49 protein-coding genes, 1 pseudogene and 1 riboswitch (1 of these 51 only partly in view) are annotated in these 56,313 nt (G+C 73.4%); of the genes and pseudogenes, 28 read left to right on the top strand and 22 right to left on the bottom strand.

Features of this window, described 5'->3' with window-relative positions:
- The 3 genes from J2X68_RS08360 to J2X68_RS08350 all read right to left on the bottom strand — a co-directional run.
- On the bottom strand, positions 1-1,188 hold the 5' portion of the coding sequence (locus tag J2X68_RS08360) for an FAD-dependent monooxygenase (protein ID WP_310431817.1). 531 nt of this gene lie to the left of the window's left edge; only the first 1,188 of its 1,719 coding nucleotides appear in the window; the start codon lies at positions 1,186-1,188; the stop codon falls past the left edge of the window.
- A 176-nt stretch (positions 1,189-1,364) separates the two neighbouring features.
- Positions 1,365-2,294: an anti-sigma factor RsbA family regulatory protein gene (locus J2X68_RS08355; RefSeq protein ID WP_310431816.1), complete on the bottom strand. Its 930-nt coding sequence runs from the start codon at positions 2,292-2,294 to the stop codon at positions 1,365-1,367.
- Positions 2,294-2,647 (bottom strand): STAS domain-containing protein, encoded by a 354-nt coding sequence (locus J2X68_RS08350; protein ID WP_310431815.1) that lies wholly within the window; start codon positions 2,645-2,647, stop codon positions 2,294-2,296. Before J2X68_RS08350 ends, J2X68_RS08355 begins: the two co-directional genes overlap by 1 nt.
- A 183-nt stretch (positions 2,648-2,830) precedes the next feature.
- Between J2X68_RS08350 and J2X68_RS08345 the strand changes: the two genes are divergently transcribed.
- A complete protein-coding gene (locus J2X68_RS08345) occupies positions 2,831-3,490 on the top strand; it encodes a DUF6629 family protein (RefSeq protein WP_310431814.1) in 660 nt (219 codons plus the stop codon).
- A gap of 314 nt (positions 3,491-3,804) precedes the next feature.
- Here J2X68_RS08345 and J2X68_RS08340 read toward each other — a convergent pair whose 3' ends face one another.
- From J2X68_RS08340 to J2X68_RS08325, 4 genes and pseudogenes are all read right to left on the bottom strand, one after another.
- Positions 3,805-5,529, bottom strand: coding sequence for a VanW family protein (locus tag J2X68_RS08340; protein WP_310431813.1), 1,725 nt, complete (start codon positions 5,527-5,529; stop codon positions 3,805-3,807).
- A 267-nt stretch (positions 5,530-5,796) separates the two neighbouring features.
- Positions 5,797-6,234 (bottom strand): hypothetical protein, encoded by a 438-nt coding sequence (locus J2X68_RS08335; protein WP_310431812.1) that lies wholly within the window; start codon positions 6,232-6,234, stop codon positions 5,797-5,799.
- 322 nt (positions 6,235-6,556) lie between these two features.
- Positions 6,557-6,758, bottom strand: a pseudogene (locus J2X68_RS08330) (cation:proton antiporter); the annotation flags it as partial.
- Between the two features lie 22 nt (positions 6,759-6,780).
- Complete coding sequence (locus tag J2X68_RS08325) at positions 6,781-8,913, bottom strand: SpoIIE family protein phosphatase (protein ID WP_310431811.1); 2,133 nt, start codon at positions 8,911-8,913, stop codon at positions 6,781-6,783.
- A gap of 212 nt (positions 8,914-9,125) precedes the next feature.
- Positions 9,126-9,310, top strand: a riboswitch (cobalamin riboswitch).
- 29 nt (positions 9,311-9,339) lie between these two features.
- Here J2X68_RS08325 and J2X68_RS08320 point away from each other — a divergent pair.
- From J2X68_RS08320 to J2X68_RS08285, 8 genes are all read left to right on the top strand, one after another.
- A complete protein-coding gene (locus tag J2X68_RS08320) occupies positions 9,340-10,053 on the top strand; it encodes an energy-coupling factor ABC transporter permease (RefSeq protein ID WP_310432131.1) in 714 nt (237 codons plus the stop codon).
- Positions 10,050-10,493 carry an energy-coupling factor ABC transporter substrate-binding protein gene (locus tag J2X68_RS08315; protein WP_310431810.1) on the top strand — a complete coding sequence of 148 codons (444 nt, stop codon included), beginning with the start codon at positions 10,050-10,052 and terminating at the stop codon, positions 10,491-10,493. Before J2X68_RS08320 ends, J2X68_RS08315 begins: the two co-directional genes overlap by 4 nt.
- A gap of 6 nt (positions 10,494-10,499) precedes the next feature.
- Positions 10,500-11,261, top strand: coding sequence for a cobalt ECF transporter T component CbiQ (gene cbiQ / locus J2X68_RS08310; RefSeq protein ID WP_310431809.1), 762 nt, complete (start codon positions 10,500-10,502; stop codon positions 11,259-11,261).
- Positions 11,258-12,118: an ATP-binding cassette domain-containing protein gene (locus tag J2X68_RS08305; protein WP_310431808.1), complete on the top strand. Its 861-nt coding sequence runs from the start codon at positions 11,258-11,260 to the stop codon at positions 12,116-12,118. Before cbiQ ends, J2X68_RS08305 begins: the two co-directional genes overlap by 4 nt.
- A gap of 177 nt (positions 12,119-12,295) precedes the next feature.
- Complete coding sequence (locus tag J2X68_RS08300) at positions 12,296-13,225, top strand: ATP-binding cassette domain-containing protein (protein WP_310431807.1); 930 nt, start codon at positions 12,296-12,298, stop codon at positions 13,223-13,225.
- Positions 13,225-14,097: an ABC transporter permease gene (locus J2X68_RS08295; protein WP_310431806.1), complete on the top strand. Its 873-nt coding sequence runs from the start codon at positions 13,225-13,227 to the stop codon at positions 14,095-14,097. Before J2X68_RS08300 ends, J2X68_RS08295 begins: the two co-directional genes overlap by 1 nt.
- A 43-nt stretch (positions 14,098-14,140) precedes the next feature.
- Complete coding sequence (locus J2X68_RS08290) at positions 14,141-15,514, top strand: histidine kinase (RefSeq protein ID WP_310431805.1); 1,374 nt, start codon at positions 14,141-14,143, stop codon at positions 15,512-15,514.
- Positions 15,511-16,179 (top strand): response regulator transcription factor, encoded by a 669-nt coding sequence (locus J2X68_RS08285; protein ID WP_310431804.1) that lies wholly within the window; start codon positions 15,511-15,513, stop codon positions 16,177-16,179. The genes J2X68_RS08290 and J2X68_RS08285 overlap by 4 nt, the downstream gene beginning before the upstream one ends.
- Positions 16,180-16,307: 128 nt before the next feature.
- Here the strand turns inward: J2X68_RS08285 and J2X68_RS08280 are convergent, their stop codons facing one another.
- Positions 16,308-17,171, bottom strand: a complete 864-nt coding sequence (locus J2X68_RS08280) for a pirin family protein (protein WP_310432130.1) — start codon at positions 17,169-17,171, stop codon at positions 16,308-16,310.
- Between the two features lie 112 nt (positions 17,172-17,283).
- On the opposite strand from J2X68_RS08280, the gene J2X68_RS08275 reads away from it, so the two are divergent.
- The 3 genes from J2X68_RS08275 (at position 17,284) to J2X68_RS08265 (ending at position 20,571) form a co-directional block, all read left to right on the top strand.
- Positions 17,284-17,733 carry a carboxymuconolactone decarboxylase family protein gene (locus J2X68_RS08275; protein ID WP_310431803.1) on the top strand — a complete coding sequence of 150 codons (450 nt, stop codon included), beginning with the start codon at positions 17,284-17,286 and terminating at the stop codon, positions 17,731-17,733.
- A 109-nt stretch (positions 17,734-17,842) separates the two neighbouring features.
- The gene (locus tag J2X68_RS08270) at positions 17,843-19,045 is read left to right on the top strand and encodes an NUDIX domain-containing protein (protein WP_310431802.1); all 1,203 of its coding nucleotides are present in this window, start codon (positions 17,843-17,845) and stop codon (positions 19,043-19,045) included.
- A gap of 296 nt (positions 19,046-19,341) precedes the next feature.
- On the top strand, positions 19,342-20,571 hold the full coding sequence (locus J2X68_RS08265) for a phosphodiester glycosidase family protein (protein ID WP_310431801.1): 1,230 nt from the start codon (positions 19,342-19,344) through the stop codon (positions 20,569-20,571).
- 32 nt (positions 20,572-20,603) lie between these two features.
- Here the strand turns inward: J2X68_RS08265 and J2X68_RS08260 are convergent, their stop codons facing one another.
- From J2X68_RS08260 to J2X68_RS08235, 6 genes are all read right to left on the bottom strand, one after another.
- Positions 20,604-20,798 (bottom strand): hypothetical protein, encoded by a 195-nt coding sequence (locus J2X68_RS08260; protein WP_310431800.1) that lies wholly within the window; start codon positions 20,796-20,798, stop codon positions 20,604-20,606.
- A gap of 117 nt (positions 20,799-20,915) precedes the next feature.
- On the bottom strand, positions 20,916-21,776 hold the full coding sequence (locus J2X68_RS08255; protein WP_310431799.1) for a phosphatidylinositol-specific phospholipase C/glycerophosphodiester phosphodiesterase family protein: 861 nt from the start codon (positions 21,774-21,776) through the stop codon (positions 20,916-20,918).
- Positions 21,777-21,947: 171 nt separating this feature from the next.
- Positions 21,948-23,030: an acyl-CoA dehydrogenase family protein gene (locus tag J2X68_RS08250; protein ID WP_310431798.1), complete on the bottom strand. Its 1,083-nt coding sequence runs from the start codon at positions 23,028-23,030 to the stop codon at positions 21,948-21,950.
- Positions 23,027-24,211 (bottom strand): acyl-CoA dehydrogenase family protein, encoded by a 1,185-nt coding sequence (locus tag J2X68_RS08245; RefSeq protein WP_310431797.1) that lies wholly within the window; start codon positions 24,209-24,211, stop codon positions 23,027-23,029. The genes J2X68_RS08250 and J2X68_RS08245 overlap by 4 nt, the downstream gene beginning before the upstream one ends.
- Positions 24,208-25,185: an NADPH:quinone oxidoreductase family protein gene (locus J2X68_RS08240; RefSeq protein WP_310431796.1), complete on the bottom strand. Its 978-nt coding sequence runs from the start codon at positions 25,183-25,185 to the stop codon at positions 24,208-24,210. The genes J2X68_RS08245 and J2X68_RS08240 overlap by 4 nt, the downstream gene beginning before the upstream one ends.
- A 112-nt stretch (positions 25,186-25,297) precedes the next feature.
- Positions 25,298-25,870 (bottom strand): XRE family transcriptional regulator, encoded by a 573-nt coding sequence (locus tag J2X68_RS08235; RefSeq protein WP_310431795.1) that lies wholly within the window; start codon positions 25,868-25,870, stop codon positions 25,298-25,300.
- Positions 25,871-25,940: 70 nt separating this feature from the next.
- Here J2X68_RS08235 and J2X68_RS08230 point away from each other — a divergent pair, with 70 nt between their 5' ends.
- The 5 genes from J2X68_RS08230 (at position 25,941) to J2X68_RS08210 (ending at position 30,797) form a co-directional block, all read left to right on the top strand.
- Entirely contained in the window at positions 25,941-26,981 is a 1,041-nt protein-coding gene (locus J2X68_RS08230) for an NAD(P)/FAD-dependent oxidoreductase (protein ID WP_399039514.1), read from the top strand.
- A 29-nt stretch (positions 26,982-27,010) separates the two neighbouring features.
- Complete coding sequence (locus J2X68_RS08225) at positions 27,011-28,549, top strand: ATP-dependent DNA ligase (protein ID WP_310431793.1); 1,539 nt, start codon at positions 27,011-27,013, stop codon at positions 28,547-28,549.
- Positions 28,546-29,019: an NUDIX domain-containing protein gene (locus J2X68_RS08220; protein ID WP_310431792.1), complete on the top strand. Its 474-nt coding sequence runs from the start codon at positions 28,546-28,548 to the stop codon at positions 29,017-29,019. The genes J2X68_RS08225 and J2X68_RS08220 overlap by 4 nt, the downstream gene beginning before the upstream one ends.
- Positions 29,020-29,149: 130 nt before the next feature.
- A complete protein-coding gene (locus tag J2X68_RS08215; protein ID WP_310431791.1) occupies positions 29,150-30,535 on the top strand; it encodes an NADP-dependent succinic semialdehyde dehydrogenase in 1,386 nt (461 codons plus the stop codon).
- 25 nt (positions 30,536-30,560) lie between these two features.
- Positions 30,561-30,797 carry a DUF6213 family protein gene (locus tag J2X68_RS08210; protein ID WP_028807142.1) on the top strand — a complete coding sequence of 79 codons (237 nt, stop codon included), beginning with the start codon at positions 30,561-30,563 and terminating at the stop codon, positions 30,795-30,797.
- A gap of 143 nt (positions 30,798-30,940) precedes the next feature.
- Here the strand turns inward: J2X68_RS08210 and J2X68_RS08205 are convergent, their stop codons facing one another.
- Entirely contained in the window at positions 30,941-32,167 is a 1,227-nt protein-coding gene (locus tag J2X68_RS08205) for an acyl-CoA dehydrogenase family protein (RefSeq protein WP_310431790.1), read from the bottom strand.
- Positions 32,168-32,344: 177 nt separating this feature from the next.
- Between J2X68_RS08205 and J2X68_RS08200 the strand changes: the two genes are divergently transcribed.
- Positions 32,345-32,986 carry a TetR family transcriptional regulator gene (locus J2X68_RS08200; RefSeq protein WP_310431789.1) on the top strand — a complete coding sequence of 214 codons (642 nt, stop codon included), beginning with the start codon at positions 32,345-32,347 and terminating at the stop codon, positions 32,984-32,986.
- 91 nt (positions 32,987-33,077) lie between these two features.
- On the opposite strand, the gene def is transcribed toward J2X68_RS08200, so the two are convergent.
- On the bottom strand, positions 33,078-33,632 hold the full coding sequence (gene def / locus J2X68_RS08195) for a peptide deformylase (RefSeq protein WP_310431788.1): 555 nt from the start codon (positions 33,630-33,632) through the stop codon (positions 33,078-33,080).
- Positions 33,633-33,788: 156 nt separating this feature from the next.
- Between def and J2X68_RS08190 the strand changes: the two genes are divergently transcribed.
- The 5 genes from J2X68_RS08190 to J2X68_RS08170 all read left to right on the top strand — a co-directional run bounded on the left by J2X68_RS08190 (position 33,789) and on the right by J2X68_RS08170 (position 38,358).
- The gene (locus J2X68_RS08190) at positions 33,789-35,027 is read left to right on the top strand and encodes a MurT ligase domain-containing protein (RefSeq protein ID WP_057601976.1); all 1,239 of its coding nucleotides are present in this window, start codon (positions 33,789-33,791) and stop codon (positions 35,025-35,027) included.
- Between the two features lie 17 nt (positions 35,028-35,044).
- Positions 35,045-35,773: a glutamine amidotransferase gene (locus J2X68_RS08185; protein ID WP_310431787.1), complete on the top strand. Its 729-nt coding sequence runs from the start codon at positions 35,045-35,047 to the stop codon at positions 35,771-35,773.
- Positions 35,774-36,023: 250 nt separating this feature from the next.
- Complete coding sequence (locus tag J2X68_RS08180; protein WP_310431786.1) at positions 36,024-37,049, top strand: 6-phosphofructokinase; 1,026 nt, start codon at positions 36,024-36,026, stop codon at positions 37,047-37,049.
- 117 nt (positions 37,050-37,166) lie between these two features.
- Positions 37,167-38,117, top strand: a complete 951-nt coding sequence (locus J2X68_RS08175) for a cytochrome c oxidase assembly protein (RefSeq protein WP_310431785.1) — start codon at positions 37,167-37,169, stop codon at positions 38,115-38,117.
- Positions 38,118-38,175: 58 nt separating this feature from the next.
- Entirely contained in the window at positions 38,176-38,358 is a 183-nt protein-coding gene (locus J2X68_RS08170) for a hypothetical protein (RefSeq protein WP_310431784.1), read from the top strand.
- Here the strand turns inward: J2X68_RS08170 and J2X68_RS08165 are convergent.
- The 4 genes from J2X68_RS08165 to J2X68_RS08150 are packed head-to-tail and all read right to left on the bottom strand — an operon-like array spanning position 38,327 to position 42,403.
- Entirely contained in the window at positions 38,327-39,550 is a 1,224-nt protein-coding gene (locus J2X68_RS08165) for a histidine kinase (RefSeq protein ID WP_310431783.1), read from the bottom strand. The genes J2X68_RS08170 and J2X68_RS08165 overlap by 32 nt on opposite strands.
- Positions 39,547-41,277 carry a cation acetate symporter gene (locus J2X68_RS08160; RefSeq protein ID WP_310431782.1) on the bottom strand — a complete coding sequence of 577 codons (1,731 nt, stop codon included), beginning with the start codon at positions 41,275-41,277 and terminating at the stop codon, positions 39,547-39,549. The genes J2X68_RS08165 and J2X68_RS08160 overlap by 4 nt, the downstream gene beginning before the upstream one ends.
- Positions 41,274-41,642: a hypothetical protein gene (locus tag J2X68_RS08155; protein WP_399039622.1), complete on the bottom strand. Its 369-nt coding sequence runs from the start codon at positions 41,640-41,642 to the stop codon at positions 41,274-41,276. Before J2X68_RS08155 ends, J2X68_RS08160 begins: the two co-directional genes overlap by 4 nt.
- The gene (locus J2X68_RS08150; protein ID WP_310431780.1) at positions 41,639-42,403 is read right to left on the bottom strand and encodes a LytTR family DNA-binding domain-containing protein; all 765 of its coding nucleotides are present in this window, start codon (positions 42,401-42,403) and stop codon (positions 41,639-41,641) included. Before J2X68_RS08150 ends, J2X68_RS08155 begins: the two co-directional genes overlap by 4 nt.
- Before the next feature lie 78 nt (positions 42,404-42,481).
- On the opposite strand from J2X68_RS08150, the gene J2X68_RS08145 reads away from it, so the two are divergent.
- The 5 genes from J2X68_RS08145 (at position 42,482) to J2X68_RS08125 (ending at position 49,112) form a co-directional block, all read left to right on the top strand.
- Entirely contained in the window at positions 42,482-42,967 is a 486-nt protein-coding gene (locus J2X68_RS08145; RefSeq protein WP_310431779.1) for an Lrp/AsnC family transcriptional regulator, read from the top strand.
- A gap of 163 nt (positions 42,968-43,130) precedes the next feature.
- Positions 43,131-43,943, top strand: coding sequence for a dimethylargininase (gene ddaH / locus J2X68_RS08140; protein WP_310431778.1), 813 nt, complete (start codon positions 43,131-43,133; stop codon positions 43,941-43,943).
- On the top strand, positions 43,940-45,169 hold the full coding sequence (rocD, locus tag J2X68_RS08135) for an ornithine--oxo-acid transaminase (RefSeq protein ID WP_310431777.1): 1,230 nt from the start codon (positions 43,940-43,942) through the stop codon (positions 45,167-45,169). Before ddaH ends, rocD begins: the two co-directional genes overlap by 4 nt.
- A gap of 142 nt (positions 45,170-45,311) precedes the next feature.
- Complete coding sequence (locus tag J2X68_RS08130; protein ID WP_310431776.1) at positions 45,312-47,777, top strand: SpoIIE family protein phosphatase; 2,466 nt, start codon at positions 45,312-45,314, stop codon at positions 47,775-47,777.
- Between the two features lie 81 nt (positions 47,778-47,858).
- A complete protein-coding gene (locus J2X68_RS08125) occupies positions 47,859-49,112 on the top strand; it encodes a SpoIIE family protein phosphatase (protein ID WP_310432129.1) in 1,254 nt (417 codons plus the stop codon).
- 3 nt (positions 49,113-49,115) lie between these two features.
- Here J2X68_RS08125 and J2X68_RS08120 read toward each other — a convergent pair whose 3' ends face one another.
- Complete coding sequence (locus J2X68_RS08120; protein WP_310431775.1) at positions 49,116-49,541, bottom strand: hypothetical protein; 426 nt, start codon at positions 49,539-49,541, stop codon at positions 49,116-49,118.
- A 99-nt stretch (positions 49,542-49,640) separates the two neighbouring features.
- On the bottom strand, positions 49,641-56,078 hold the full coding sequence (locus J2X68_RS08115; protein ID WP_310431774.1) for an RHS repeat-associated core domain-containing protein: 6,438 nt from the start codon (positions 56,076-56,078) through the stop codon (positions 49,641-49,643).
- Between the last annotated feature and the right edge of the window lie 235 nt (positions 56,079-56,313).

Raw genomic sequence — 56,313 nt, 5'->3', positions numbered from 1 at the left:
GGCCGACCGGGCGGCGGCGCGGGCGCTGGTGGCCTCGGCCACCGGGCGTCGCTCGGCGTCGTAGCTGTCCAGCACGGCCTCCCCCGCCCAGCCGTCGATGACGGCGGCCAGCTTCCAGGCGAGGTTGTGCGCGTCCTGGATGCCGGTGTTGGAACCGAAGGCCCCGGTGGGGGACATCTCGTGGGCCGAGTCGCCGGCCAGGAACACCCGTCCCGACCGGTAGCTGCGGGCGACCCGCTGGGCGGCGTGCCAGGGCGCCTTACCGGTGATCTCCACGTCGAGGTCGGCGACGCCGACCGCCCGGCGGATGTGCTCGACGCAGCGCTCGTCGGTGAACTCCTCCAGCGTCTCGCCGTGTTCGGGGTGCCAGGGGGCGTGGAAGACCCAGTTCTCACGGTTGTCCACCGGCAGCAGGGCGCCGTCCGCGTCGGGACTCGTCAGGTAGCAGACGATGAAGTGGCGGTCGCCCACGACGTCGGCGAGCGCGCGGGAGCGGAAGGTGAGGCTGACGTTGTGGAACAGGTCGCCGGGTCCGCTCTGCCCGATGCCGAGCTGCTCCCGCACGGGGCTGCGGGGGCCGTCGGCGGCGACGAGGTAGTCCGCGCGGATGGTGGTGTGCTCACCCGTCTCCCGGCTCTTGACCACCGCGGTGACGCCGGTCGGGTCGCTGTCGAACGACATCATCTCGGTGGCGAAGCGCACGTCGCCGCCGTGCCGCCGGGCGTGGTCGAGAAGGACCGGTTCGAGGTCGTTCTGGCTGCACAGGCACCAGGCGCTCGGGCTGAAGCGGGCCAGGCCGCCGCCCGGGTCGATGTCGCGGAACAGCCACTCGCCCTCGTCGCCGACGAGGGTGGGCGCCTGCAGGATGCCGTGGTTGTCGGCCAGGGTGGCGGCGGCCTCCTGGATCGCCTGCTCGACACCCGCCACCCGGAACAGCTCCATCGTGCGGACGTTGTTGCCGCGGCCCCGCGGATGGATGGAGGTGCCCGCGTGGCGCTCCACCAGGACGTGCGGCACTCCGAGCCGTCCCAGGAACAACGAGGTCGCCAGGCCTACCAGGGAGCCGCCGACGATGAGGACCGGGACCCTGACGGTGCGGGGGCCGGTCTCTTCGGTTCGTTCTTTCGTCACTCTCGCCTCCAGCGCGTCGATTCCGCCGACCCGGCCGGATACGGCGGAGATCCTCATGCATGCCCCGTGGAGGTGACGGCGGCTCAGGCTTCACCCGCCTGCACTGCGGCGCCGGACGGCCCGCCCGGCGCCCCCTGAACCGTCGGACCCCGCACACCTCCGGGTGTGCGGGGAACGGTTCGGTCGGGGCGGGCGGCTCGGACGGAGTCCCCGCCGGAGTACCGGACGGGCGGTCAGCAGCCGACGTAGAAACGGACGGTGGTGCCCTCGTCGGAGGCGTGCACCCGGACCAGGTCGGCCACGTAGTGGACGAGCAGCAGACCGCGGCCGCCGATCTGACCGCGCGCCGGCGGCCTGCGGCCGGCCAGCGGATCGGACAGCCGGCCCGCGTCCCGGACCTCGCACACGATCTGGCCCGCCCGGGCCCAGACGGCGAGCGTCCCTCGTCCGGCGCCGTGCACCACGCTGTTGGTGGTCAGCTCCGCCACCGCCAGCACGGTGTCGTCCAGCCGCTGACCGGCCAGGCCCAGCCGTTCGGCCTCCGTGACCGCGAAGACGCGCGCCGCGTACAGCTCGTCGGCGCCGAACGGGAACACGGCGGCGTCCGGCTCGGGCGCGAGCGCCTCGTTGTAGCGGTCGACGACGGAACGCCAGTCGTAGGCGTCGCTGACGTCCTCCCCGTCGCGGGTCACGATCGTCGGGTGGGTGATCCTCGCGTCGGTCAGGACCGCCTCGTCCAGGCGTGCCTCGTCGTACGGGCAGAGGATCGTCACCGGCCGGCCCTCGAACGCCGCGTTGATCAGCGCCTCGTGCTGCGCGCAGGCCGGGTACTCGACCGCGCTGCGGCCCGCCCAGACCGGCTCGCCGATGATCCGTACCCGCCCCGGTCCATGGGCGTCGGCGAACGCGCGCAGCACTCCGGGAATGATCCGGCCCGGGTTGCGGCCCGCCACCGTCATGTCCAGCAGGCGAACGGCCTCGGCGTCCGCGCCGAGTCCGGCCCTGATCAGCTCCAGATTGGGTCCCGGGACCGCCACCGCCACCGGTTCGCCGAGGTCCAGGCCCTCCTGGACGAAGGACACCGTCCGGTCCACGTACTCCTGTTCGGTGCGGTAGAACAGCGCGGGGTGCTCGAACGCCTCGTGGGTCGCCACCATGTTCATCACGGCGCCACCTCGATCCTGCCGAGGCCAGGCCAGAACAGGCTCAGCACACGGGGCACCTGCGGTGGCGGATGCTCGACCACCACCCGGCCCCCGTGCAGGCCCAGCGCCGTGACGGCGAGCGCCGCGACCCCCGCCACGTCGACGAACGCCACCTCGGACAACTCCACGTAGGAGACGTCGGCATGCTGCCGGGCCAGGCCCGCCAGGGCTTCTTCCCAGGGCGAGCGAGTGACCTCGCTGATCTCGCCCCGGGCCCGGATGCCGGGTCTACCGGACAACGGCCCCACCTCCAGCACGGCCGCGCCGCGCACCGGCCCGAGCCCGTCGTCTCCCCGCGAGACGTCCACCACTCGCGGCCTCCTTCGTCATCTGCCGCTCACCGGCACAGCGTAACGCGGCCCCTCGAACCGCCGACGCCCTGCTCGGGCCGTGGCATCGGCCCGGCGGCCGGTGGATGTGCGGAGCGCGACGTAATCTGGCCCGCACCGCACGACGAGGCGGATGCGGACGACGGTCGAACCCATGGTGACGTGATGTGTTGGAGTGCGACGGCCGACCTGGTGGCGGGCGCCGGTGTGGCGGCCGTCGGCGTGGTCTGCGTGACCGGTGTGCGCGACCGCCGGGACCTTCCCCTTGCCGCGCTGCCGCTGCTGCTCGGGGCCCATCAGGTCGTGGAGGCGGCGGTCTGGGACGCGGGCGGGGGCAGTGGCCCCGCCACCGTCGTCTGGGCCGTGATCGCCCTGCCGCTGCTGGCGGTGTGGGTGCCGACAGCGGTCCGGTGCGCCGCCCCGCCGGCCGCCCGGCGCAGGCTGACCTTCCTTCTCGCGCTCGGCGCCGCGACCGCCGCGGGGCTCGCGGCCGGTCTCGCCACCGGTCCGGTGACGGCCGAGATCCGCGGCCGCACGGTCGGGTACTCGGCGCACCTTTCCCACCCGGCCGTGCTGGTCGCGGGCTATCTGCTGGCCACCGTCGGCTCCCTGCTGCTGTCCGGCGACCGGCGGCTGCTGGGCCTCGGGGTGGTGGTGGGCGCGGGCGCGGCGGCCTGCTACGCGCTGTGGCGGCTGGAGTTCGTCTCGACCTGGTGCGCGTTCGCGGCGCTGTGGTCGGTGCTGCTGCTCGGCTGGGTGCGCGGCCGCCCGGACTCCGCGGGGCTGCCGCCGGGCCGGACGCGGAACCCGGGCGCCGCCCGCTGAGCCCGCGCCCGGCCGCCTCATGCGTCGACGCTCGTCGTGGCGAAGGAGTTCACCCCCCGGCGGTCGCGGCGCTCCGCCGCCCGGCTGGCGGTCATCACGCCTTCGGCCACGGCATCCCCTACTGCCTGGGAGCTCCGCCGGCCCGGCTGCGGACCGGCGCCGCCGTCACCGCGCTCCTCGACCGCTGTCCCGTCCTCGCGCTGGACGCCCCCTCGGTCCTGCCCTGGCGCACGGGTCTCTTCGTCCGGGGCCCCGGGCCGCTTCCGGTCGGCCGGCCCGGCGGCGCGTGAGGGCGGCCGGGGTGTCCGCCGGGCCTACGGGCGGTCGTCGGCCGCGGCTGCGCAGGTGATCTCGTCCCGCGGGGTGTAGTGGGTGCGGAACGGCTCCCGCCGCACTTCCCTGCCGTTGTCGGAGAAGACCCGGTCGACGGTGACGTCGAAGCCCTCGAGCGGGGTCTGCGGCACGCACGTCGCGTCCGTGCTCACCTTCCGCTCCGGCTGCCGCACGTGGGTGCGCGGCCCGGTGACCGACGTGACCTCGTCGTACTTCCGGGTGCCGAGGAAGGTGACGGTCACCGAGGTGTCGGTGGCCTCGGCCCGGATGTAGAGGGCGTGGCCGGAGTCGTTGGCGAACTTCAGGTCGAGGCTGCCCCAGGCGACCGTCGCCTCGCGGCCCTCGGGGTAGCGCTCGATGTAGAAGGAGTGGGCGCCGTGCTCCACGGGCTTGACGCCGGCGAAGAACATCGCGTTGAACACGGTGGTGGCCATGGTGGAGACACCGCCGCCGGGCGCCTTGGTGTACTCGCCGTCGAGGATCATGATGCCCTCGCCGAAGCCGTTGGCCTCGGTGCGCTGCCCGACGGTCCGGTTGAAGCTCCAGGTCCGGCCGGGCATGACGACGGAGCCGTTGATGAGCTCCGCGGCCCGCCCGATGTTCTTCGTGCGGTACGCGGCCGGTTCGAAGTGGACGGTGAAGGAGGACATCTTCTCCGTCAGCCCCAGCCGCGCGGCGCTGTCCCGGGTCACCTGCGGCTGGGTCCGGCGCACGGCCACCTCCCCGGTGCGGGCCGCTGCGCCGGACCGGGTGAGCAGCGGCAGGACGGCCTTGCCCAGGGCCTTGTCGGTGACCTGGACGCCGGTCCGGGCGTCCTCGGCCACCACGACCCGGTCGCCGTCCGGCCGCAGGACGGCGTTCTCGGCGGTGGTGGTGACCCCGGCCAGGGGTCGCGCCACCGAGGGAGCCGCGCGCAGCCCCTTGGTGTCCAGCTTCGGCACCAGCCGGCCGGCGGCGTCGGGCCGCATCGTCAGGTGCGCGCCGAGCACCGTCTGCCCGACGGTGAACCGCTTGCCGTCCGCGGTGAGGGTGACGGGCGCCGACATGGCCGGCCGGGCGAACTCGCGCACCGCCCGCCGCACCTCGTCCGCCGTGACCTTCGGGCGGGTCTCGCGGGCGGGCAGGGTCGTCACCTCGCCGGCCTCACCGCGCAGGAAGGAGGCCCGCAGGGTGTCGACGGCGGCGTCCACGTCCAGGGCGTAGCCCGGCTGCGGGGCGACCTGCTCGACCCGGCCGCCGGCGAAACGGACGGCGCCCTCGCGGACCTTCCGGTCGAGGTTCTTCGCCAGCTTCCCCAGAGCGCTGCGGGCCTTGTTCTCGTCGAGCTTCACGACGGGCGCCTCTTCGCCCCCGGAGCCGAAGATCCCGTCGATCAGACCGACCGGGTCGGCTCCGACCCGGGCCACCCGGTCGACCGTGCGCTCGGCGTCGAAGGCGAGTCCGGCCTGCCGCGGGTCGACGGTCGCGCTGCGGTCCCCGACCCGCACGGTCAGCGGGCGCGAGCCGACGGTCGTCAGGTGCTCGTCGAGTTTGCGGACGGCCTCCGCGCGGCCGAGGCCGCCGATGTCCACGCCCCCCACCGTGGTGCCCTGCTCCATCTCGCCGCCGGCGACCAGCAGCCCGGTCAGGTACAGCGCGCCGATGCCGACGGTCAGCACACCGCCTGCCAGGGCGAGGGGCGGCACGGAGGCTGTTCGGGGGCGCATGGGTCTCCTGGCGGACGATCGACGGGTGATCCGCCCCGCCGCGCGACGCGCACGGGGCAGCGGCGCAGGGGGCAAGCCCCCCAAGCTACCCAAAACGTGCGATGACCTCATATGTCACAGAACACGTATGTCCCGGATCACGTCGCCCGGGACGGATCGCGCCCTCTCGCACGGATCACGCGGGGCGTCCGGATCGCACCCTCCGCCCCGGATCGCACCCTCCGCCCCGGATCGCACCCTCGTTCCGGATCGCAGCCTCGTTCCGGATCACCCTGACCCGTCGTCCGGATCGGCCGCCTGGAGGGCCGTCTCCCCCGTGATCCGCCGGTAGGCGGCGCGGGCCTGGACGATCCGGGCGAGCACCGTGCCCACGAGGGTCGCGGCGCACAGACAGGTCAGCCAGAACGTGTCCCGGTGGCCGGCCCAGGTGAGGGTGCCGACCGGCGGTATGGCGAAACCGTTGAGGGTCAGCCAGCACAGGACGGCGGTGCCCGGGGCCGCGGTGAAGCGGGCGCAGAGACCCAGCAGGGCCGCCAGCAGGGACAGCCCGGCCAGGGCGAACCCGGGACGGTCCGCGCCCACCAGCGTGTTGTGCACGGCCACCAGGACCAGCGCGCCGCCGAAAGCGGTGGCCCACACCACCGGGGTCGCGACGGGCTGGGGCACGGGCCGGGCGCCGGCCCTGAGGGACACCCACTCGATCATGCTGCACGCTTCCTTCCGGTCCGCCATGCCCCCGGAACGCCGGCCGCCACGGCAGCGTGGACCTCGACGCGAAGTCTCCCACCCGGTCGTCGCGCACACTCCCGCCGCCCCGTTCCCTGTGCCGGCCAGGGTGGCATCTGCAGGTGTCCAGGAGGAACGCTGCAACCGGACAGGGGGCGGCCGTGGGTGCTCCATGCCCGAGCGTGCGCCGTCGCCGGGCTTCGGCGTCCGCCACGGCCCGACCGCCCGCGAGCGGCACCGGCTCCCGGTGGTCGCGCACCGCGACGGGGCACGCTCGCTGCACGCGACCGGGATCGGCACGTGCGGTGGCCGGCGGGCCGATGCTCCGTTCGCCGCCGACGGCGAGACCGGCGATGACGAGGGGGAACTCGCCGCGCGTGACCCAGGGTGCCGACCGCCCGCCACCGCCCCTTGGCGGAGATCCCGGCCCACCGGACGGCCCGGTAGCCGGTGGCGATCTTCGTCAGGGCGGTCACGGCGGCCGGCGCCGGGTGGAGTGCAGGCGCCCGGTGATGCGCATACCCGTCAGACGGGGTGGATGAGCAGGAGGGCGATGTCGTCGCTGCGCGGGGTCGTGCGGCGGGCGTGGCGGACGAGGGCGTCGGCGAGGGTGTTCATGGAACCGGGGCCGGCCCGGCCGAGTTCACGGGCGAGGGCGCCCACGGCGTCGTCGATGTCGATGCCCGGGGCTTCGACCATGCCGTCGGTGTACAGGGCCAGGACCGAACCGGGAGGCAGCGGGATCTCGGTCGACGTGTACGAGGCGCCGGGGTCGATGCCCAGCAGCAGTCCGGGCGGCACGTGGAGGACTTCGGTACGGCCGTCGGGATGACGCAGCAGCGGAGGCGGATGGCCGGCGGTGGCCACGCACGCGCGGTGCGCGCTCAGGTCGAGCCGGACGTACAGGCAACTGGTGAACAGGCCGGGGTCGAGGTCGGTGAGCAGGCGGTTGGTGCGCGCGAGGACTTCGGCGGGGGGTGCGCCGGCGTTGGCGTGGACGGCGGTGCGGACCTGTCCCATGAGCGCCGCCGCGGTGACGCTGTGCCCCTCGACGTCGCCGATGGTGGCGGCGGCCGTGGCGTCGTCGAGCCGGATGAGGTCGTAGAAGTCGCCGCCGATGTCCATGCCGCGGGTGGCGGGGAGGTAGCGGGCGGCCACCTCCAGGCCGGGAACCCCGGGCAGGGTGTGCGGCAGCAGGACGGCCTGGAGGTCGAGGACGAGCCGGTGCTGGGTGTCGTAGAGACGGGCCCGGTCGAGCGCCTGCGCGATCAGCCCGGCGGTGGCGGTGAGGACGGCCCGCTCCTCCTGGGCGAACGGGCGGGGCCGGTCGTAGGCGAGGACCAGGGAGCCGACGGGACGTCCGGAGGTGATCAGCGGCAGGAAGGCCCAGGCGGCCATGCCGTCCTGGAGGACGGCGGGGGGATAGGCCCGCCGGAGTTCGGCGAAGGTGGCGAAGAAGCCCGGCACGCCCGTGGTCAGGGTGTGCACGGCGGGGGTGTCGGAGGTGAGCGGGGCCGCGTCGAAACGCCGCACGAGTGCGGCGGGGTAGCCGCGGTGGCCGATGATCCGCAGGCGGCCGTCCTCCGCGGTCATCAGGGCGAGGGCCCGGGCGCCGAAGGCGGCCGGAAGCTGCTCGGCGACCAGGTCGACCACGTCCCGGACCCCGACGGCCTCGGTGAGCGTGGCGGCCAGATGCATCAGGTGGTAGAGGGTGGCGGCCCGGCCGGGTGCGGCGGCGGCCGTCGGATGCGGCCGCGAGGGGCCGGTGAACGGCGCCTGGGCGTGCGCCGCGTGGGTGGGGGCGATGTACACGCTGATGCCGGAGGCGTCCGGGTGCAGCCGGAAGGACAGCCACTGGTCCGGCGGCCGCAGCGTCGTGAACGCGGCCGGTTCGCGGCTGATCAGGACGGCCCGGTAGCTGTCCTCGGCGATCGGGTCGTCGAGCCAGGGCAGCGCCTCCCAGGGCTTGGTGCCGAGCAGGTCGGGCACGGCGCAGCCGAGCAGCCGGGCGGCCGTGGCGGTGGCGAAGGTGATGCGGCCCTCCACGTCCAGCGCGCAGCAGCCGCCGGGCAGGCGCTCGGCGAAGTCGACCGCCGACTGCGCCTCGGCCGCTCCGGCGGGCCGGGCGCGGAGCGGCGGCAGCACCCGTGGCACCCCGGCGGCCCGCATCGGCCGGCCGTCGGCGGCGGCCTCCCGCAGGAGCAGGCCCAGCCGGTCGCAGAGGCCGGTCACGGCCTCCCGTTCGCGCGTGCTCAGCTGCGCCGGGTGCGAGGCGGGCCACTGGAACACCACGCCGCCCCAGACCTCCCCGTCCGCGGTGATCGGGGCGGCCGCCAGCGCGAAGCGGTACGGCACGACGAGCGCCAGACGCGGATAGCGGCGCGCCATCTCCTCCGCGCCGCCGACCCACACCAGGCGTCGTTCCCGCACGGCGTCGGACACCGGGGACGCGGCCGTCAGCGCCACCCGCGCCCAGGGCCGGGAGATCTCCCAGGGGAGTCCGCCCAGCAGCGCGAGCCGCAGCACCGGCTCGTCGACCGCCGGCAGGTACACGGCGGTCACGGACGCGCCGGTCTCCCGCGCGGCCTCGGCCAGCACCGGCTCCAGCGACTGCGGACCGCGGCCCCCACCCGACCCGGCAGCGGCAGCATCCGGCACACTCTCACCTTCCCGCGGCGCGGGGGGCGCTCGCCGGACGACGCGCGGATTCCCCGGACGCCGAAGGCCGTCACCCCTACGCCGGACCCTACGCCGACCGTGCGGCCACGGCATTTCGTCCAGCCCGTGGACGGCGGCCGTGCGCCGGGGTGAGCCCTCGTCCGCCGTCCCCGCGCCCCGCATCGCCGCTTGTCAGCGCCTCTGTGTGGGCACTACTGTCACCACGCCTTGGTGAACGGGAAATCCGGTGTGATGCCGGTGCGGCCCTCGCCACTGTGATCGGGAAGTCCGGCTCCGGCCCTCGCGGGCAGCCACTGGGTCCTCGGGACCCGGGAAGGCGGAGCACGGGCGGTGGTACCCGTGAGCCAGGAGACCGGCCAAGGCACGTCAACCATCCACGAGGTGCTGGAGAGGGTCTGCTCAGCCATGCACATAGCCGAGGGTTTTCTGCCTCCGGCGCACGCGATCGCCTGGGGCGTCGCATCCGCGCCATTCGTCGTCCACGGAGCCCGGTCACTCACCCGTGAGGTCAAGGAGCACCCGGAGAGCACCCTGCTCCTCGGCGCCTCCGGCGCCTTCACGTTCGTCCTGTCCGCGCTGAAACTCCCCTCGGTGACCGGGAGTTGCTCACACCCCACCGGCACGGGGCTCGGCGCCGTCCTGTTCCGGCCGCCGATCATGGCGGTGCTGGGCACCATCACCCTGCTCTTCCAGGCGCTGCTGCTCGCCCACGGCGGCCTGACCACGCTCGGCGCCAACGTCTTCTCGATGGCCGTCGTCGGGCCCTGGGCGGGTTACGCGGTCTACCGGCTGCTGCGGCGCTTCGACGTGCCGTTGATGGTCACGGTGTTCTCCGGCGCCTTCGTGGCCGACCTGTCCACCTACTGCGTCACCAGCGTGCAGCTGGCCCTCGCCTTCCCGGACCCGGGCAGCGGATTCCTGGGCGCGCTCGGCAAGTTCGGCTCCATCTTCGCCGTCACCCAGCTCCCGCTCGCGGTCAGCGAGGGGCTCCTCACCGTGTTCGTGATGCGGCTGCTGACCCAGTCCAGCAAGGGTGAACTGACCAGGCTGGGCGTGCTCGTGACGGGCCGTCGGACCGATTCCGGGACCAACGCCGGGACGGAGGCGGTGGCCCGGTGAGCCGCAACGCGAAGATCAACGCCCTGCTGCTGTTCGTGGTGGCCGCGCTGGCCGTCCTGCCGCTGGCCCTCGGGCTCGGCGACCACAAGGAGGAGCCGTTCACGGGAGCCGACGCGGAGGCGGAGACGGCGATCACCGAGATCCGGCCGGACTACGAGCCCTGGTTCTCGCCCCTGTACGAGCCGCCGTCCGGCGAGATCGAGTCGGCGCTGTTCGCCCTCCAGGCGGCCCTCGGCGCCGGGGTCCTCGCCTACTACTTCGGTCTGCACCGGGGACGGCGGCAGGGCGAACTCCGGGCCCTGGCACAACGGGACGCCACGACCCCGACGGCGGCGGCGACTTCGACGGCCGTGGAGCACACGCCGCACGACGCCGGGAACTCCGCTCGCTCCGACCGCCGCGGCAGCGCCTCCGAAGCGTCCGCTCCCGAACGGACCTGACCCCGCGTGCTGCCGATCGACGCGGCGGCGCACAGCAGCCGCTGGCGCCACCGCCATCCCGTGGACAAGGCCGTGCTGGGGCTGGGCCTCACCGTGCTCGCCGTCTCCCTGCCGCCCTGGCCCGGCGCGGCGCTGGTCCTGGTGACGGCGCTCGTCGTCCTGCTCGGGCCCGCGGGCGTGCCGGCCCGGCGGCTGTGGCGCGCCTACCGGGTACCGCTGGGCTTCTGTGTGACCGGAGCGCTCACCCTGCTCGTGCAGGTCGGCGGCCCGGAGGGGTTCGTCGCGCTCGCCGCCGGCGGTCCGGCGCGCGCCGGGGAACTGCTGCTGCGCACCTCGGCGGCCTCCCTCGGCGTCCTCCTCCTGGCGTTCACCACCCCGATGTCCGACCTGCTCCCCCGCCTGGTCAGGGCCGGAGTGCCCGCGCCCGTCGTGGACGTCGCGCTGGTGACGTACCGCATGAGCTTCCTGCTGCTCGACTCCCTGCGCCGGATCCGGGAGGCGCAGGCGGCCCGGCTCGGGCACACCACCCGCGCCGCGGAGTGGCGTTCGCTGGCCGGGCTCGGCGCCACCGCGTTCGTCCGCGCCTTCGACCGGGCGGCGCGGCTCCAGGACGGGCTCGCCGGACGCGGCTACGACGGCACCCTGCGCGTCCTGGTGCCGGAGGCCCGGGTCTCCGTCCGCTTCACCGCCGCCGGCGCCGCCCTTCTCACGGCTCTGGTCGCCCTCACCTTCGTCCTGCGATCCGCACTGGAAAGGCCGCTGCCATGAGCGAGCCCGCACTGGTCGCCCTGCGGGGCGCCTTCTTCGCCTACGAGGACGGTCCGGCCGTGCTCAGCGGCCTGGACTTCGAGGTCCACGCGGGGCGCGCGCTCGCCCTGCTGGGCCGCAACGGCAGCGGCAAGACCACGCTGATGCGCCTGCTGAGCGGTGGACTGCGGCCGGGCGACGGCGAGTTGCGGGTCGAGGGGCGGCCGGTGACGTACGACCGCAAGGGGCTGACGCGGCTGCGCACGACCGTGCAGCTGGTGGTCCAGGACCCGGACGACCAGCTGTTCGCCGCGTCCGTCGCCCAGGACGTGTCGTTCGGACCGCTGAACCTCGGCCTGTCCGACACCGAGGTGCGGACCCGGGTCGAGGAGGCGCTCACGGCCCTGGACATCACCGCCCTGGCCGACCGGCCCACCCATCTGCTCTCCTACGGGCAGCGCAAGCGCACCGCGATCGCGGGCGCCGTCGCGATGCGGCCCCGCGTGCTGATCCTGGACGAGCCGACCGCCGGGCTCGACCCGGACGGCCAGGAACGGCTACTCGCGACCCTGGACCGCCTGCGCGCGTCCGGCACGACCGTGGTCATGGCCACGCACGACGTCGACCTGGCCCTGCGCTGGGCCGACGACGCGACCCTGCTCACCCCGTCCGGCGCGCGCACCGGCCCCGCCGCCACGACACTCGCCCGCACGGACCTCCTCCGGCAGGCGGGCCTGCGGCTGCCCTGGGGAGTCGCCGCCGCCCGGCTCCTCGGCGCGCAGGGCCTGTTGACCGATCCCTCGGCGGGCCCGCGCACCGCGGAGGAACTGGCCGCGCTGGCGGGGACGCCCGCCCCGGCGTCCCCCTCCGAAGGCTGACCTGGGCGGGTCCCCGTGGCCGGCGGGGGGAAGGCAGGGCCGGTGGTACCCCGGTACCAGTGGCCGCCCGAAGATTCCCCCGGGGTACCGGAGATCCGGCCTGTCGTCCTCCTAGGTTCGAAGGCAGACACCGCGGTCGTGGCCGCGGCCTGGTTCGAGGCAGGAAAGGCCCCCTCCATGATCGAAGCGCGCGAGCTGACCAAGCGGTACGGGGACAAGACGGTGGTGGACCGCCTGAGTTTCACGGTGAAGCCGGGTGAGGTGACCGGCTTCCTCGGCCCGAACGGCGCGGGCAAGTCCACCACCATGCGCATGATCATCGGCCTGGACTCCCCCACCGGGGGCTCGGTCACCGTCAACGGCCGCCCCTACGCCGGGCACGCCGCGCCGCTGCACGAGATCGGCTCCCTGCTGGAGGCGAGGTCCGTCCACCCGGGGCGCACCGCGATCAGCCATCTGACCGCGCTCGCGCACACCCACGGCATCCCGCGCCGCCGGGTGGACGAGGTCATCGAGCTGGCCGGGCTGACGAGCGTGGCCGGCAAGCGGGTGGGCGCCTTCTCGCTCGGCATGGGCCAGCGGCTCGGCATCGCCGCCGCCCTCCTGGGCGATCCGGCGATCGTGATGCTCGACGAACCGGTCAACGGCCTCGATCCCGAAGGCGTGCTGTGGGTGCGCAACCTGCTGCGCGGACTCGCCGACGAGGGGCGGGCCGTGATGCTGTCCTCGCACCTGATGAGCGAGACCGCCCTGATCGCCGACCATCTGGTGATCATCGGCCGGGGCCGGCTGCTCGCGGACACGACGGTCGACGACTTCACCCGGGAGGCCGGGGGCGGCGGGGTGAAGGTGGCCGCCGCCGAGGCCGCGCGGCTGCGCTCGCTGCTGGCCGGACCGGGCGTCACCATCAGTTCCTCCTCCGCCGAGGAGCTCCTGGTGAGCGGGCGCGACGCCCGGGAGATCGGGGCGATCGCCGCGCAGCACGGGGTGGCGCTGTACGAGCTCACCCCGCGGGCCGTTTCCCTGGAGGCGGCGTTCATGGATCTCACCCGCGATGTCGTCGAGTACCAGAGCGGTCCGGCCGGCACCGAACGAAAGGCCGCCTGATGCCCACGACCGCCCCGCCCCGCGACCGGCGCCCGGACGAGCGCCCGGACCTCTTCGCGGCTTCCCCGCCCACGGCGTACAAGGTGACCGGCGCGCGGGTGCTGCGCTCGGAGTGGGCCAAGTTCTGGTCGCTGCGCTCCACCTGGATCACCCTGGGCGTCGCCGTGTTCCTGCTGGTCCTCTTCGGGGCGATCGCCGGCTACACCTACAGCCCCGACGCCATGGCGGGCGGCGGACCCCCCGGACCGGGATCCGGCTCCGGAGACAGCGACGCGGTCAGCCTGGCCCTGACGGGCGTGTCCTTCGCGCAGCTGGCCGTCGGCGTCCTCGGCGTGCTGCTGGCCGCGGGCGAGTACAGCACCGGCATGATCCGCTCCACGCTCGCCGCGGTGCCGCGCCGGCTGCCGGTCCTGTTCGCCAAGGCGGCCGTGATCGGGCCGATCGCCCTGGTCCTCACCACCCTCGGCGCACTCGCCGCGTTCCTGCTGGGCGCCCCGGGGCTGGACGGCGAGAAGATCGCGCTGACCCTGGCCGGCGACGGCGTCCTGCGGAGCCTGGCCGGCGCGGGTCTCTACCTCGGTCTGGTCGCCGTCTTCGGTGTGGCCCTGGGCATGCTGCTGCGCTCCTCCGCCGGCGCCATCGCCGCCCTGGTCGGTGTCCTGCTGATCCTGCCCGGCCTGGCGTCCCTGCTGCCCGACTCCTGGTACGACACCCTCAGCCCGTACTTCCCCAGCAACGCGGGTTCTGCCGTCTACGCCCTGCACGCGTCCTCGGACGCCCTCTCGGCCGGGGCGGGGCTCGCGGTGTTCGCCGGGTGGGTGGCCCTGGCCCTCGCGGGGGCGGCCTGGCGGCTCGCGAAGACCGACGCCTGACCGGGGCGCGGGGACGACGGGGACGACGGGGACAATGGTGGCCATGAGTGCGTACCGCCCGGCAGCCGCCGCGGAGACGGCCCGGGCGGACACCTCCGGGGCGGCGCCGCCGTCCCCCGGCTTCGAGGCCGTCTGGGCGCACCCGCTGCTGGGCCGGCTGCTGCGCGACCGGAGCCGGCGGCAGCGGCTGGACCGCCGGCATCCGTGGCTGCTCGACACCGCCGTGGTGCTGATCGTCGTGGCCGTCACCCTGCCCGAGCTGCTGCGGGGCGACGGCAACTCGCCCTTCGGTGACGCGGACGCCCGCGACCGGCTGTCGGCCGCCGCGCTGTCCGCCCTGGTCGCCGCGCTCGTCGTCCCGCTGTGGTGGCGCCGCAGGGCCCCCGCCGTCACGTACTTCGTGATCACCGCGGTCTCCCTCGTCCAGTGGTCGCTGGGGATCTGGCTGCCGACGGGTGTCGGGGCGCTCGTCGCCCTGTACACCCTGGCCCGCAACGGTTCGCTGCGGATGCTGGGCCGGGCCGTCGCGCTGACCGTCGTCGAACTGCTGCTGGCCGTCTTCGTGCTGGTGCCGGTCGACCATCCGGTGCTCGGCGGCTTTTTCCTGCTGGGCACGATGACCTCGGCCGTCGCCGTCGGGCTGACCCTGCGCATCCGCGGGATGTATCTGGAGGCGCTGGAGGACCGGGCCAGGCGCCTGGAGATCGAGCAGGAGCAGCGCCTGCGGCTCACCGCCGCCGCCGAACGCTCCCGGGTGGCCCGCGAGATGCACGACATCGTCGGCCACAACCTCTCCGTCATGGTCAGCGTCGCCGACGGCGCCGCGGTCCTCGCCGCCAACCGGGGCGAGCGGTCCGCCGACGCCCTGCGCATCCTCGGCGACACCGGCCGCCAGGCCATGAGCGAACTGCGCCGCGTGCTGGGCGTCCTGCGCGAGGACCGCGGCGACGAGCGGCCGCTCGGCCCGCAGCCCGGCGTCCGGGACCTGGACCCGCTGCTGGACCGGGTCCGCGCGGCGGGGCTCGCGGTGACCTACCGGACCGTGGGCGATCTCGACCCGCTGGGCGAAGGGGTCCAGCTCACCGTGTACCGCGTCGTGCAGGAGGCCCTCACCAACACCCTCAAGCACGCAGGCACCGGCTCCGTCGCCGACGTCACCGTCATCGCCGAGTCCGGCGCCGTGCGCATCAGGGTCGCCGACACCGGCACGCCCCCCGGCGCGCCCGCGCGCCCGCCGTCGCGAGCGGCGGCCGACGGCCCCGGTCACGGGCTCGTCGGCATCCGCCAGCGGGCCGCCATGTACGGCGGCACCGTCATCGCAGGGCCGCGCGAGACCGGCCACGGCTGGACGGTCGACGTCGTGCTCGACGTGCCCTGCGCACCCACCCCGCCGGCCCCAGGAGAACGACCGTCATGACCACCGTGCTGATCGCGGACGACCAGCCCCTCCAGCGCATGGGCGTCCGCATGCTCCTCGAAGGGACCCCCGGCCTGGAACCGGTCGGTGAGGCCGAGCACGGCGCCGAGGCGGTCCGGCTGGCCGCGCGACTGCGCCCGGACGTCGTCCTCATGGACATCCGCATGCCCGGGATGGACGGGCTGGAGGCCACGCGCCGCATCGTCGCCTCGGGCGGCCGGACCCGTGTCCTCATCGTCACCACCTTCGACCTCGACGAGTACGCCTACGAAGGCCTGCGGGCGGGCGCGGGCGGCTTCCTGCTCAAGGACGCCCGCCCCGAGGAACTCGTCGCCGGCATCCGGGCCGTGGCCACCGGCGACGCGGTGGTGGCGCCCCGGCTGACCCGCCGCCTGCTGGACGCCTACGCGCACCAGGTCCTCGCGCCGGCCGGCCCCCCGGCGGCCGAGGACCCCCGGCTGCGGGCCCTCAGCGACCGTGAACGCGAGGTCCTGGTCGCCATCGGCCAGGGCTGGACCAACACCGAGATCGCCGAACGCCTCGTCCTCACCGAGTCCACCGTCAAGAAGCACGTGGGCCGTGTCCTCGCCAAGATCGGCGCCCGGGACCGCGTGCAGGCCGTGATCACGGCGTACGACGCCGGGCTGGTCAGGGCGAGGCCGTAGCCCGGACGCCGGCCGGGTCCTCGGCGACGATCACGACGGGTGCTCCTCGCTTCCCGGGAGGTGCGGCTTTCACCCGCACGTCGGCGACGAGCGGGAACCGCCGCTCCCGGCACGCCCGGAGGGCGGGTTCACCTCGCCGTCCTGCCGCGCGCCCTCAGCGCCACCGACGGCAGCTCCGGGGCCGGCAGCGGGGCTCCGCCGTAGCCTTCCACCTCGCCGAAGCGGTCGCCGCCCAACCCGTCCATCCACTCCCGTCGAGCCTGCGCGATGTCCTCGTGCGAACGCCCGATGAAGTTCCACCACATGACGATCTCCTCCTCGAACGGCGGGCCGCCGAGCAGGACCGCGCGGGCCGGGCCGGCCGCTTCGTTGACGAGGGTCAGGTGGGTGCGGCCGGGCTCCAGGCAGCCGAGTTCCGCGGGCCGCAGCGAGGTGTCGGCGAAGCGGATCACACCGGTGTCGACGAGCAGGCCGTGCTCGAAGGCGGGGTCGACGGCGAGGGTGAGCTCCGCGCCCGGCGCGAGGACGAGCTCGGCGCCGAGGAGCGGGGTGAAGGTGCGGACCGGGGAGGTGGAGCCGGCCAGGGAGCCCAGGAAGACCCTGATCTCGGCGCCGGGCACGCCGACCGGGGCGGGCGCGTGGTGCTGGAAGTCCCGCGGGGCGTCGCGGTGTTCGTCCGGCAGAGCCACCCACAGCTGGACGCCGTGCAGGACCGAGGTGTCCGGGGTGGACACCTCCGAGTGCGCGATGCCGTGCCCGCCGGTCATCAGGTTGAGCTCGCCGGGGCGCACGCAGGCATGGGTGCCCAGGCTGTCGCGGTGCTCTATCTCGCCGGTGAACAGCCAGCTCACCGTCTGCAGGCCGGTGTGCGGATGCGGGGCCACGTCCATGCCGCCGGTGTCGGCGACGTCGTCGGGGCCGTAGTGGTCGGCGAAACACCACGCTCCGATGAGGCTGCGCGTACGCTGCGGCAGCGTCCGTCGTACGGTCATCGCCCGGGGGCCGCCCAACGGGACGTCTCTCGGGGTGAGTACCTCGACCTTGCTCACCGTGGGCACCTCTCGTTCCTGCGGTTCCGACCCATGAATGGTTTGATATTCAACTATGACTCGACGGATCTTCATAGACAAGCAGAGCCCCAAGGCGTACCACGCCCTGGTCCAGACGTCCGAGGCGGTGCGGGCGACCGCCGCCGACGCCGGGCTGGAGCGCACCGTCGTGGAACTCGTCAACCTGCGCGTCTCGCAGCTCAACGGCTGCGCGTTCTGCCTCGACGTGCACACCAGGGCCGCCCTGCGCGCGGGCGAGGACACCCGGCGGCTGGGCGTCCTCGCCGCCTGGCGGGACACCGACCTCTTCAGCCCCCTGGAGCGTGCCGCGCTGGCGTTGGCCGAGGCCACCACCGTGCCGTCCGACGCCGCCGCGCAGGAGGCCGCGTACGCGGACGCCCTGGAGGCGCTCACCGAGGACCAGATCTCGGCGGTGATCTGGGTGGCGGTCACCATCAACGCCTTCAACCGGGTCTCCGTCCTGAGCAAGCACCCGGTCCACTAGCGGCCGACGTGCGCGTGGGGCAGGGGCGAACGCCGGTTGCGCGGGGCCGAGTCCGGTAAGAATCGTCGGGCCCGACGCGCGCCGACCGCCCCACCCCGGAGGACCGCCCATGTCCCGTCCCGTCGCCCCCGGCGGCCCGGAGTCCGTCAACGCCGACGCCTGGCAGGCCTACGCCACCCACCACCTCCGGCGCGGCACGGTCCTGGCGGAGGCGGAGCGGATCGACTGGGGGTTCCCGGGCGCCGGGCCTGACGAGTCCTTCCTCGGGGAACTCACGGGTCGGCGGGTCCTGGACCTCGGCTGCGGTCCGGCCCGGCACGCCGCCCGGCTCGTCCGCGCGCACGGGGCCGCCGTCGACGCGGTCGACCTCTCGCCGGGCCAGATCGAACGGGCCCGCGACCGGTACGGCTCGCTGCCCGGGCTGCGCCTGCTGCACGCCGACGCCGTCGACCACCTGCGCACGGCGCCGCCGTACGACGTCGTCTACTCCGTGAACGCCGTCCCGTTCATCGACCCGCGCCGGCTGCTCCCCGCCCTGGCGACCGCGCTCGCCCCCGGTGGGACGTTCTGCTTCTCGGTGCTGCACACCAACTCGGACGGCGAGGGGCCCGGTTCGGAGCTGGTGGCGCGGCCGGAGACCCTGCGGTTCGCGGGCGGCGGTGAGACGACGGTCCACATGTGGGTGCCCACCACCGAGCTGTGGCAGGACCTGCTCACCGAGCACGGGCTGTGCCTGGAGGACGTCGTACCCGTGACGTCGCCGGACCCCGCCGAACGCGCCGCCTACCGGGTGTTGCGGGCCCGGCGACCGGCGCGGGTGTCCGCCCGCCCCCGTACCGGCCTCCCGCCCGTCGCGCACGCGGCACTGGGCGTCGGCGCCATCCTGTACGGGCCCCGGGGGCTGCTGCTGGGCCGTCATCGCCGGGGCACCTGGGAACTGCCCGGAGGCACGGTGGAACCCGGGGAGTCGCTCCAGGAGACGGTCGTACGGGAGATCCGCGAGGAGACCGGTCTGCGGGCGGACCCCGCGAACGTGCGCCTGCTGGGCACCCTGCTCGACCGGGTCGAGGGCGTGGTGCGGATGACCGTCGGCGCCGTCGTCACCGACTGGGAGGGCGAGCCGGCCGACCAGCCCGGCGAGAGCGTGGGCGACTGGCGCTGGTACCCCCTGGACCGGTTGCCACCGTCGCTGTTCGTGTGCAGCGCCCAGTCCCTGACCGTCTGGCGCCCGGACCTGCCGATCGATCACGCCCCGGCCCACTTCACCCCGTTCGCCGCGCACGACGGCCGGGTGCGCGGGGAGGACGACTGACCCCGCCGCACGTCCCTGCGGCCGCTCCCGGCTCCCGGACACCGGCTCCCGGACGGCTGTGCCGCCGCGCTCCGGGTGGTTCACCGACGCCGGGCCGGCCGCCGTGCGGAGCCGCGCGGGAGGACCTTCGGCCGACCGCGTAGCACAGGAGGGCGGGCGGCGCGGCCGAACGGCGGTGCACGCCACCCGGAATCGTGCGTTTCCTCACCCGTTCCCGTGGTCTTCCCGCCCACCCCCCTGGCGGAAGTTCCCGCAGGTCATGAGAAAGTTGCCGCCCAAACTACCCAGGGGGGTCTGTGACACGACATCAGAAGCGGTCCGGGGTGCGCAGAAAGTCCGTGACGCTGCTCGTCGCGCTCGGCACGACGGCCGGGGCGGCGCTCGCGGGGGCGGCCCCGGCCGACGCCGCGACCTGGACCACCGTGGCGGCGGGCGTCGCGTACCGCCAGTACGACCTCACGGCGGCCGCCGGGACGACGCATGCGCATGTGCTCAGCGTCGACCTCGGCAACACCCATGTGCGTCTCGGGCTGTTGTACCCGGGGGCGGTCGCGTCCCGTGCGGCCATCTCCTCGCTGGCGAACAGCCAGAAGGCCGTCGCCGGCATCAACGGCGACTTCTTCAACATCAGCGAGACACAGCACCCGGGCGTCGCGGCGACCGGGGCGAGCGTGGGGCCGGCGGTCGCGAACGGGAAGGCGCTCAAGGGCGCGGTCCCGAACGGGCAGCGGTTCGGGCCCGCGCTGCCGCCGGGCACGAACACCAGGGCCGTGGTCGGTGTGGGCACCGACGGCAAGGCCCGGCTGGACAGCCTGTCCCTCAACGGGACGTACAGCGTCCTCGGGCGGCGGCTGCCGCTGGGCGGCGTCAACCAGTACGCGCTGGCGGAGAACTCCGTCGGCGCGTACACCTCGGACTGGGGCAGCGTCTCGCGCAAGCGGGGCACCTGCGGCACGGACACCGAACGGGCCGCGGCGTGCAGCACCAGCACCTACGAGGTGACCGTACGCAAGGGCCGGGTGGTGTCGACGTCGACCACGCCCGGCAGCGGGACCATCACGGCCGGCACCACCGTCCTCGTCGGGCGCGAGGCGGGCGCGGCGCGTCTGAAGAAGCTCGTCAAGGGCCAGGCGGTGGCGGTGCGTTACGGCCTGACGGCCGCGTCGGGGTCCGCGTACGGCTTCGCCGTCGGCGGCTACCCGATCCTGTCGGCCGCCAAGCCGCTGTCCGGTCTCGACACGTCGGTCTCGGCGGTGCGGACGGCCGTGGGCATCGGCGACGGCGGGAAGCGGGTGTACCTGTTCGCGCTGGACGGCGCCACCGCGTACCGCAAGGGGCTGACGATCGCCGAGGTCGCCGCCGCCCTGAAGAGCCTCGGCGCGACCGAGGGCTTCAGCCTGGACGGCGGCGGCTCGTCGACCCTGGTCGCCCGTCCCGCGGGCTCGACCAAGGTGACCGTCCGCAACCACCCGTCCGACGGGTACGAGCGCCCGGTGGCGAACGGCATCGGGGTCTTCGTCAAGTAGTCGCCCGGGTCACCGGCGACCGCGCAGCGGCCTCACGGTCGAAGGCTGCCGACGATGTCGGCCGTCGCCGTGAGGCCGCTGTGGATGGTGGGGGCCACGTCGGTGCCGGCCAGCAGGAACCCGAGCAGCAGGCAGACGAGACCGTGCGAGACCTTCAGTCCGCCGTTGCGCATGAAGATCACCGCCAGGACCAGCAGCAACAGCACCGCGGAAATCGAAATGGCCACCGTCAACCTCCTCCGACACGTCCGTTTTCACGGCATTCGGCCGCAAGTGTGGCCTAACGGAGGGTTCATCCGTGCGGCTGACCTGTCCGCCGAACGAGTGGTGTCAGACGGGTGCCGCTACACCGCGCGGTGGGTGTCCAGGAATGCCTCCAGGCCCGCCAGGTCGTCCGTGTTGAGGTGGTCGACGCCGGCGGCGAGGAGTTCGGCCCACAGCGCGTCACGGGCGGGACCCGCGAGATCGGGCGTGGCCCAGAACCGCACCCGCTGCCCGCGCGCGTGGGCCGCGCCGACGATGTCCCGCAGCTTCCGCCGCTCCGCCTCGGGGAAGGCCCCGACGCCGAGCCAGGTGAAGTGGAGCGTCCAGTTGTCGCTGATCAGCGCGGCGAACGAGGACTCCGAGGCGCCGAGGTCGGCCAGTCGGCCGTCGTAGAAGGCCCGGCGCACGGTCTGGGCCTCCATGGGGATGCGGGCGGCGCGGTCGCCGGAGATGACGGCGGTCACCGGTCCGGGCCGGATGCGGCCGTGCGCGTAGGTGGTGAACAGGCCCGTGTGCCGCTGGAGTTGCCGGTCGAGCGCGAGATACGTCGAGGATCCCTCGGTCTTGATGTCGATGAGCAGCTGCAGGGGCCGCCGGTGACCGCGGTACACGGATCCCTGGTGGGCCTTCACCCGGGCGGCGAGCGGGGCGAGGTAGAGCGACTCCAGGGTGCGGGTGGGATCGAGCCCGTCGGCCGAGTGGGCGACGAGGAGTTCGCCGTCGACGAGGAAGATGTCGGCCTCGACGCTGCCGAACCGGTGGTCGAGGGCGTCGAGGAGCGGACGGGGATGCTCGTAGTCGTTGTGGGCATGGGCCCGCCACAGCGGGCGGGGGCCGTGCTTTTGCCCGTCGGCGAAGGCGTTGCCGGCGGGCGGGGCGAGCACCGCGGCGACGGTGGCGCCGAGGCCGGTGAGAACTCTGCGGCGGGTGGCGAGAGCCATGTCGTTCCTCCCTGCGGGGCGGTCGGGACCACAGGGAGTATGAGGCGGGACGAGTGGCAACGAACCCCCGCACGAGAGGAGTTGGCCGGACCGCCGTCGCTTGTTCACTCCTTCCGGCCAGGGGGCACGAAGAAGCCCGCCCCGGGTGGGGCGGGCTTCACCGGGTGGCGGTCAGGGGGCCCGCAGATCGACGAGTTCGGCCACGGCGGCCCGGTGGGCGCCCGCGCTGCCGTACGCGATCGAGTCGGCCTTGGCCCGCTTGAGGTACAGGTGGACCGGGTGCTCCCACGTCATGCCGATGCCCGCGTGCAGCTGGAGCGCCTCCTCGGCCGCGTGCACCGCGACCCCCGCCGCGTAGGCCTGGGCGACGGCCACCGCGATGTCGGCGTCCGCCCCGCTCGTCAGCGCGTCGGCCGCGCCCCGGGCGGCGGCGCGGAGGTTGACGACCTCCAGCCAGAGCTGGGCCAGCCGGTGCTTGATCGCCTGGAAACCGCCGAGGGGCCGGTTGAACTGCTTGCGCCCCTTCAGATAGCGCACGGTCTCGGTCAACGACCATTCCGCGAGGCCGAGTTGCTCGGAGGCGAGCAGTCCGGCGCCGGCCCGCAGAGCACGGCGGACGGCGGGTCCGGCCTCGCCGAGGCGGCGGCCGGGGGCGTCGGCGAACGTGACCGTCGCGAGCGGGCGGGTGAGGTCGAGGGACACCTGGGGGGTGACGGTCACGGCGGTCGCGTCCACCGCGTACAGACCGCCGTCGTCCGCGGGCACGAGCAGGACGTCGGCCACGGACGCGTCCGCGATGCCGGACAACTCGCCCCGCAGGAGGCCTCCTTCGACGTGCACGGTCCGCACGGCGGCCCCCGGTGCGGTGTGCAGGCCGACCGCGAGCGCGCCGATGGTCCGCCCGGACGCCAGCCGGCCGAGCAGCTCCTCGTCCCCGAGCGCCGACAGCGCCTCGGTGGCGACGACGGCACTGGTCAGGTACGGCACGGGGGCGACGGCGCGGCCCAACTCCTCCAGCACCACGGCGGCTTCGCGCGGGGTGGCGCCCTGGCCGCCGAGCGCCTCGGGCACCAGCAGGCCCGCGAGGCCCATGCCGTCGGAGAGCGCCTTCCAGGCCGCGAGGTCGTGCGGCGCGTCCGACTCCGTGCGCGCGATGACGCCGGGCGCGTCGCAGTGGTCGGCGAGCAGGTCGCGGACGGCGGCGCGCAGCGCCTCTTCCTCCTCGGAGTACAGGAGATCGGGCTGTGCGCTCATCGGGCCAGGTCCTTCCAGGCGACGTCCTTGTCGGTGCGCGGCTCGGACGGCAGGCCCAGGACGCGCTCGGCGACGATGTTCAGCAGGACCTCGCTGGTCCCGCCCTCGATGCTGTTGCCCTTGGAGCGGAGATAGCGGTATCCGGCCTCGCGGCCGGTGAAGTCCACCAGCTCCGGGCGGCGCATGGTCCAGTCGTCGTACAACAGGCCCTCCTCGCCGAGGAGTTCGACCTCCAGTCCACTGATCTCCTGGTTGAGCCGGGCGAACCCGAGCTTCATTCCGGCGCCCTCGGGGCCGGGCTGGCCCGCGACGAGCTGCTGGCGCAGACGTTCGGCGGCGAGGCGGGCCACCTCGGCCTCCACCCACAGCTTCAGCAGGCGCTGGTGCAGGTCGTGGGTGCGCAGTTCGGGGCGCTCGCGCCAAGTGCCGGAGACCGGGCCGATCATGCCGCCCTCGCGGGGCAGCCGCATGCCGCCGATGGCGACGCGCTCGTTGTTCAGCGTGGTCTGCGCGACCCGCCAGCCGTCACCGACCTCGCCGAGGCGGTGCGCGTCGGGGATGCGCACGTCGGTGAGGAACACCTCGTTGAACTCGGCCTCGCCGGTGATCTGGCGCAGCGGGCGGACCTCGACGCCGGGGTCGGTCATGTCGCAGAGGAAGTAGGTGATGCCCGCGTGCTTGGGCAGGTCCGGGTCGGTGCGGGCGATGAGGATGGCCCAGCGGGCGACATGGGCGCTGGACGTCCACACCTTCTGCCCGTTGACGACCCATCCGTCGCCCTCACGGACGGCGCGGGTGCCGAGTGCGGCCAGGTCGGAGCCCGCGCCGGGCTCGCTGAACAGCTGGCACCAGACCTCCTCGCCCACCCACAGGGGCCGCAGGAAGCGCCGCTTCTGCTCCTCGGTGCCGTACTTCAGGATCGTCGGTGCGGCCATGCCGAGGCCGATGCCGATGCGGCGGGGGTCGTTGTCGGGGGCGCCCGCGGCCGCCAGTCCGGTGTCCACGACGGCCTGGAGGGAGCGGGGCGCGCCGAGGCCGCCGAGGCCCTCGGGGTAGTGGACCCAGGCGAGTCCCGCGTCGAAGCGGGCCTTCAGGAAGTCGAGCCTGTCCGTGGTCGCGGGTGGGTGCGCGGCCAGCAGCTCGTCCGTGCGGCGCTGGAGTCCGGCTGCGTCGGTGGTCATGCGGTGGCTCCGTTCTTCCGCGTGGGCACCACGGCGACGCGGCCGGTGGTGACGCCGTCGCCGACCCGCTGCACGGCGGCCGCGGCCTCGTCGAGCGGTACGCGCTCGCTCACCAGCGGCCGGATCGCGCCCCGGGCGGCCAGCTCGGTGAGCTGCTCGTGGCAGTGCTGGACCAGTTTCGGGTTCTTGGTGTTGTAGAGGCCCCAGTGCAGGCCGAGAATCGCGTAGTTCTTGACGAGGGCGTGGTTCAGCGCGGGGCTCGGGATGGTTCCGCTCGCGAAGCCGACGACCACGATCCGGCCCTCGAAGGCGACGACCTTCGTGGACTGGGTGTAGGCCTCGCCGCCGACGGGGTCGTAGACGACGTCGGCTCCCCGGCCGCCGGTGGCCGCCTTCACGGCCCCGATGACGTCCTCGGCCTTCCGGTCGATCACCACGTCGCAGCCCAGCTCGCGGGCCACGGCGGCCTTGTCGGCGCCGCCCACGACGCCGATGACCGTCGCGCCCGCCGCCTTCCCGAGCTGCACGGCCGCGCTGCCGACCCCTCCCGCGGCAGCGTGGACGAGCAGTGTCTCGCCGGCCTCCAGGTGCGCCCTGCGGTGCAGGCCGAACCAGCCCGTCTGGTAGCCGATGTGCAGCGCGGCCGCCTCGGCGTCGTCCAGGGACCCGGGCGCGGGCAGCAGGGCGGCCGCGTCGGCGACGGCGTACTCGGCGAAGCCGCCGTACGGCAGCGCCGGGTTGGCGATCACACGGCGGCCGTCCTCGGTCTCGCCGCAGATCTCCACGCCCGGTGTGAAGGGCAGCGGGGGCCGCACCTGGTAGTGCCCCCGGACCATCAGCACGTCCGGGAAGTTGATGTTCGCGGCACGCACCCTGAGCAGGACCTGACCGTCGCCGGGCGTGGGCCGCTCCACGTCCTCGAGCCGCATCACCTCACTCGGCTCGCCGTTCTCGTGCACCTGCCATGCCTGCATGCGGAGCCTCCACGGGACTGCGTCGTCCGACCGGCGTTCCGACCGGTTCGATTCGCATACTAAGCGGTCGCTTGCCGGGAGGGAACAGACGGCGGACGAAGAGTCGTCTCCGTCACCCCTTCCGGGGCCGGGCCCGCACGTGCATCCGCTCACCCTGCGGTCCGAACAGGCTCAGGAACTCGGCCGGCCCCTCCCCCGTCGAGCCGAACCAGTGCGGCACGCGCGTGTCGAACTCCGCGGCCTCGCCCGCCGTCATCACCACGTCGTGCTCCCCGAGCACCACCCGCAGCCGCCCGGACATCACGTACAGCCATTCGTAGCCCTCGTGGACGCGCGGCTCGGGCTCCTCCTCGCGCCGGGGCACCAGCACCTTGAAGGCCTGGAGACCGCCGGGCTGCCGCGACAGCGGCCAGAAGGTCCGCCCGTGCCGCACGATCGGCTCGGTCCGCACCCGCGGATCCCCCACCGGCGGCGCCCCGACCAGCTCGTCCAGCGGCACCCGGTGGGCCTGCGCGATCGGCAGCAGCAGCTCCAGGCTGGGCTTGCGCAGCCCGGCCTCCAGCCGCGAGAGGGTGCTCACCGAGATGCCGGTCGACTCCGACAGCCCCGCGAGTGTCACCTCCCGCTCCTTCCGCAGCCGGCGCAGCCTCGGCCCGACCTCCGCGAGTACCTCGTCCGTCGTCATGCCTCCATATTGCCGAAGCGGCAAATATGTTTGTCAATCCCGCGCGCCCCCGGCGACCGTGGTCGCGGAGGTGGTCACCGTGACCGAGAAGTCCGCGCAGCAGTACGAGCGGTCCGAGCAGTCCGAGCAGTACGAAGTGATCGTCGTCGGCGGCGGCGCCGCGGGCCTGTCCGCCGCGCTCGTCCTGGGCCGGGCCCGGCGCCGCACCCTGGTGGTCGACGCGGGCGAGCCGCGCAACGCGCCCGCCGCCCACATGCAGGGATATCTGTCGCGGGACGGCATGTCGCCCGCCGCGTTCCTGGACGTCGGGCGCGAGGAGATCGCGCGGTACGGCGTGGAACTGGTCCGCGACCGGGTGGTGGACGTCACCCGGGGTGACGGCTTCGCCGTACGGCTCGCCGGGGAGGGCCGGACCGTGCGGGCCCGGCAGCTGGTCGTCGCGACCGGGCTCACGGACGAGCTGCCACCGGTCCCGGGGGTCGCCGAGCGCTTCGGCCGCGACGTCGTCCACTGCCCGTACTGCCACGGCTGGGAGGTCCGCGGCCAGGCCTTCGGCGTGCTCGCGAGCACCCCCATGAGCGTCCACCAGGCGCTGATGGTGTCCCAGTGGTCCCAGGACGTGACCCTCTTCCTGCACACGGTCGCCGAGGCGGAGCTGACCGACCAGGACCTGCGCAGGCTGGCCGCGGCCGGCGTGCGTGTCGTGCCCGGCGCGGTGGCCGGGCTGGTCGTCGAGGAGGACCGGCTCACCGGGGTCCGGCTCGAGGACGGGCGGGTGCACGACCGTGAGGTGCTCTTCGTGGCCCCCCGGGCGGTGCCGCGCACCGACCTGCTCGCCCGGCTGGGCGCCGAGATGAGCGAGACCCCGTTCGGCACGTACCCGGTGGTGGACGGACGGGGCCTGACGACCGTGCCCGGCCTGTGGGCGGCCGGCAACGCGTCGGGCTTCGCCGAGCAGGTCGTGAACGCGGCCAGCCGTGGCTACCGGGCCGGGGCGGCGATCAACGGGGAACTGCTGATGGCGGACCTCGACCGGGCCGTCGCCGCCGGGGACGTCGTGGCCGAGGCCCCCGGCGCCGCCGCGGCGGGAATGCCGGCCGCGCGGAGGTGACCGGGCCGCCGGCGTTGCACTATGGCTGCATGCTGCTGACCCGGCTCGCCGACGTGTCCCGGGAGGTCGCCGCCACCTCGGCGCGCTCCCGCAAGATCGCCCTGCTCGCCGAACTCTTCCGGGACGCGGAGGCCGACGACGTGCCGATCGTCATCCCCTACCTGGCCGGCCGGCTCCCCCAGGGCCGGCTGGGCGTCGGCTGGAAGGTGCTGAGCCGGCCGGTCGACCCGGCGGACGGCCCGACCCTCACCGTGCGCGAGGTGGACGCCCTGCTCACCGAGCTCGGCCAGGTGTCGGGCCCCGGCTCCCAGGCCGAACGAACGCGTCTGGTGGGCGAGTTGATGGGCGCGGCCACCGCTGACGAACAGCGCTTCCTGCTCGGCCTCATCACCGGTGAGGTCCGGCAGGGCGCGCTGGACGCCGTCGCCGTCGAGGGCCTGGCGCAGGCCACCGGGGCGCCCGCCCCGGACGTACGCCGGGCGGTGATGCTGGCCGGGTCGCTGCGGACGGTCGCGCAGGCGCTGCTCGCGGACGGACCGGCGGCACTGGAGGCGTTCCGGCTCACCGTCGGCCGCCCGGTCCTGCCGATGCTCGCGCACACCGCGTCCGCCGTGGCCGAGGCGGTCGGCAAGCTGGGCGTGTGCGCGGTGGAGGAGAAGCTGGACGGGATCCGCGTCCAGGTGCACCGCGACGGCGACGACGTCCGCCTCTACACCCGCACCCTCGACGACATCACCGACCGGCTGCCCGAAGTGACGGACGCGGCACGGCGGTTGACGGGATCACGGTTCATCCTGGACGGCGAGGTCATCGCCTTCGACGAGACGGGCCGCCCCCGCTCCTTCCAGGAGACGGCCGGCCGGGTGGGTTCCCGGGTGGACGTGACGGCGGCCGCCGCGGCGGTGCCGGTGGCCCCCGTCTTCTTCGACGCGCTGTCCGTGGACGGCCGGGACCTGCTCGACCTGCCCTTCACCGAACGGCACGCGGAGCTGGCCCGGCTGGTGCCCGAGCCGATGCGGGTGCGCCGCGCGGTCGTGTCCGGGCCCGAGGACGTCGAGGCCGCGGAGGAGTTCGCCAGGGAGACCTTGCTGCGCGGTCACGAGGGGGTCGTGGTGAAGGCCCTGGACGCGCCGTACAGCGCGGGGCGGCGCGGCGCCTCCTGGCTGAAGGTCAAGCCCGTGCACACGCTCGACCTGGTGGTGCTGGCCGCCGAGTGGGGCCACGGCCGGCGCACCGGCAAGCTCTCCAACCTGCATCTCGGCGCCCGCACCGCGGACGGCGGCTTCGCCATGCTGGGCAAGACCTTCAAGGGCCTGACCGACGCGTTGCTCACCTGGCAGACGGAGCGCCTGCGGGAACTGGCCGTCGACGAGAGCGGCTACGTGGTGACCGTACGCCCCGAGCTCGTCGTGGAGATCGCCTACGACGGCCTTCAGCGCTCCACCCGCTACCCGGCCGGCGTCACGCTCCGCTTCGCCCGCGTCCTGCGCTACCGCGAGGACAAGCGCCCGGAGGAGGCGGACACGGTGGAGACCCTGCTCGCCGCCCACCCGGAGGTGCGGCCGTGACCCCCGCGACGCCCAGGCGCAGCGCGGGCCTGCTGCTGTTCCGCCACACCGACGAGGGGCCGCAGGTGTTGCTGGGCCATATGGGCGGTCCGTACTTCGCGAGGAAGGACGCCGGGGCGTGGACCGTCCCGAAGGGCGAGTACGAGCCCGGCGAACCGGCCTGGGACGCCGCCCGCCGCGAGTTCCGGGAGGAGCTGGGCCTGCCGCCGCCCGACGGCGAGGCGATCGACCTCGGCGAGGTCCGGCAGACGAACGGCAAGATCGTCACCGCGTGGGCGATCGAGGCGGACCTCGACCCGGCGTCGATCACGCCCGGCACGTTCACCATGCAGTGGCCGCCGGGGTCCGGCCTGACCGAGGAGTTCCCGGAGCTGGACCGGGTGGCCTGGTTCGGACTGGACCGGGCCCGTGCGGTGATCGTCACGGCGCAGGCCGCGTTTCTCGACCGGCTGGCGGAGCACTCGGCCTAGGGACCCGGGGACGCGTCCTGCGGCTCGCCGCGGGGCCGGTCCGGAACCCGCCCCGCGGATGCGCACGCGTTGCGGCCCCGGGTCCGGCGCGGGAAGGTCGAAGCACAGTCAGCTCTTCAGGAGGTCGGTCATGCCCATCGCGACGGTGAACCCGGCGAACGGCGAGACGCTTCGGACGTACGAGGCCATGGGCGAGGAGGAGCTGGAGCGCCGGCTCCAGCTCGCGGAGGCCACCTTCCGTACGTACCGGACGACGACGTACGCCGAACGCGCCCGCCTGCTGAACCGGGCCGCCGACCTCCTCGACGAGGACCAGGCGGAGATCGGCCGGGTGATGACCACCGAGATGGGCAAGCCGGTGAAGCAGGCCCGCGCGGAGGCGGCGAAGTGCGCCAGGGCGATGCGCTGGTACGCCGAGCACGCGGCGGAACTGCTCGCCGACGAGGAGCCGTCCGCCGCCGACGTCAAGGACTCCGGCGCCGCCCGCGCCCTGGTCCGCTACCGGCCGCTGGGCCCGGTGCTCGCGGTGATGCCGTGGAACTTCCCGCTGTGGCAGGTGGTCCGGTTCGCCGCGCCGGCGCTGATGGCGGGCAACGTGGGTCTGCTCAAGCACGCCTCCAACGTCCCGCAGACCGCCCTGTACCTGGAGGACCTGTTCCACCGGGCCGGGTTCACCGAGGGCTGCTTCCAGACGCTGCTCGTCGGCTCGGGCGCGGTCGACGAGATCCTGCGCGACGAGCGCGTGAAGGCGGCGACCCTGACGGGGAGCGAGCCGGCCGGCCGGGCGGTCGCCGCCACCGCCGGGGAGATGATCAAGAAGACGGTGCTGGAGCTCGGCGGCAGCGACCCGTACGTGGTCATGCCGTCGGCGGACATCGACCGGGCGGCGCAGGTGGCGGTGACCGCCCGTGTGCAGAACAACGGGCAGTCGTGCATCGCCGCCAAGCGGTTCATCGTTCACACGGACGTGTACGACGCGTTCACCGAGCGGTTCGTGGCGGGCATGGCGGCGCTGCGGGTGGGCGACCCGCTGGAGGAGGAGACGGACGTCGGCCCGCTGGCGAGCGAGCAGGGGCGGTCGGACCTGGAGGAGCTGGTGGACGACGCGCGACGCTCCGGCGCCGCCGCGCTGTGCGGGGGCGAGCGGCCCGACGGGCCCGGCTGGTACTACCCGCCGACCGTGCTCTCCGGGATCACGCGCGAGATGCGCATCCACCGGGAGGAGGCGTTCGGGCCGGTCGCGACGCTGTACCGGGCGGCCGACCTGGACGAGGCGGTGCTCATCGCCAACGACTCGCCGTTCGGCCTGAGTTCCAACGTATGGACCCGCGACGAGGCCGAGGTGGACCGTTTCGTACGGGATCTGGAGGCCGGTGGCGTGTACGTCAACGGGATGACCGCGTCCCATCCGGGGTTCCCCTTCGGCGGGGTGAAGCGGTCCGGGTACGGCCGTGAGCTGTCCGGGCACGGAATCCGGGAGTTCTGCAACATCACCACGGTTTGGCACGGTGCGTGAGCGCCGCGCGGCTACGATCCGGAATGTGAACCGCGAAGTGACTCTGCCTCTGATCGTCGATGACCGCGGGACCTTGCAGGTGGCCGCGGCCGACGTGAGCAAGCTGCTCCGCACGCTGGGCGGTCGGTGGCTGCATCTCGTCGAGGCCGGGGCGGACGGGCTGGACGAGGACACCGTCGCCGCGTTGACCATCGAACTCGCGAAGCTGGCCGACCGGATCGACGTGGCGTGCATCGCGCACAGCAGCGGGGGTGCGCCGTAGGCGACGGCGTCGCCCCTGCCCCCCAGGACTGTTCCGTTGCAGAGTGGATCACCCCGTGCCGGAGGCCGGGCGGGGAGCCAGGGGACCGAAGCGGCCCCCGGGGGTCCTCCCCCGGGGGCCGGATCACGCCGTCGTCCGGCGGACTAGCGGATCGGCATCCCCGACAGCGTGCGGGCGATCACCAGGCGCTGGATCTCGCTCGTGCCCTCGAAGATCGTGTAGATGGCGGCGTCGCGGTGCATGCGCTCCACCGGGTACTCCCGGGTGTAGCCGTTGCCGCCGAGGATCTGGATCGCCTGCGCGGTGACCTGCTTGGCGGTCTCGCTGGCGTACAGCTTCGACATCGACCCCTCGGCCGCGGTGAACGGCTTCCCGCTGACCGCCATCCAGGACGCGCGCCAGACCAGCAGTCGCGCGGCGTCGATCTGGGTGCGCATGTCCGCGAGCTGGAAGGCGACGCCCTGGTTGTCGATGATCGGGCGGCCGAACTGCTCACGGGTCTTGGCGTAGTCCAGGGCGACCTCGTACGCGGCGCGGGCCGTGCCGACGGCCATGGCGCCGACCGCCGGGCGCGAGGCCTCGAAGGTCGCCATCGCCGCGTTCTTGACGCGCTCGCCGCCCGACTTCGCCCGCTCCCGGGCCCGCGCCAGCCGCTCGTCCAGCTTCTCCTTGCCGCCGAGGAGGCAGGAGCCGGGGACCCGCACGTTGTCGAGGATCACCTCGGCGGTGTGCGAGGCGCGGATGCCGTGCTTCTTGAACTTCTGGCCCTGGGCGAGACCCGGGGTGCCCGGCGGGACGATGAAGGAGGCGTGCCCCTTGGAGCCGAGTTCGGCGTCCACGGCCGCGACGACGACATGCACGTTGGCGATGCCGCCGTTGGTCGCCCAGGTCTTGGTGCCGTTGAGCACCCACTCGTCCTTGGCCTCGTCGTACACGGCACGCGTGCGCAGGGAGGCGACGTCGGAGCCGGCGTCGGGCTCGGAGGAGCAGAAGGCGGCCACCTTCACGTCGCTCGCGTCGCCGTACATCTGGGGGATCCAGGTGCCGATCTGCTCCTCGGTGCCGTTGGCGAGCACGCCGACGGCGGCGAGGCCGGTGCCCACGATCGACAGCGCGATGCCCGCGTCGCCCCAGAAGAGCTCCTCCATGGCCATCGGGATGCCGAGGCCGGTGGGGTCGAAGTACTGCTGCGCGTAGAAGTCGAGGGAGTAGATCCCGACCTTCGCGGCCTCCTGGATGACCGGCCAGGGAGTCTCCTCACGCTCGTCCCATTCGGCGGCCGCGGGGCGGATGACGTCGGCCGCGAAGCCGTGCAGCCAGTCCCGGACCTCCTTCTGTTCGTCGTTGAGCTCCATGGTGAACTCGGCCATGTCCCCTCCAGGGCGGAACGTGCATGTTACTAGCGGTAACGTGAGTCTGTTACCGGTCGGTAGGAAAAGTCAACTCCTGTCGGCGGCCCGGGAGCCTCCCGGCCCGTTCGATGTCAGGCTGCTGCCAGGTGTTAGTTTGCGCAGGCGTCACCGAATCAGCACGGGTGGGGAGAGCTCATGGACACCACGCAGCGGACCGAGCAACAGCGGTCCGCCGACCGCCGAAGGCGCGAGCTGCTGGAGGCCGCCGACCGGGTGGTGCTGCGCGACGGCCCGCAGGCCTCGATGAACGCGATCGCGGCGGAGGCGGGCATCACCAAACCGATCCTCTACCGGCACTTCGGTGACAAGGGCGGACTTTACGCCGCGCTGGCCAGACGGCACACGGACGCGCTGCTGGACTCGCTGCGCGCCGCGCTCGACGCGCCCGCCGAGCGGCGCGAGCGGGTGGAGGCCACGCTGGACACCTACCTCGCGGCGATCGAGGCCCGGCCCCAGGTCTACCGCTTCCTGATGCATCCGTCCGACGGATCGCCGGGCGAGCAGGGGTTCGACGTGGGCAAGCACTCGGCGCCGCTGCTGCGGCGGATGGGTGAGGAGCTGGCCCAGGTCATCGAGGACCGGGTGGACCTCGGACCCGGGAGCCAGCAGCTGGCCCGGGTGTGGGGGCACGGGATCGTCGGGATGATGCACGCGGCCGGGGACTGGTGGCTGGGCGAGCGGCCCTGCACCCGTGCGGAGCTGGTGCGGAGCCTGGCCGATCTGCTGTGGGGCCGTCTCGCGGCGGCCGGCGACAAGCTCGGCGGCCCCGGGTTCTGACGCCCGCCGCCGGACGCGGACCGCGTGGGGGCGCGCACGCCCCCACGGGCCCGGCGGACACCCGCGCCCTGCGCGGGCACGGCCGCGCGCCCTAGGCGGGACCGGCGGCCCGGCTCCAGGAAGCCCGTGCGACCTGGCGCGTCAGCCTCTTCCTGCGCCACCCCGTCACGCGGTCCGCGTACACCGTGCCCTCCAGGTGGTCCGTCTCGTGCTGCAAGCATCTGGCAAAGAATCCGGTGCCGTGCACGGTGATCGGCACGCCCGTCGCCGTGAACCCCTCGACCACCGCGTGGTCGTGGCGCTCCGTGCCCGCCTCCAGCCCCGGCAGGGACAGACAGCCCTCCGGGCCCCGCAGGACGATGCCGTCCGCCTCCACCAGCCGGGGATTGACCACGTGGCCCAGGTGGCGGACGTCCTCGTCGTCGGGACAGTCGTAGACGAAGACCCGCAGCGGCTCGCCCACCTGGTTCGCGGCGAGGCCCACGCCCTGGGCCGCGTACATCGTGGCGAACATGTCCTCGACCAGGCGGGCGAGTTCGGGACCGAAGTCGGTGACCTCCTCGCAGCGGGTGTGCAGGACGGGGTCACCGAGCAGGGAGAGGGGCCGGACGCGCCCGTGGGCGCCCGGGATGGAGCCGTGTCGCATGGCGGCAAGGGTACGGTCCTTTCTGACACGCGCATGCCGCACGGGCGTGAGGTGGTGCCGGGATTCGGGAGTGCGAATGGATCTCGATAGGCTGACCACCCACCACGTTGCCGTACGGCAGAGGCGCGGCGCGTACGCAAGGAGGATCGAGAACTGATGGCAGGCAACTCGGACCCGCTCACGCCGCGGGCCAAGATCGCCGTGACCGCCGGCAAAGCGGTCGCGGCGGCGTCGCGCGCCGCGGGGCGCGGCAGCGGTTCGGTGATCGGCGGCCGGGTGGCGCTGAAACTCGACCCCGACCTCCTCGCCCGGCTCGCCCAGAACCTGGACGTCATCCTCGTCTCGGCGACCAACGGCAAGACCACCACCACACGGCTGATCGCCGAGGCGCTGCGCGCCGCCGGGCCGGTCGTGTCCAACGCGCTCGGCGCCAACATGCCGGCCGGCATCACCTCGGCCCTGGCGGGCGGCTCCGAGGCCCGCTACGGCGTGATCGAGGTCGACGAGAAGTACCTCGCGGGCGTGGCCCGGGACACCGCCCCCAAGTGCATCGCGCTGCTCAACCTCTCCCGCGACCAGCTGGACCGCGCCGCCGAGACCCGCATGCTCGCGGAGAACTGGCGCGAGGGGCTTGCCGGCTCGAAGGCCGTCGTCGTGGCCAACGCCGACGACCCGCTGGTCGTGTGGGCCGCCTCCTCCTCCCCCAACGTGATCTGGGTCGCGGCCGGGCAGATGTGGAAGGACGACGCCTGGTCGTGCCCGTCCTGCGGCGGTGTCATGCAGCGACCCGGCGACGACTGGTTCTGCGGCGAGTGCGGGTTCCGGCGTCCGACGCCGAGCTGGGCGCTGTCCGGGGACCACGTCCTCGACCCGCACGGGTCCGCCTGGCCGATCCACCTCCAGCTGCCGGGCCGTGCCAACAAGGCCAACGCCGCCTCCTCGGCCGCCGTGGCCGCCGTCTTCGGGGTGCCGCCGCAGGTGGCGCTGGAGCGGATGTACCAGGTGCAGGCCGTCGCCGGACGCTACGACGTCGTCCAGTTCCAGGGGCGTGACCTGCGGCTGCTGCTCGCGAAGAACCCGGCGGGCTGGCTCGAGACGTTCAGCCTGATCGATCCGCCGCCCACCCCGGTGATCCTCTCGGTGAACGCGCGCGGCGCCGACGGCACCGACACCTCCTGGCTGTGGGACGTCGACTACACGCGCCTGACCGGCCACCCGATCTTCGTCGTGGGTGACCGGAAGCTGGACCTCGCGGTGCGTCTGGAGGTCGCCAACCAGCACTTCCAGGTGTGCGAGAACCTCGACCAGGCCGTGCAGCAGGCGCCGCCGGGCCGGATCGAGGTCATCGCGAACTACACCGCGTTCCAGGACCTGCGCCGCCGCGTCGGCAACTGACCACTAAGGACGTTTCCATGAGCGACAACCAACTGCGGCTGGTGTGGATCTACCCGGACCTGCTGAGCACCTACGGCGACCAGGGCAACGCCCTCGTCGTCGAGCGCCGCGCCCGGCAGCGCGGCCTCGACGTGGCGCGTCTCGACGTCCGCAGCGACCAGCCGATCCCGACCTCCGGCGACATCTACCTCATCGGGGGCGGCGAGGACCGGCCGCAGCGGCTCGCGGCGGAGCGGCTGCGCCGGGACGGGCACCTGTACCAGGCGGTGCAGAACGGCGCGATCGTCTTCGCGGTGTGCGCCGGGTACCAGATCCTGGGCCACGAGTTCGTCAACGACCTCGGCCAGCGTGAGCCCGGTCTCGGTCTGCTGGACGTGACGACGACGCGCGGCGAGGGCGAGCGGTGTGTCGGCGACGTCCTCGGCGACATCGACCCGCGGCTCGGTCTGCCCCCGCTGACCGGCTTCGAGAACCACCAGGGCATCACCCACCTCGGCAAGACCGCCCGTCCGCTCGCCCGTGTCTCGCTCGGCAAGGGCAACGGCACCGGCGACGGCACCGAGGGCGCGTACAACGACACCGTGTTCGGCACGTACATGCACGGCCCGGTCCTCGCCCGCAACCCGCTGATCGCGGACCTGCTGCTGAAGCTGGCGCTCGACGTGAACGCGCTGCCGCCGATCGACGACCACTGGTACGAGGCGCTCCGCAACGAGCGCATCTCCGCCGCGCAGCAGCCCGCGTAGCCGCCGCCCCGCGCGGCCTGAACGGGCCGCGCGGACGCCGTCGCGCGGGCCGCCCGTGCGACCGTGTGTTCACCTGATGGTCGGGGCTCCGTCAGCAGCCCGTCTGACGGTGCATCCGCACAGGTGAGCAGGCACGTCCAGCAGGCGGACGCATGCTTCGGCCCCGCCCCCTCCTGCCGCTAGGGTGGCGGGGATTCGAGCCGGACAGTGTGGTCCGGACCGGCCCACGTGGAGAAGGTTGTTTCGGGCTATGCGCATTGGTGTCCTCACGTCCGGCGGCGACTGCCCCGGCCTGAACGCCGTCATCCGGTCCGTCGTGCACCGTGCCGTCGCCGACCACGGCGACGAGGTCATCGGCTTCCGGGACGGCTGGAAGGGCCTCCTGGAGTGCGACTACCTCAAGCTCGACCTCGACGCTGTGGGCGGCATCCTCGCCCGCGGCGGCACGATCCTCGGCTCCTCCCGGGTCCAGCCCTCGCACCTGCGGGACGGCGTGGAGCGGGCCCGGGGCCATGTCGCGGAGCTCGGCCTCGACGCGATCATCCCGATCGGGGGTGAGGGCACGCTCAAGGCGGCGAAGCTGATGTACGACAGCGGGCTGCCCATCGTGGGCGTGCCGAAGACCATCGACAACGACATCGCCGTCACCGACGTCACCTTCGGTTTCGACACGGCGGTCGGTGTCGCCACGGAGGCGCTGGACCGGCTCAAGACCACCGCCGAGTCCCACCAGCGGGTGCTCGTCGTCGAGGTCATGGGACGCCACACCGGCTGGATAGCTCTTCAGTCCGGGATGGCGGCCGGCGCCCACGCCATCGTCGTGCCGGAACGGCCCTTCGACATCGAGGAGCTGGCCCGCCGGGTCGGCGAGCGGTTCGAGGCGGGCAAGCGGTTCGCGATCGTCGTCGCGGCGGAGGGCGCGAAGCCGAGGGCCGGCAGCATGGCCTTCGACGAGGGCGCGAAGGACATCTACGGGCACGAGCGGTTCGCCGGCATCGCCCGGCAGCTCTCCATCGAGCTGGAGGCCCGGCTCGGCAAGGAGGCGCGGCCGGTCATCCTGGGGCACGTCCAGCGGGGCGGCACGCCGACCGCGTACGACCGGGTGCTCGCCACCCGGTTCGGCTGGCACGCGGTGGAGGCGGTGCACCGGGGCGAGTTCGGGAAGATGACGGCCCTGCGCGGGACGGACATCGTGATGGCGCCGCTGGCGGAGGCGGTCGCGACGCTCAAGACCGTTCCCGAGGACCGGTATGCGGAGGCGGAGACGGTGCTCTAGCCGTCCGGCGGGCGCGGATCCCGCGGGTCGCCCCCGGTGACAGAGGTCGCCGGGGGCTTCTCTACTCTTGTGGGCGGCAGGAAACGTACAACCCCCCACGAATCAGGAGCCGGCGGCATGGGACACAGCGGGCACGGCATGACCATGGATCTGCCGCCGTTCACGCTGGGGCGGGGTCTTCAGTGGTCGGCGGACCCGTTCTTCCTCATCGGCTGTCTGGTGGCGCTGGGGCTCTACGGCTGGGGCGTCCTGCGGCTGCGCCGACGCGGGGACGCGTGGCCGGCGGGGCGGACCGTGTCGTTCGTCGTCGGTGTGCTGACCATCGGGCTCGTGATGTGCACCGGGCTGAACGACTACGGCATGGTCATGTTCAGCGTGCACATGGTGCAGCACATGGTGATCAGCATGCTGTCGCCGATCCTGCTGCTGCTGGGGGCGCCGATGACGCTGGCGCTGCGCGCGCTGCCGGCCGCCGGGCGGGGCCGCAAGGGGCCGCGGGAACTGCTGCTGATGCTGCTGCACAGCCGCTACATGCGGATCATCACCCATCCCGCGTTCACCATCCCGCTGTTCATCGCGAGCCTGTACGCGCTGTACTTCACTCCGCTGTTCGACTTCCTGATGGGCTCCAGGGCCGGGCACCTCGCGATGATGGTGCACTTCCTCGCCGTCGGCGTGGTGTTCTTCTGGCCGATCATCGGCGTGGACCCCGGTCCGAACCGGCCCGGCTATCTGATGCGGATGCTGGAGCTGTTCGCGGGCATGCCGTTCCACGCGTTCTTCGGCATCGCGCTGATGATGGCCTCGCAGCCGATGGTCGCGACGTTCGAGAACCCGCCCGCCTCGCTCGGCATCGACGCGCTCTCCGACCAGAACGCGGCCGGCGGGATCGCCTGGGCGTTCAGCGAGATCCCGTCCGTGCTGGTGCTGATCGCGCTCCTCTTCCAGTGGTACGGCTCCGAGCAGCGGCAGGCCAGGCGCAAGGACCGGGCCGCGGACCGCGACGGCGACCAGGAGCTGGAGGCGTACAACGCCTATCTTGCGTCGCTCGACACACGCGCGCGCTGAACCCGGGGCACCATGGAGGGGACGCCCTGCGGAGGGCGGCCCCGAGGAAGGTGTCGCGATGGCAGGTACCACGGACAGTTCCACGAAGACCATGGGGGTGCTCACCGTCGGCGGACTCGTCGCGGTGACCGCCTACACGGTGGCGCTCGGCAGCAACGGCTGGCTGTGGTTCGGCTGGGTGGTGCTGGGACTGATCACGCTCGCGATGATCATGACGCGGACCGGCCCTGGCCACCGGTGAGGCGGGCCGCCGAGTGCACGCCCGGCTGGTACTTCGGCAGCCGGGCGGTGATCTTCATCCCCGCCCCCGGGGCCGTCTCGATGACCAGCCCGTAGTCGTCGCCGTACACCTGGCGGAGCCGGTCGTCCACATTGGACAGCCCGATGCCTCCCGAGGGGCTCACCTCACCGGCCAGGATGCGGCGCAGCGCGACCGGGTCCATGCCGGCGCCGTCGTCCTCGATGACGACCAGGGCCTCGGCGCCGGCGTCCTGCGCGGTGATCTGGATGTGGCACCGGTCGGCCTTGCCCTCCAGGCCGTGCTTGACGGCGTTCTCGACGAGCGGCTGGAGGCAGAGGAAGGGCAGGGCCACCGGGAGGACCTCGGGGGCGATCTGGAGGGTGACGGCCAGCCGGTCGCCGAACCGGGCCCGGACCAGCGCCAGGTAGTGGTCGATGGCGTGCAGCTCGTCGGCGAGGGTGGTGAAGTCGCCGTGCCTGCGGAACGAGTAGCGGGTGAAGTCGGCGAACTCCAGGAGCAGCTCGCGGGCGCGTTCGGGGTCGGTGCGGACGAACGACGCGATCACCGCGAGCGAGTTGAAGACGAAGTGCGGGGAGATCTGGGCGCGCAGGGCCTTGATCTCCGCCTCGATCAGTTTCGTACGGGACTGGTCGAGGTCCGCCAGCTCCAGCTGGACGCTCACCCAGCGGGCCACCTCGCCGGCCGCCCGGACCAGGACGGCGGACTCGCGGGGCGCGCAGGCCACGAGGACGCCGTGCACCCGGTCGTCGACGGTGAGCGGGGCGAGGACGGCCCAGCGGACGGGGCAGTCGGCGTGCTCGCAGGTGAGCCGGAAGGCCTCGCCGCGCCCGCTCTCCAGGGGACCGGCCAGCCGTTCCATGATCTCGGTGCGGTGATGTGACCCCACGCCGTCCCAGACCAGCACCCGCGTCTCGTCGGTCAGGCCCAGCGCGTCCGTGCCGAGCAGGGTGCGCAGTCTGCGGGCCGATCGGCGGGCCGTCTCCTCCGTGAGACCCGCCCTGAGCGGGGGCGCCGCGAGCGAGGCGGTGTGCAGGGTCTCGAAGGTGGCGTGCTCGACGGGGGTGCCCAGGCCGCCGAGGCTCTCCGGGCGGGCGGTGCGGCGGCCCAGCCAGAAGCCCGCGGCGAGGAAGGGCAGGATCGCGATGCAGACGCCCGCCAGGAAGCCGCTCACGCCTTCGCCTCCACCGCGCGCAGCTCCTCGGTGCGCAGTTCCTCGGGCAGGTGGAAGCGGGCCAGGATCGCCGCCGTGCCGGCCGGCACCCGCCCCGGGGTGGCCAGCGACACCAGGATCATGGTGAGGAAGCCGAGCGGCACGGACCACAGCGCGGGCCAGGCGAGCAGCGCGTGCAGGCCGCCCGTGCCGGGGAAGCCCGCCATGGTCGCGGCGACGGCGGCGAACGCCGAACCGCCGCCCACCAGCATCCCGGCGGCCGCGCCGGGCGGGGTCAGCCGTCGCCACCAGATGCCGAGGACGAGGAGCGGGCAGAAGGAGGACGCCGACACCGCGAAGGCCAGCCCGACCGCGTCGGCCACCGGCAGCCCGCCCACCAGCAGACTCGCGGCGAGGGGCACCACCATGGCGAGCCCGGTGCCCAGCCGGAAGTGCCGCACGCCCCGGGTCGGCAGGACGTCCTGGGTGAGCACGCCCGCGACGGCCATCGTCAGCCCGGACGCCGTCGACAGGAACGCCGCGAAGGCTCCCCCGGCGACCAGCGCGCCGAGCAGGTCGCCGCCGAGGCCGCCGATCACCCGGTCGGGCAGCAGCAGCACGGCCGCGTCGGCGTCCCCGCCGAGGGCCAGCTCGGGGGCGTAGAGGCGGCCCAGGGCGCCGTAGACGGGCGGCAGCAGGTAGAAGGCGCCGACGAGGGCGAGCACGGCGACCGTGGTGCGGCGGGCGGCGACGCCGTGCGGGCTGGTGTAGAAGCGGACGACGACGTGCGGCAGGCCCATGGTGCCGAGGAAGGTCGCGAGGATCAGGCCGTAGGTGGCGTACAGGGGGCGTTCCTCACGGCCCGCGGCGAGGGAGGTGGACATGCCGCCGTTGCTGCCGCGCTCGGCGACCGGGACGGCGGCGCCCTCGGCGAAGGTGAGGCGGGTGCCCCGCTCGATGCGGTGGGTGCCGGCGGGGAGCCGGAGCACGGCGTCCCGGTGCGGGCGGCCGTCGACCGTACCGTCCACCGTCACCGTCAGGGGGCGGTCCAGTCGGAGGTCGAGGGTGTCGCCGACCCGGACGACCCGCTGGTCGCGGAAGGTGGCGGGCTCGCCGAAGGCGTCGCGGGGCGCGCCGTCGCCCCGCCAGGCGAGCACCAGGAAGAGGGCCGGGACGAGGAGCGCGGTGAGTTTGAGCCAGTACTGGAACGCCTGCACGAAGGTGATGCTGCGCATGCCGCCCGCGGCGACGGTCGCGGTGACGACGACCGCGACGATCAGCCCGCCGAGCGAGTCCGGGGCGCCCGTCAGGACGGTCAACGTCAGCCCCGCGCCCTGGAGTTGGGGCAACAGGTAGAGCCAGCCGACGCCGACCACGAAGGCGCCCGCGAGCCGCCGGGAGGACTGCGAGCCGAGGCGGGCCTCGGCGAAGTCGGGGAGCGTGTAGGCGCCGGAGCGGCGCAGCGGGGCCGCGACGAACAGGAGCAGCACCAGATAGCCGGCGGTATAGCCCACCGGGTACCAGAGCATGTCCGGCCCCTGGACCAGGACCAGGCCCGCGATGCCGAGGAAGGAGGCGGCGGAGAGGTACTCGCCGCTGATGGCGGCCGCGTTGAGACGCGGGCCGACGGTGCGGGAGGCGACGTAGAAGTCGGAGGTGGTGCGGGAGATGCGCAGGCCGAAGGCGCCGACGAGGACGGTCGCGACGACGACGAGCGCGACGGCGGGGACGGCGAAGGCCGAGTTCATCGGTCCTCGACCAGGCGGACGAAGTCCCGCTCGTTGCGTTCGGCGCGGCGCACGTACCACCGGGCCAGCAGCACGAGCGGGGCGTAGAGGCAGAAGCCGAGGACGGCCCATTCGAGGCGGTGGGCGTCGGGCATCGCCGCGAAGAGCAGCGGCAGCGGGCCCACGAGCAGTGTGAGGACGGCGAACACCGCGAGGGCGGCGCGCAGTTGGGAGCGCATCAGGGAGCGGACGTAGGTGTGACCGAGGGTGGTCTGCTCGTCGATCTCGGTGCGCGGCCGGTAGTAGCCGGAGGCGCGCAGGGTGCGGCGGGCGGGGCCGGTGACGACGACGCGCCGCTCGGCGGGGTCCTGGTGCGGCACGGTCAGGGCCTCCTCATCAGCAGGTCCCGCAGCTCGCGGGCGTGACGGCGGCTGACCTGGAGTTCCTCGCCGCCGACCAGGACGCTCACCGTGCCGGCGTCCAGGCGGAGCTCGCCTATGTGGCGCAGGGCGACGAGATGGCGGCGGTGGATGCGGACGAAGCCGCGGGCGCGCCAGCGCTCCTCCAGGGTGGACAGCGGGATCCGGACCAGGTGGCTGCCGCGCTCGGTGTGCAGCCGGGCGTAGTCGCCCCGGGCCTCGACGTGGGTGATGTCGTCGACGGCCACGAAGCGGGTCACTCCGCCGAGCTCGACGGGTATGTGGTCCGGGTCGGGCTCGTGCACGGGGATGTGCGGAGCGGGGCCGCGCCGTTCGGCGGCCCGGAGCTCGACGGCGCGGCGGACCGCCTCGGCGAGGCGTTCCTTGCGGACGGGTTTGAGGACGTAGTCGACGGCCTTGAGGTCGAAGGCCTGGACGGCGAAGTCCTCGTGGGCGGTGACGAACACGACCAGGGGCGGCCGCGCGAAGCCGGTGAGCAGGCGGGCGAGGTCGAGACCGTCGAGGCCGGGCATCTGGATGTCCAGGAAGACGACGTCGATGGCCTCGGGGCCGTCGGGTCCTGACTCCAGGGCGCGGTTGATGCGCCGCAGCGCCTCGGTCGCGTCGCCCGCGCCCTCCGCGGTGCCGATCCGGGGGTCCGCGGTGAGCAGGTACAGCAGCTCCTCCAGCGAGGGGCGTTCGTCGTCGACGGCGAGGGCGCGCAGCATGAAGGTGGAGTGTAGGGGCGATCCGCACGCCTGGACATGTCCCGGGGTGTGGACGTATGCGCTGGATACAGTGCCCGCATGAACAGCGCGCCCGCCCCTTTCGACGAACTCGACCGGAAGATCATCACCGCACTGATGGCGAACGCCAGGACGAGCTTCGCCGAGATCGGGACGGCCGTCGGGCTGTCCGCGACGGCCGTCAAGCGCCGGGTGGACCGGCTGCGGGACACCGGGGTGATCACGGGGTTCACGGCCACCGTGCAGCCGTCGGCTCTGGGCTGGCGCACGGAGGCGTACGTGGAGGTGTACTGCGAGGGCGCCGCGCCCCCCAGACGCCTCGCGGAGGTGGTGCGCAACCATCCGGAGATCACCGCGGCGATGACGGTGACGGGCGGGGCGGACGCGCTGCTGCATGTGCGGGCCCGGGACGTGGAGCACTTCGAGAACGTGCTGGAGCGGATCCGCGCCGAGCCCTTCATCCGGAAGACGATCAGCGTGATGGTGCTGTCCCATCTGCTGCCGGACAGCCCGGAGGCGGGCGCGAGTCAGCCCGCACCCGAATAAACCTGCCGGGGCGCAGTGAACCTGCTTCGACCAAGCAGATCACGCAGCATTCGTGCGTCGACGCGCAATGCTTGTTCCTTGTCGGGCGTCCCCGTCAGTTCCTACCGTGGTGTCAACCGCAGTCGACACCGTAGGGAAAAGGGAAAGGTGGAGGTACCTCACTGTGACCGAGACCCGTGTGCGGCGCCCTCGGCGCTTCCTCGTCTGTGAACCCAGACACTTCGCCGTGCAGTACGCGATCAACCCCTGGATGCGTCCCGACAGCCCCGTCGACGTCGATCTGGCCCAGGAGCAGTGGCAGGGCCTGGTCCGCGCCTACCGGGACCACGGGCACACCGTGGACAGCGTGGAGCCGGCCCCCGGTCTCCCGGACATGGTCTTCGCCGCGAACTCGGCGGTGGTGGTGGAGGGCCGGGTCTTCGGCTCGCTGTTCCACGCGCCCGAGCGGCGGCCCGAGTCCGTCCACTACGACACCTGGTTCAAGGCGGCGGGCTACGACGTCCACCGGCCGGTGTCCGTCTGCGAGGGCGAGGGCGACCTCGTCTGGACCGGCCGGTACGTGCTGGCCGGCACCGGCTTCCGGACGACCCGCGAGGCGCACCGGGAGGTGCAGGAGTTCTTCGGGCACCCGGTGATCAGCCTGACCCTGGTGGACCCGCACTTCTACCACCTGGACACGGCGCTGTTCGTCCTCGACGACGACAACATCTCGTACTACCCGGAGGCCTTCTCCTCCGGCAGCCGCGAGGTGCTCGCCCGGCTGTATCCGGACGCGGTGCTCGCCACCCGCGACGACGCCATGGTGTTCGGGCTGAACTCGGTCTCCGACGGGCGGCATGTGTTCATCGCGCCCCGGGCCGAGGCCCTCGCCTCCCGTCTCACCGAGCGCGGCTATGTCCCCGTCCCCGTCGACCTCTCGGAGTTCCAGAAGGCCGGCGGCGGCATCAAGTGCTGCACGCAGGAGATCCGTTCATGACCGCACCCGTCGTCCCGACGCGCACCTCCGCCGATCTGATCCGCGCCGAGGAGCCCGTCCTCGCGCACAACTACCATCCGCTGCCCGTGGTCGTCGCGAGCGCCGAGGGCGCCTGGGTGCAGGACGTCGAGGGCCGCCGTTACCTCGACATGCTGGCCGGCTACTCGGCCCTCAACTTCGGCCACCGGCACCCGCTGCTGATCGAGGCGGCCCACCGCCAGCTGGACCGTCTCACCCTCACCTCCCGCGCCTTCCACAACGACCGCCTCGCCGAGTTCGCCGAGCGGCTCGCGCGGCTGACCGGCCTGGACATGGTCCTGCCGATGAACACCGGCGCCGAGGCGGTGGAGAGCGGCATCAAGGTGGCCCGCAAGTGGGCCTACGAGGTCAAGGGCGTCCCCGCCGACCGGGCGACCATCGTGGTGGCCGCGGAGAACTTCCACGGCCGGACGACGACGATCGTGAGCTTCTCCACGGACGAGACGGCGCGGTCGGGCTTCGGGCCGTTCACCCCGGGCTTCCGGATCGTGCCGTACAACGACCTGGCCGCGCTGGAGCAGGCCGTCGACGAGACGACGGCGGCGGTGCTGATCGAGCCCATCCAGGGCGAGGCGGGCGTCGTCGTCCCCGACGACGGCTATCTGACCGGGGTGCGGGAGCTGACCCGGCGCCGGAACTGCCTGTTCATCGCGGACGAGATCCAGTCCGGGCTCGGCCGGACCGGGCGGACGCTCGCCGTGGAGCACGAGGGGGTCGTGCCCGACGTGCTGCTGCTCGGCAAGGCGCTCGGCGGCGGGATCGTGCCCGTGTCGGCGGTGGTGGCCCGGCGGGAGGTGCTGTCGGTGCTGCGGCCGGGCGAGCACGGGTCGACGTTCGGCGGCAACCCGCTGGCCGCCGCGGTCGGCACGGCGGTGGTGGAGCTGCTGGAGACGGGCGAGTTCCAGCGCCGGGCGACCGAGCTGGGCGCGGTCCTGCGGGACGGGCTGACCGGGCTGGTCGGCAAGGGCGTCGTGGGCTTCCGGGCGCGCGGGCTGTGGGCGGGCGTCGACGTCGACCCGGCGCTGGGCACCGGCCGCGAGGTGAGCGAGCGGCTCATGCGGGAGGGCGTCCTGGTCAAGGACACGCACGGCTCGACCATCCGGCTGGCGCCGCCGCTGACCATCACCGGCGAGGAGCTGTCCTCGGCGCTGGCCACCCTGGAGGGCGTGCTGACGCGCGACGCCTGAGGGACGCGCCCCGCGAGGGGCGCGCTTCACCCGCCGTGCCGGCGCGCGGAGGCCCCCCGGGTGGCTCGGCCGCTGCGGTGCGGGCAGGGTGAAGATTGGGTCAGGAGGTGGTAGACCACTCTCAGCGACAGAGAGGTCGGCCGTGGGCACACACGACGAGGACGACGTCGCCCGCCGGTGGTTCGACGTGGCGGACACCGCCCCCCTGCTGCTCGACGCGCGGGGGGTGGTGACGAGCTGGACCAGGGAGGCCGAGCGCCTGCTGGGGTACCCGGCCGCCGAGGCGGTGGGCCGGGAGGCGGCCGGGCTGCTCGGTCAGGGGGACGCCGCACGGCTGCCGTACGTCCTGGAGCGGTGCCGTCGGGACGGGGGCTGGGCGGGATTGCTGTCCGCCCGCCGCCGGGACGGGCGGCCGGTGTCCGTGATGGCGCGGGTCACCTCGGCCCACGAGCGCGGCGGGGACGCGCGCTGGCTGGTCCTGCTGAACGAGATGACCGACGCCCCCGGCTGGGACATGAGCCGCGCGGTGCTGGAGCAGATGATCGGCGGCTCCCCGATCGGCATCGCGATGGTCGACACCGATCTGCGTTTCGTGTGGTCGAACGCGGCCCTGTCCAAGTTCGGCGGCGGCCGGCCCGAGAGCCGGCTGGGGATGCGGCTGGCCGAGGTCCAGCCGGGGCTGGACTCCGAGGCGATCGAGGCGCAGATGCGGCGGGTGCTGGCCACCGGCGAGCCGGTCCTCGGCTACGAGTTGGTGGGGCGGGTGCGGGCGGCGCCGCACCGCGAGACGGCGCACATGCTGTCGTTCACCCGTCTGGACGACGAGCACGGCGACCCCATGGGCGTCTACTACACGGTCGTGGACATGACCGAGCGGCACCGCGCCCGGCAGCGGCTCGCCCTGCTCGACCGGGCCGGCCGGCGCATCGGCCGCAGCCTGGACATCGCCCGGACCGCCCAGGAGCTGGCCGACGTGGCGGTGCCGGGGTTCGCCGACCTGGTCACCGTGGATCTGCTGGAGCCGGTGCTGCGGGGCGCGGAGCCCTCGCCCGGCCAGGCGTGGGAGAGCGCGGACGACGCCGTCAGCCTGCGCAGGGCGGGGCGGCGCACGACCGGCGACCTCGGGGTCGCGACCGGCCCCCGCGAGGTCGTGCACCGGGCCGGCTCCCCCGCGGTGCGCTGTCTGGCCGCGGGGCGGCCCTGGCGGGTGGAACGGCTCGACCCGCTCGACCCGCTCGACGCGTCCACCGAGGAGTGGGTCGCCTCCCTGCCGTCCGGGTCCGAGCCCCCCAGCGCCCTGATCGTGCCGGTCCGGGCCCGTGGCGTCGTCCTCGGCGTGACCACGTTCCTGCGGCGCGACCGGCACGAACCCTTCGGCGAGGACGACCTCGTGCTGGCCGAGGACCTCGTCTCCCGGGCCGCCGTGTGCGTGGACAACGCCCGCCGCTACACGCGCGAGCGGGACGCGGCCCTGGTGCTCCAGCGCAATCTGCTCCCCCGCCGGCTGCCCGAGCAGGACGCGGTCGAGGTGGCCGCCTGCTACCGGCCGGCCGACGAGCTGACCGGGCTCGGCGGTGACTGGTACGACCTGATCCCGCTGTCGGGGGCGCGGGTGGCGCTGGTCGTCGGCGAGGTGCCCGGACACGGCATCGACGCCGCCGCCGCGATGGGACGCGTACGGACCGCCGTGCGCACGCTGGCCGCCCTGGACCTGCCGCCGGAGGAGATCCTCGCGCACCTCGACGACCTGGTCACCCGCATGGACGACGAGGAGGGCGTGGCGGCCGGGACGGAGCCGCGCGAGCCCTGGTCGGACGGCGCCCGGACCGTGGGGGCCGCGTGCGTGTACGTCGTCTACGACCCGGTCGACGGGCGGTGCGTGATGGCCGCGGCCGGGCACCCCGCTCCGGCCGTCGTCCTGCCCGACGGCACCGTCTCGTTCATCGAGCTGCCCCAGGGGCCGCCGCTGGGCGCGGGCGGACCCCCGTTCGAGTCGGCCGAGGTGACGCTGCCGGAGGGCAGCACGCTGGCGCTGCACACGGACGGTCTGCTGGCCCGGGGCGAGCGCTGGGCGCTGGACAGCGACCGGGAGCGGCTGCGCCGAGCCCTGGAGCAGTCGGCGGAGACGCTCGAACTGCGCTGCGGGACGGTGATCGACGCCCTGGTGCCGGCCCGTCCGTACGACGACGTGGCCCTGCTGATGGCCCGGACCCGGCGGCTGGCCGCCGACCGGGTGGCCGACTGGGAGCTGCCCGCCGACCCGGCGGCGGTGGCCGAGGCCCGCAAGACCGCGAGCCGCCGGCTGGCGGAGTGGGGGCTGACGGAGCTGTCGTTCACCACCGAGCTGGTGGTGAGCGAGCTGGTCACCAACGCCATCCGGTACGCCGTCGGACCGATCCGGCTGCGGCTGATCCGCGAGCGCACGCTCTTCTGCGAGGTCTTCGACGGCGGCACCACCGCGCCGCATCTGCGCCATCCGCGCACCACCGACGAGGGCGGCCGCGGGCTGCTGCTCGTCTCGCAGGTCACCCAGCGGTGGGGCACCCGCTTCCTCCCCGAGGGGAAGATCATCTGGGCCGAGCAGTCGCTCACCGATCCCGACATGTGACCCGCTCCGCGCAGCGGTCCCGCCACCCCGTTCTTCACTCGCATGAGAAAATATCGCAAGACCGGCGAATGGGGCGCGGCCATGAACGACACGGCGATCGACTACGCGGCGGTGTTCCAGGCACTGCCGGGCGCGGTGGCGCTGCTGACGCCGGAACTGGTGTACGCGGACGCCAACAGGGAGTTCCTCCGCGTGTCCGGCCGCGAGCGCGAGCATCTGATCGGCCGGCACATCTTCGACGTCTTCCCCGACAACCCGTCCGACGGGGCCGCGAGCGGCATGCGCAACCTGGAGGCGTCCCTGAAGCGGGTGCTGGCCACCGGCGAGCGGGAGGCCATGGCGCTCCAGCGCTACGACGTCGAGTCGCTCGAACGGCCCGGCGAGTGGGACGAGCGCTACTGGAGCCCCGTCAACGCGCCCGTCCACGGCCCCGACGGCTCGGTGGTGCTGCTGGTGCACCGGGTCGAGGAGGTCACCGAGCTGATCCGGGCCCGCGGCGGCCGCGGGGCGGGCGGGGACGGAGCGCGGGCGGGCAGCCGGGGCCGTGTCCTGGAGGCCGAGCTGTACACCCGGGCCCGCGAGCTCCAGGAACTCAACGAGCGGCTGCGGCTGGCCCACGCCCGGGACCGCGAGGTGGCCCTCGCCCTCCAGGAGGCGATGCTGCCGGCAGGCCGGCAGGTCGGACACCACCGGGCCGCCGTGCGCTACCGGCCGGCGGTCGGCGCACTCAACGTGTGCGGGGACTGGTACGACATGGTGGACCTCGTCGGCGGCAACCGCCTCGGCGTGTCCGTCGGCGACGTCGTCGGGCACGGACTCGAGGCCGCCGGGGTGATGGGCCAGCTGCGCAGCGCGCTCAGCGCGACCTCCCGGGTCGCCGCGGGTCCGGCCGAGGCGCTGAACGTCCTCGGGCGGTACGCGCACGTCGTGGACGGCGCCGAATCGGCCACCGCGGTGACCACGTTCATCGATTTCGACCACCGCACCATCACCTACAGCAGCGCAGGGCACCCCCCGCCCGTGCTCGTGCACGCCGACGGCCGGGTGGAGTTCCTCGACCGGGCGACCGACCCGCCGCTCGACGCGCGGCCCACGCCGGTGCGCCGGCCCGAGGCGCGCACCGCCTACGACAGCGGCGCCACCCTCGCCCTGTACACCGACGGGCTCGTCGAACGGCGGCACGAGGACATCGACACGGGGCTCGCCCGCCTCGCCGACGCCCTCGCGCGCCACCGGGAGGCGGACCCGGAGTCCCTCGCCGACGCCGTCCTGCTGGAGCTGCTGCCGCCCGGCGGCGCGACCGACGACACGGCGCTGGTGATCGTGCGGCTGTGAGGGCTACCGCCCGTTGATGCCGGGCAGGCGGACGCCGTAGAAGTCCAGCATCGTGAGGGTGCGGGCCCGTGTCCGCTCCCCCATGTACGGCCAGGCGGCCTCCACGAGGCCGTCGGCGTTCAGGAGCTGTTCGAGGACCTCGAAGTAGGCGGCGCCCCGGACGCTCTCCAGGGAATGCGCCGTGAGCGTCTCCACGAAGTCCCAGCAGCGCGCGAGCAGTTCAGGGTCCGGGGTGTCGCTCTCCAGCTGCGGCATCAGGACCGGCGCGGTGAAGCACTCGGCCAGCAGCGGGTAGAGGTCCACGGCCGCGGCCTCGGTCAGCACCGCCGCTTCCGCGGGCATCCCGTACCTCTCGGCGAGGGACTCCGCGGATTCGGGCAGGGTGCGCAGCAGCAGGGCCGGGATGTCGCCGGCGGGGATCTCGCTCATGTCTCTTCCGGGTCGGTGTCGCGTCGTCGTGCGGGTGGCGGGGAAAGCGGAGGGGCCCGCCGCGCGTGGTGCGCGGCAGGCCCCCGTGCTCGGCGAGTGTCAGGCGCAGTTGCCGCTCGACGGGTCGCAGATCGATGATCCCCCACCCTGGTCGACGAACGGGTCGACCGTGGAGTCGCTCGCCCCGACGGGATCGAAGATGTCCTTGAACATCTCCCACGACCCCCGGCCCCAGCCGTACTCCCTGACGTACGAGGGAGCCTGGGCCGCCTGGAGCAGGCCGCCGGCGACGCCCAGGGTGCGCGAGAAGCCGCGCAGCCGGGTGGGCTGGCCGACGGGCTCGGGTCCCTTGAACTTGGTCGCGGGCTTGAAGTCCTGGCCGGTGAGATCCTTCACGCCGGGCGTCTTCATCACCGCGTCGAAGTTCGTCTTGATGGCGGACTTCATGAGCGGGTCGGCGTCCATCGTCTTCTTGACGTTGCCCGTGACGTCGCGCGAGTTGAGCGCGTCCCAGAGCTCCTTCGCCTCGGCCTTGGCGACGGCCAGGTCCTTGTCCGACAGACGGAACTTCTCCTTGCCCTTCACCCCGTCCCGCGCTTTGCGGTCGTTGTCCAGGACCTCAGAGAGGGCCTTCATGGTCGACCATCCCTTCTGGACGTGGAGTTCGTCCTTGCCGGGCAGCCGCTCACCGGTGTTGAACTCGTAGACGAGCGCCGTCGACATCTTCCCGTTGCCGAAGACCTGCTTCGCCTTCGCCTTGGGATAGATCTGCTGGAGCGCCCCGGACAGCTTCTTGTTGCTGACCGCCGGAGCCTGCGCCCGCCGCTGCATGAAGCCCGGGTTCTTGTTGGGAACCTTGTTGAAGAGCTTCGCGATCGCCTTCTGCACCGCCTTGAAGAGGGCGGCGAACCCGAAGAACTTGCCGTCCGGGTCGGCGTACACCAGCGGGTTGTTGTTGCCGTAGGTGTAGCCGTGCATCTGCTGCGGGTCGGACAGGTTCATCACCGGGTCGACGGAGAGGAACCGGCCGGTCCGGGGGTCGTACTCGCGGGCGCCCAGATGGGTCAGACCGGTGTCCTTGGTGTCGTCGATGCCGCCGACGAACCCTCGCGTGCCCGGCCAGACGGCCGGAGCGGCGCCCCGTGCGCCGCCGAACGGCAGGACCCTGCGCTGGGTGAGGGCCAGGTCCGTCGCGGCGACGGCCAGCAGGCCGGTGCCGTGGTGGTCGGCGAGGGTGAAGGAGAAGGTGCCGTCGTCGGCCCGGATCGCCTGGTGACCGCTGCCGAGGTCCAGGTACCGGGTGGCCCTGGCCTTCGCCGCGCCCTTGTCGAGGGTGACGTCGGTGTGGCCGAGGTGCAGGGTCGTGCGGGTGCCGGTGCGGGAGAGCAGCCGGTTGCCGTTCGCGTCGTACAGGTACTCGGTGACGTTGTCCGGCTTGCCGTCGACGGGCTCGGTGACCTTGGCGAGGAGCCCCTCGGCGTCCCAGTCCAGGTGCTGCCTGCCGCGGTCGGTGGTGTTGCCCGTGAGGTCGTACTTGTAGTCGGTCCTGGACGTCCCGGCGGGCCCCTGGGTGGTCACCGAGGTCAGCGTGTGGGCCTTGGCCGTCCCAGGCGCGGGGTACGCGTACGCGCGCTTGACGTCCTTGGTGGTGTCGCCTCCGGTGTCGTGCTGGGTGTCGGTCAGCCGGTTTCCGGCCTTGTCGTAGGTGTACGACTGCCAGTACGGGGCCGGGCCGCCGAGCTTGGCGGCGGACGGGGCGGCGGCACAGGTCTGGTCGCCCTGCGTCCACGCCTCGGTCAGCCGGCGCAGGTGGTCGTAGCTGAAGCACTGGTTGTCGGTGCCGGTGCGGGAGACGTCGTTCAGGGAGAGGACGTTGCCGGCCTCGTCGTAGCGGAAGGTGACGTTCTGGTCGACGCCGGGCTGCTCCTCGCGGTCGACGCGGGTGTTCGCCAGCCGTTGGGTGCCGTACTCGTAGGTGTTGGTGACCTGGGTCTTCCTGCCGCCGCCGGTCAGCCCGAAGGTGTACACCAGCGGTTTGCCGGTCCGGCTGTAGGTGGCCTTGGAGGTCATGCCCTGGCCGAACACGGAGATCGGCCGCAGGGTCTGGTCCTCGTAGGCGTAGCTGACCGAGCCGCCCGGCAGGGAGCCGGCCGCGGAGTAGCTGAGCGCGGCGACCAGGCCGGACGGCTTGTAGGCCGTGCCCGACTGATAGGTGCCGGCGAGCGCGCCCTCGGCGGCCGGGATCACGGTCGCCGTCTTGGTGGCGCGGTACAGCTTGTCGTACGCGGTGACGGAGGTCGTGTACGCGGCGTCGCCGACGTACCGGGTGGAGTCGGCGAGCTGGCCCTTGGCGCCGGCCACGGTGTCGTAGGTCCACTTGACCCGCAGCTTGCCGGTGGCCGAGCCCTCGCGCAGCTCGGTCTTGCGGCCCAGTCCGTCGTAGGCGTTGAACAGGGTGCCCTTGGCGTCGGTGCTGGAGATCACCTGGTTGCGGTCGTCGTACGTGGTGTCGGTGCGCCCCTTGTCGGGGTCGGTGATGGAGAGCTGGTTGCCGCGCTGGTCGTAGGTGTGGCTCCAGCTGTTGCCGGCCGGGTCGGTGACCTTCAGCAGCTCGCCCGACGGGGTGTGGTCGTACACCGTGGCGTCGTAGGCCGATTCGGGCGCCCGCGCCTGGTGCTCGCGCAACTCGGTGACGTTGCCCCGGGCGTCGGTGAGGGTGGTGACGGTGGCGGCGCCGACCGGCGGGATCACCGTGGTGCGGTCACCCGCGTAGATCGTCTTCGTGGTGCTGAGGACTGTGCCGCCGTCGCCGTTCCCGGCGATCTGCCTCTCCTCGACCGCGCGGCCCAGACCGTCGAAGACGGTGCGGGTCTGGGTCTCCACGGACAGCGCGTCGGCGGGCTTGAACAGCTCGGTGACGGGGCTGCCCTCGGCGTAGTACGGAGCCCACGTCCTGGCGGTCAGACCTCGTTCGTCGTAGAAGACGTCGGAGATGATCCGGCCGCCGTCCGGGCCGGGGGCCTGGGACTGCCGCTCCCGCAGGAAGCCGTCGTACAGCTTGTACGACGTGATCTGGCCGCCGTCGTTGTCGAGCAGCTTGGTGGCGACGGCGACCGGCTTGCCCTCGGTGACCGTGTAGCCGTACTCGTACGTCGGCACGCCGCTCGTGGCGCGGTCGGCGAGCCAGACCTTGGTGGCGCGGCCGAGCGCATCGTAGGCGTAGGTGGTGACGTTGCCGTTGGTGTCGGTCTCCTTCTGGAGCAGTCCGCGCAGCGGGTCGAGGTCCTTGACGGTGGTCTGGGCGGTGGCCGGGACCGCCGGGTCGGCGGGCGGAGTGGTCGTCCTGGTCTGGGTCGGCACTCCGGTGCTCGGCACAAAGGCGGTCGTGGTGGTCCGGCCGTCGGCGCGCACGGTCCGCACGGGGGCGGCGTCGCCGGTGACGGTGAGGTCGGCCGTCAGGTCGGTGACCGCCAGCTCGCGACCGTAGTCGTCGTAGGTGGCGCCGGCCTCCAGGTAGGTCGCCCTGGTTCCGTTGTGGCTCTTCAGGGGCGCGGTGGCCGTGGGGTCGCCCTTCGTCGGCCCGGCGCCGTAGGCCCCGCCGTCGTAGGCGGTACGGATGTCGTCGATGACGTCCTTGCTCCGGTCGACCGCGGCGTCGCAGGCCTTGGCGACGGTCTCCACCCGGGCGGGCAGGAGCAGGATGTTCTTGTCGGCGTTGGTGGCGTACGTGGTGCGCACGCACCTGTTGTCGGCCGCCGTGGCGGTGTCGCCGCGGTCGTCGACCTGGGTGACCCGGCCGGCGACGGTGTCGTGCGTGGCGGAACTGGACGTGGTGCGCCACTTGACGCCGGCGCCGTCGTCCAGGGAGGTCCACGCCTGGCTGTCGGAGACGCCCGTGAGGTCGGCGGTGACGGTGCCCCAGTCGCGCGTCTTCTTCGCCGTCTCGTGGTGCCAGGGCCGGTTGAGGGTCTTGGCGATCACCTTGCCGCCGGGCCGGTCGAAGGCGGCGGTCCGGTACTCCAGGCCCGCGGCCGACGCGTGGTCGGTGATCGGGTCGCCCTCCCCGGGTTCGAGCGAGACGGTCACCGACTTGGCGCCTCCCGAGGTGTCCTTGCGGTCGCCGTCCATGCCGCGCAGGAACCAGTGGTCCTCCTGCGACTTCATGGCGGCCGCGCCGCCCTGGCCGCCGCTCCTCACCCGGACGTGGCCGTAGCCGCGCCACTGCGACCAGGTCTTGTACTTCTCCTTGGTGAGGCCGTCGTCGTCGTCGAAGTGCCAGGCGGCGCCGTCGAGGTACTCGTAGGCGGTCACCTGGTCGGGGGCGCCGCCGGTGCGGTCGGTCGCGACGACGGAGGTGACGACGTACTTGTTGAACCACTCGCGGTCGGGGGCGTCGGTGCTGTCGCCTCCGATGAACTGCGGGAAGCAGCGCGTGGTGTTGGTCTGCGGGGTCGGCAGGGCGTCCGCGTCACAGGCGGGCGCCGAGTAGCCGGTGTCGATCTGACCGCCGGACTCGTCGGCCACGGTGGACAGGCGTGCCTTGATGAAGGGGGCGTAGCCGTCGCCGATCCGGTCCAGCCGGTTGGGGAGCTGGGTGTAGGCGAAGGTGGTCTTCGGCAGGGTGATCGGCGTCGCGCCGGTGTGGCCGGTGTGCTGCACGCTGTCGAGGAGCAGCTGGTAGTCGGTGTCGGCCATGCCCCAGCGCTGGCCGAGTTTCCAGGAGTCGACCTTGCCGTACGTGCCGTCGGGCTCGAGGACCTGGGTGGTGACGCCGGTCAGCCGCTTGCGGGTCCAGAAGGAGGGCGAGAGGCGGCCGTCGTCGCACTTGGCGCCGGCCTTGCAGTTGAGGTCCCACGGCGTGTCGTACCAGTAGGAGGCCTTGGCGTCGATGGTGTCCGGGGCACAGGTGACGCCGTCCTGCGGCAGGCACCGCTCGGCGTTGTCGAAGACGACCTGGGCGGAGGGCTTGTCCACGAACATCCGGGAGGACCGCAGCCCGTAGTCGATGCGCTCCAGGTAGCCGCCGCGGGTGTACGGGGTGTCGTCGTCGGCCTTGAGGTTGCGGCCGTAGGAGTTGGCTTCCTTGGCGTAGTGGTAGCCCATCGCGTTGCCGTGGGTGTCCACGACGTAGTCGAGGTTCCACCGCCAGGCCTGCGGGCACCAGGATCCGGCGAAGTCGGAGGCGTGGCACGGCTCGCCCGTGTCGTTGCCGTAGACCGGCACGGTCCAGGTGGAGTCCGTGGTCTCCTTGCCGCTGGTCCAGCCGGGCAGCCGGTGGTAGCCGAAGAAGTAGGCGGTGCCGTCCGTGGTGGTCACCCGCCAGTACTCGCCGTCGTCGTCCCCGTTGCCGCGGGCGGTGTCGGTGAGCCGGGCGACGCGGGTGCCGTCGTCCTGCCTGAGCCGGAACTCGTCCTTGCCGGCGGGGACGAGCTCGCCGCCCTTGCCGTTGAAGGAGATGAAGGCGTTGTCGTAGGACCAGCACAGGTCGCCCGGCTTGCCGCCGTCGGCGTGCTTCTCGCCGTCCTCGGCGCAGGGCTTGTAGCGGCGCTCGATGAAGCCGGGCGACAGGTCGAAGCCGTCGCCCACCCAGGAGCCCTGGTTGTTGGTGCCGCCGGTACGGCCGTCGATCGAGCCCGAGGAGTAGTCCAGGCTCACGTCCGGAGTGAGGTCGCCGGGCACGTCGGGCGTCGGCATGTCGTACGACCAGGTGAAGTCACCGGTGTTGAGACGCGTGGTCCACGTCGCCGACGGAGACAGGGAGGTGGCCTTGAAGTCGCCCTTGGCGCCGCCGGTCTCGGCGGCCGCGGCCAGGACGGTCGTCCCGGCCGCCCGCAGGCTCACCGTGTGCGCGGTGAGGGTCTGCCGGTCGGTGTCGTTGCGGGCGGCGATCGGGGTCGCCTTGCGGCACTTCTGCTCGGCCGGGGTGGTGAGCGCGCAGCCGGGCAGTTGCACGAGGTGCAGCCGGGAGGCGTAGCCGCCGCCGTAGGCCTGCGCGAAGTCCGCGTAGTCGACGGTGACCGCGACCTTGCCCGCCGCGGTGGGCGGGGTGCCGGAGCGGGTGACGCCCTGCCCGCGGTCCTTGGCCTCCAGGGTGAACAACAGGCCGTCGACGCCGGCGCGTCGGGCCTGGTCACGGCCTCGCACGGCGGCCTCGACGGTCCCCTGCACGGCGTCCCGCGCCGTGCTCGCCGGGGCGATCGTCAGCGGCAGCGCACCGGCCCGCTGCGCGGCGGGGGCCTTCTTCCCCGTGGGTACGGGCAGCTCCACCGTGGCGGTGCCGGTCTGCGGCCAGGAGCCCTTGGGCTTCGTGCCCGGCGTCTTCGGACCGCGGGTCAGGGTGCGCGGCGTGACCTCGACGCCGTCGGTGCCGGAGACCGTCCTGTCGGCCTTGGGCACACCGGGCAGGGGGTGGCCGCCCGCGGCCTGGGCGGGAGAGGCGGCGGCCTGGATCAGGCCGCCGAGCATCAGGGCCGACACGGCCAGGGATATCGGCCGGTGCAGGGCCGAGGGAGAGGAACGTGGGGGTTTGTGTCTCATGCGTATGCCGTCCGTCGCTGTGCGCCGCCGGTCCCGCCCGTGGCGGGGCGCCGGCGTCGCTGGTGAAAGATTGCGGGGTGCGCCAAGAGGCGTGCGGATCCCGGGGGTACGGGCGGGGGGGCGGGGGGGCCCCGCCCCCCCCCCCCGGGGGGGGCCCCCGCCCCCGCGGGGCGGGGGGGGGGCCGCCGAACACGAGGCCCGGAGCGCGACCCCCACGCGGTGGTGGGGCGCCCCC

This window comes from Streptomyces sp. 3330 (assembly GCF_031456635.1).
In the GTDB taxonomy this organism is placed as follows: Bacteria; Actinomycetota; Actinomycetes; order Streptomycetales; family Streptomycetaceae; genus Streptomyces.
The sequence above is the reverse complement of the archived record's forward strand: the minus strand, read 5'-3'. Positions and strand labels throughout refer to the sequence as shown.

What these genes read in the sequence shown, in the direction of transcription:
- J2X68_RS08355 (WP_310431816.1), bottom strand. Translation starts at nt 2,294, where the DNA reads ATGAACATGGTGGCGACCCACGAGGCGTTCGAGCACCCCGCGCTGTTC.
- J2X68_RS08345 (WP_310431814.1), top strand. Translation starts at nt 2,831, where the DNA reads ATGTGTTGGAGTGCGACGGCCGACCTGGTGGCGGGCGCCGGTGTGGCG.
- J2X68_RS08340 (WP_310431813.1), bottom strand. Translation starts at nt 5,529, where the DNA reads ATGCGCCCCCGAACAGCCTCCGTGCCGCCCCTCGCCCTGGCAGGCGGT.
- J2X68_RS08335 (WP_310431812.1), bottom strand. Translation starts at nt 6,234, where the DNA reads ATGATCGAGTGGGTGTCCCTCAGGGCCGGCGCCCGGCCCGTGCCCCAG.
- J2X68_RS08320 (WP_310432131.1), top strand. Translation starts at nt 9,340, where the DNA reads ATGCACATAGCCGAGGGTTTTCTGCCTCCGGCGCACGCGATCGCCTGG.
- J2X68_RS08305 (WP_310431808.1), top strand. Translation starts at nt 11,258, where the DNA reads ATGAGCGAGCCCGCACTGGTCGCCCTGCGGGGCGCCTTCTTCGCCTAC.
- J2X68_RS08300 (WP_310431807.1), top strand. Translation starts at nt 12,296, where the DNA reads ATGATCGAAGCGCGCGAGCTGACCAAGCGGTACGGGGACAAGACGGTG.
- J2X68_RS08295 (WP_310431806.1), top strand. Translation starts at nt 13,225, where the DNA reads ATGCCCACGACCGCCCCGCCCCGCGACCGGCGCCCGGACGAGCGCCCG.
- J2X68_RS08290 (WP_310431805.1), top strand. Translation starts at nt 14,141, where the DNA reads ATGAGTGCGTACCGCCCGGCAGCCGCCGCGGAGACGGCCCGGGCGGAC.
- J2X68_RS08285 (WP_310431804.1), top strand. Translation starts at nt 15,511, where the DNA reads ATGACCACCGTGCTGATCGCGGACGACCAGCCCCTCCAGCGCATGGGC.
- J2X68_RS08280 (WP_310432130.1), bottom strand. Translation starts at nt 17,171, where the DNA reads ATGACCGTACGACGGACGCTGCCGCAGCGTACGCGCAGCCTCATCGGA.
- J2X68_RS08275 (WP_310431803.1), top strand. Translation starts at nt 17,284, where the DNA reads ATGACTCGACGGATCTTCATAGACAAGCAGAGCCCCAAGGCGTACCAC.
- J2X68_RS08270 (WP_310431802.1), top strand. Translation starts at nt 17,843, where the DNA reads ATGTCCCGTCCCGTCGCCCCCGGCGGCCCGGAGTCCGTCAACGCCGAC.
- J2X68_RS08255 (WP_310431799.1), bottom strand. Translation starts at nt 21,776, where the DNA reads ATGGCTCTCGCCACCCGCCGCAGAGTTCTCACCGGCCTCGGCGCCACC.
- J2X68_RS08250 (WP_310431798.1), bottom strand. Translation starts at nt 23,030, where the DNA reads ATGAGCGCACAGCCCGATCTCCTGTACTCCGAGGAGGAAGAGGCGCTG.
- J2X68_RS08245 (WP_310431797.1), bottom strand. Translation starts at nt 24,211, where the DNA reads ATGACCACCGACGCAGCCGGACTCCAGCGCCGCACGGACGAGCTGCTG.
- J2X68_RS08240 (WP_310431796.1), bottom strand. Translation starts at nt 25,185, where the DNA reads ATGCAGGCATGGCAGGTGCACGAGAACGGCGAGCCGAGTGAGGTGATG.
- J2X68_RS08235 (WP_310431795.1), bottom strand. Translation starts at nt 25,870, where the DNA reads ATGACGACGGACGAGGTACTCGCGGAGGTCGGGCCGAGGCTGCGCCGG.
- J2X68_RS08225 (WP_310431793.1), top strand. Translation starts at nt 27,011, where the DNA reads ATGCTGCTGACCCGGCTCGCCGACGTGTCCCGGGAGGTCGCCGCCACC.
- J2X68_RS08215 (WP_310431791.1), top strand. Translation starts at nt 29,150, where the DNA reads ATGCCCATCGCGACGGTGAACCCGGCGAACGGCGAGACGCTTCGGACG.
- J2X68_RS08205 (WP_310431790.1), bottom strand. Translation starts at nt 32,167, where the DNA reads ATGGCCGAGTTCACCATGGAGCTCAACGACGAACAGAAGGAGGTCCGG.
- J2X68_RS08200 (WP_310431789.1), top strand. Translation starts at nt 32,345, where the DNA reads ATGGACACCACGCAGCGGACCGAGCAACAGCGGTCCGCCGACCGCCGA.
- def (WP_310431788.1), bottom strand. Translation starts at nt 33,632, where the DNA reads ATGCGACACGGCTCCATCCCGGGCGCCCACGGGCGCGTCCGGCCCCTC.
- J2X68_RS08190 (WP_057601976.1), top strand. Translation starts at nt 33,789, where the DNA reads ATGGCAGGCAACTCGGACCCGCTCACGCCGCGGGCCAAGATCGCCGTG.
- J2X68_RS08185 (WP_310431787.1), top strand. Translation starts at nt 35,045, where the DNA reads ATGAGCGACAACCAACTGCGGCTGGTGTGGATCTACCCGGACCTGCTG.
- J2X68_RS08180 (WP_310431786.1), top strand. Translation starts at nt 36,024, where the DNA reads ATGCGCATTGGTGTCCTCACGTCCGGCGGCGACTGCCCCGGCCTGAAC.
- J2X68_RS08175 (WP_310431785.1), top strand. Translation starts at nt 37,167, where the DNA reads ATGGGACACAGCGGGCACGGCATGACCATGGATCTGCCGCCGTTCACG.
- J2X68_RS08170 (WP_310431784.1), top strand. Translation starts at nt 38,176, where the DNA reads ATGGCAGGTACCACGGACAGTTCCACGAAGACCATGGGGGTGCTCACC.
- J2X68_RS08160 (WP_310431782.1), bottom strand. Translation starts at nt 41,277, where the DNA reads ATGAACTCGGCCTTCGCCGTCCCCGCCGTCGCGCTCGTCGTCGTCGCG.
- J2X68_RS08150 (WP_310431780.1), bottom strand. Translation starts at nt 42,403, where the DNA reads ATGCTGCGCGCCCTCGCCGTCGACGACGAACGCCCCTCGCTGGAGGAG.
- J2X68_RS08145 (WP_310431779.1), top strand. Translation starts at nt 42,482, where the DNA reads ATGAACAGCGCGCCCGCCCCTTTCGACGAACTCGACCGGAAGATCATC.
- rocD (WP_310431777.1), top strand. Translation starts at nt 43,940, where the DNA reads ATGACCGCACCCGTCGTCCCGACGCGCACCTCCGCCGATCTGATCCGC.
- J2X68_RS08125 (WP_310432129.1), top strand. Translation starts at nt 47,859, where the DNA reads ATGAACGACACGGCGATCGACTACGCGGCGGTGTTCCAGGCACTGCCG.
- J2X68_RS08120 (WP_310431775.1), bottom strand. Translation starts at nt 49,541, where the DNA reads ATGAGCGAGATCCCCGCCGGCGACATCCCGGCCCTGCTGCTGCGCACC.
- J2X68_RS08115 (WP_310431774.1), bottom strand. Translation starts at nt 56,078, where the DNA reads ATGAGACACAAACCCCCACGTTCCTCTCCCTCGGCCCTGCACCGGCCG.